Source organism: Lederbergia lenta NBRC 16444, assembly GCF_001591545.1.
GTDB lineage: Bacteria > Bacillota > Bacilli > Bacillales > Bacillaceae_C > Lederbergia > Lederbergia lenta.
This window is the reverse complement of sequence record NZ_BCVC01000001.1, coordinates 1326439-1384109: the sequence shown is the minus strand read 5'-3', so window position 1 is coordinate 1384109 and position 57671 is coordinate 1326439. Positions and strand designations below refer to the sequence as shown.

At 34.5% G+C, this 57671-nt stretch carries 66 protein-coding genes, 2 pseudogenes, 1 riboswitch and 1 other annotated feature (2 of these 70 only partly in view); of the genes and pseudogenes, 14 read left to right on the top strand and 54 right to left on the bottom strand.

The features are described 5' to 3' along the window. The 3 genes in view from BLE01S_RS06530 to BLE01S_RS06520 are tightly spaced (at most 14 nt apart) and all read right to left on the bottom strand, a layout consistent with a single transcriptional unit that may run on beyond the window. Positions 1 to 65, bottom strand: the 5' end (the start) of a protein-coding gene (locus tag BLE01S_RS06530; protein WP_231955812.1) for a glycoside hydrolase family 38 N-terminal domain-containing protein. It extends 2395 nt beyond the left edge of the window; the window shows 65 of its 2460 coding nt (coding positions 1-65); the start codon lies at positions 63 to 65; the stop codon falls past the left edge of the window. A 2-nt stretch (positions 66 to 67) separates the two neighbouring features. Then, a complete protein-coding gene (locus BLE01S_RS06525) occupies positions 68 to 994 on the bottom strand; it encodes an ROK family protein (protein ID WP_169800018.1) in 927 nt (308 codons plus the stop codon). Positions 995 to 1008: 14 nt separating this feature from the next. After that, positions 1009 to 2748 (bottom strand): class I mannose-6-phosphate isomerase, encoded by a 1740-nt coding sequence (locus BLE01S_RS06520; protein WP_066138674.1) that lies wholly within the window; start codon positions 2746 to 2748, stop codon positions 1009 to 1011. 183 nt (positions 2749 to 2931) lie between these two features. Here BLE01S_RS06520 and BLE01S_RS06515 point away from each other — a divergent pair, with 183 nt between their 5' ends. Next, positions 2932 to 3657: a GntR family transcriptional regulator gene (locus tag BLE01S_RS06515; protein WP_066138671.1), complete on the top strand. Its 726-nt coding sequence runs from the start codon at positions 2932 to 2934 to the stop codon at positions 3655 to 3657. Positions 3658 to 3947: 290 nt separating this feature from the next. On the opposite strand, the gene BLE01S_RS06510 is transcribed toward BLE01S_RS06515, so the two are convergent. The 16 genes from BLE01S_RS06510 to BLE01S_RS06440 all read right to left on the bottom strand — a co-directional run bounded on the left by BLE01S_RS06510 (position 3948) and on the right by BLE01S_RS06440 (position 14030). Further along, the gene (locus tag BLE01S_RS06510) at positions 3948 to 4535 is read right to left on the bottom strand and encodes a histidine phosphatase family protein (protein ID WP_066138668.1); all 588 of its coding nucleotides are present in this window, start codon (positions 4533 to 4535) and stop codon (positions 3948 to 3950) included. A gap of 65 nt (positions 4536 to 4600) precedes the next feature. Continuing rightward, positions 4601 to 5005: an HIT family protein gene (locus BLE01S_RS06505; protein ID WP_066138665.1), complete on the bottom strand. Its 405-nt coding sequence runs from the start codon at positions 5003 to 5005 to the stop codon at positions 4601 to 4603. An 11-nt stretch (positions 5006 to 5016) separates the two neighbouring features. After that, complete coding sequence (locus BLE01S_RS06500) at positions 5017 to 5496, bottom strand: NUDIX domain-containing protein (protein ID WP_326255601.1); 480 nt, start codon at positions 5494 to 5496, stop codon at positions 5017 to 5019. Positions 5497 to 5732: 236 nt separating this feature from the next. Continuing rightward, a complete protein-coding gene (locus tag BLE01S_RS06495; protein WP_066138661.1) occupies positions 5733 to 6230 on the bottom strand; it encodes a GNAT family N-acetyltransferase in 498 nt (165 codons plus the stop codon). A 66-nt stretch (positions 6231 to 6296) separates the two neighbouring features. Then, on the bottom strand, positions 6297 to 6749 hold the full coding sequence (locus BLE01S_RS06490) for a GNAT family N-acetyltransferase (protein ID WP_066138659.1): 453 nt from the start codon (positions 6747 to 6749) through the stop codon (positions 6297 to 6299). A gap of 119 nt (positions 6750 to 6868) precedes the next feature. Further along, positions 6869 to 7294 carry an NUDIX hydrolase gene (locus BLE01S_RS06485; protein ID WP_066138656.1) on the bottom strand — a complete coding sequence of 142 codons (426 nt, stop codon included), beginning with the start codon at positions 7292 to 7294 and terminating at the stop codon, positions 6869 to 6871. Between the two features lie 98 nt (positions 7295 to 7392). Next, positions 7393 to 8124 (bottom strand): class I SAM-dependent DNA methyltransferase, encoded by a 732-nt coding sequence (locus tag BLE01S_RS06480; RefSeq protein WP_066138653.1) that lies wholly within the window; start codon positions 8122 to 8124, stop codon positions 7393 to 7395. 66 nt (positions 8125 to 8190) lie between these two features. Continuing rightward, a complete protein-coding gene (locus BLE01S_RS06475; protein ID WP_066138651.1) occupies positions 8191 to 8532 on the bottom strand; it encodes an ASCH domain-containing protein in 342 nt (113 codons plus the stop codon). Between the two features lie 48 nt (positions 8533 to 8580). Then, positions 8581 to 9240, bottom strand: coding sequence for a Type 1 glutamine amidotransferase-like domain-containing protein (locus tag BLE01S_RS06470; protein WP_066138649.1), 660 nt, complete (start codon positions 9238 to 9240; stop codon positions 8581 to 8583). 190 nt (positions 9241 to 9430) lie between these two features. Beyond that, positions 9431 to 9586, bottom strand: coding sequence for a hypothetical protein (locus tag BLE01S_RS20735; protein ID WP_157419484.1), 156 nt, complete (start codon positions 9584 to 9586; stop codon positions 9431 to 9433). Positions 9587 to 9852: 266 nt separating this feature from the next. Next, positions 9853 to 10410 (bottom strand): class I SAM-dependent methyltransferase, encoded by a 558-nt coding sequence (locus BLE01S_RS06465; RefSeq protein WP_326255775.1) that lies wholly within the window; start codon positions 10408 to 10410, stop codon positions 9853 to 9855. A gap of 82 nt (positions 10411 to 10492) precedes the next feature. Further along, positions 10493 to 11392 (bottom strand): GNAT family N-acetyltransferase, encoded by a 900-nt coding sequence (locus tag BLE01S_RS06460; RefSeq protein WP_066138640.1) that lies wholly within the window; start codon positions 11390 to 11392, stop codon positions 10493 to 10495. 406 nt (positions 11393 to 11798) lie between these two features. Beyond that, positions 11799 to 12128, bottom strand: coding sequence for an HIT domain-containing protein (locus BLE01S_RS06455; protein ID WP_066138638.1), 330 nt, complete (start codon positions 12126 to 12128; stop codon positions 11799 to 11801). 261 nt (positions 12129 to 12389) lie between these two features. Further along, complete coding sequence (locus BLE01S_RS06450; RefSeq protein ID WP_066138633.1) at positions 12390 to 12764, bottom strand: nucleoside hydrolase; 375 nt, start codon at positions 12762 to 12764, stop codon at positions 12390 to 12392. Positions 12765 to 13092: 328 nt separating this feature from the next. After that, the gene (locus tag BLE01S_RS06445; RefSeq protein WP_066138631.1) at positions 13093 to 13560 is read right to left on the bottom strand and encodes an NUDIX hydrolase; all 468 of its coding nucleotides are present in this window, start codon (positions 13558 to 13560) and stop codon (positions 13093 to 13095) included. 11 nt (positions 13561 to 13571) lie between these two features. Then, positions 13572 to 14030, bottom strand: a complete 459-nt coding sequence (locus BLE01S_RS06440) for an NUDIX hydrolase (protein WP_066138629.1) — start codon at positions 14028 to 14030, stop codon at positions 13572 to 13574. A gap of 382 nt (positions 14031 to 14412) precedes the next feature. Then, positions 14413 to 14596, top strand: a riboswitch (Lysine riboswitch). Between the two features lie 104 nt (positions 14597 to 14700). Between BLE01S_RS06440 and BLE01S_RS06435 the strand changes: the two genes are divergently transcribed. Next, a complete protein-coding gene (locus BLE01S_RS06435; protein ID WP_066138626.1) occupies positions 14701 to 16140 on the top strand; it encodes an amino acid permease in 1440 nt (479 codons plus the stop codon). 81 nt (positions 16141 to 16221) lie between these two features. Here BLE01S_RS06435 and BLE01S_RS20730 read toward each other — a convergent pair whose 3' ends face one another. The 12 genes and pseudogenes from BLE01S_RS20730 to BLE01S_RS06380 all read right to left on the bottom strand — a co-directional run bounded on the left by BLE01S_RS20730 (position 16222) and on the right by BLE01S_RS06380 (position 24600). Continuing rightward, positions 16222 to 16308 (bottom strand): stage II sporulation protein P, encoded by an 87-nt coding sequence (locus BLE01S_RS20730; protein WP_111703469.1) that lies wholly within the window; start codon positions 16306 to 16308, stop codon positions 16222 to 16224. 69 nt (positions 16309 to 16377) lie between these two features. Next, on the bottom strand, positions 16378 to 16818 hold the full coding sequence (locus BLE01S_RS06430; RefSeq protein WP_066138623.1) for a GNAT family N-acetyltransferase: 441 nt from the start codon (positions 16816 to 16818) through the stop codon (positions 16378 to 16380). A gap of 246 nt (positions 16819 to 17064) precedes the next feature. Beyond that, a complete protein-coding gene (locus BLE01S_RS06425; protein ID WP_066138620.1) occupies positions 17065 to 17928 on the bottom strand; it encodes a hypothetical protein in 864 nt (287 codons plus the stop codon). Then, the gene (locus BLE01S_RS06420) at positions 17915 to 18853 is read right to left on the bottom strand and encodes a WD40/YVTN/BNR-like repeat-containing protein (protein ID WP_066138617.1); all 939 of its coding nucleotides are present in this window, start codon (positions 18851 to 18853) and stop codon (positions 17915 to 17917) included. The genes BLE01S_RS06425 and BLE01S_RS06420 overlap by 14 nt, the downstream gene beginning before the upstream one ends. Positions 18854 to 19234: 381 nt before the next feature. Next, on the bottom strand, positions 19235 to 20044 hold the full coding sequence (locus BLE01S_RS06415; protein WP_066138615.1) for a class I SAM-dependent methyltransferase: 810 nt from the start codon (positions 20042 to 20044) through the stop codon (positions 19235 to 19237). A 183-nt stretch (positions 20045 to 20227) separates the two neighbouring features. After that, positions 20228 to 20749: a GNAT family N-acetyltransferase gene (locus BLE01S_RS06410; protein ID WP_338034368.1), complete on the bottom strand. Its 522-nt coding sequence runs from the start codon at positions 20747 to 20749 to the stop codon at positions 20228 to 20230. A 60-nt stretch (positions 20750 to 20809) separates the two neighbouring features. Further along, positions 20810 to 21385: pseudogene (locus BLE01S_RS06405) on the bottom strand (uridine kinase family protein). 103 nt (positions 21386 to 21488) lie between these two features. Further along, positions 21489 to 21842, bottom strand: coding sequence for a VOC family protein (locus BLE01S_RS06400; protein ID WP_066138609.1), 354 nt, complete (start codon positions 21840 to 21842; stop codon positions 21489 to 21491). A gap of 21 nt (positions 21843 to 21863) precedes the next feature. Then, positions 21864 to 22292, bottom strand: coding sequence for a GNAT family N-acetyltransferase (locus BLE01S_RS06395; RefSeq protein WP_066138606.1), 429 nt, complete (start codon positions 22290 to 22292; stop codon positions 21864 to 21866). 183 nt (positions 22293 to 22475) lie between these two features. After that, positions 22476 to 22826 (bottom strand): VOC family protein, encoded by a 351-nt coding sequence (locus BLE01S_RS06390; RefSeq protein WP_066138603.1) that lies wholly within the window; start codon positions 22824 to 22826, stop codon positions 22476 to 22478. A gap of 130 nt (positions 22827 to 22956) precedes the next feature. Continuing rightward, complete coding sequence (locus BLE01S_RS06385) at positions 22957 to 23490, bottom strand: hypothetical protein (protein ID WP_231955810.1); 534 nt, start codon at positions 23488 to 23490, stop codon at positions 22957 to 22959. Between the two features lie 192 nt (positions 23491 to 23682). Beyond that, the gene (locus BLE01S_RS06380; protein WP_066138600.1) at positions 23683 to 24600 is read right to left on the bottom strand and encodes an AraC family transcriptional regulator; all 918 of its coding nucleotides are present in this window, start codon (positions 24598 to 24600) and stop codon (positions 23683 to 23685) included. A 211-nt stretch (positions 24601 to 24811) separates the two neighbouring features. On the opposite strand from BLE01S_RS06380, the gene BLE01S_RS06375 reads away from it, so the two are divergent. The 3 genes from BLE01S_RS06375 (at position 24812) to BLE01S_RS06365 (ending at position 28647) form a co-directional block, all read left to right on the top strand. Continuing rightward, positions 24812 to 26005, top strand: coding sequence for an MFS transporter (locus BLE01S_RS06375; RefSeq protein WP_066138597.1), 1194 nt, complete (start codon positions 24812 to 24814; stop codon positions 26003 to 26005). A gap of 279 nt (positions 26006 to 26284) precedes the next feature. Continuing rightward, positions 26285 to 27265: an aldo/keto reductase gene (locus tag BLE01S_RS06370; RefSeq protein ID WP_066138594.1), complete on the top strand. Its 981-nt coding sequence runs from the start codon at positions 26285 to 26287 to the stop codon at positions 27263 to 27265. Between the two features lie 158 nt (positions 27266 to 27423). Next, complete coding sequence (locus tag BLE01S_RS06365; protein ID WP_231955809.1) at positions 27424 to 28647, top strand: sugar efflux transporter; 1224 nt, start codon at positions 27424 to 27426, stop codon at positions 28645 to 28647. Between the two features lie 282 nt (positions 28648 to 28929). Here the strand turns inward: BLE01S_RS06365 and BLE01S_RS06360 are convergent, their stop codons facing one another. Both BLE01S_RS06360 and BLE01S_RS06355 read right to left on the bottom strand, forming a co-directional pair. Beyond that, positions 28930 to 29451, bottom strand: a complete 522-nt coding sequence (locus tag BLE01S_RS06360) for a GNAT family N-acetyltransferase (RefSeq protein WP_066138587.1) — start codon at positions 29449 to 29451, stop codon at positions 28930 to 28932. A gap of 24 nt (positions 29452 to 29475) precedes the next feature. Continuing rightward, positions 29476 to 30036: a DEAD/DEAH box helicase family protein gene (locus BLE01S_RS06355; protein ID WP_066138584.1), complete on the bottom strand. Its 561-nt coding sequence runs from the start codon at positions 30034 to 30036 to the stop codon at positions 29476 to 29478. A gap of 313 nt (positions 30037 to 30349) precedes the next feature. On the opposite strand from BLE01S_RS06355, the gene BLE01S_RS06350 reads away from it, so the two are divergent. Beyond that, positions 30350 to 30952, top strand: a complete 603-nt coding sequence (locus BLE01S_RS06350; RefSeq protein WP_066138582.1) for a YdhK family protein — start codon at positions 30350 to 30352, stop codon at positions 30950 to 30952. A gap of 109 nt (positions 30953 to 31061) precedes the next feature. Here BLE01S_RS06350 and BLE01S_RS21520 read toward each other — a convergent pair whose 3' ends face one another. Continuing rightward, complete coding sequence (locus tag BLE01S_RS21520; protein WP_490715082.1) at positions 31062 to 31220, bottom strand: hypothetical protein; 159 nt, start codon at positions 31218 to 31220, stop codon at positions 31062 to 31064. A 322-nt stretch (positions 31221 to 31542) separates the two neighbouring features. Between BLE01S_RS21520 and BLE01S_RS06345 the strand changes: the two genes are divergently transcribed. Next, entirely contained in the window at positions 31543 to 31932 is a 390-nt protein-coding gene (locus BLE01S_RS06345) for a hypothetical protein (protein WP_066138578.1), read from the top strand. Further along, positions 31919 to 32557, top strand: a complete 639-nt coding sequence (locus tag BLE01S_RS06340; RefSeq protein ID WP_066138575.1) for an O-methyltransferase — start codon at positions 31919 to 31921, stop codon at positions 32555 to 32557. The genes BLE01S_RS06345 and BLE01S_RS06340 overlap by 14 nt, the downstream gene beginning before the upstream one ends. Positions 32558 to 32809: 252 nt before the next feature. On the opposite strand, the gene BLE01S_RS06335 is transcribed toward BLE01S_RS06340, so the two are convergent. The 5 genes and pseudogenes from BLE01S_RS06335 to BLE01S_RS06315 all read right to left on the bottom strand — a co-directional run. After that, positions 32810 to 33124, bottom strand: a complete 315-nt coding sequence (locus BLE01S_RS06335; protein ID WP_066138572.1) for a hypothetical protein — start codon at positions 33122 to 33124, stop codon at positions 32810 to 32812. 417 nt (positions 33125 to 33541) lie between these two features. Then, positions 33542 to 33895: a GIY-YIG nuclease family protein gene (locus BLE01S_RS06330; protein WP_066140969.1), complete on the bottom strand. Its 354-nt coding sequence runs from the start codon at positions 33893 to 33895 to the stop codon at positions 33542 to 33544. A 17-nt stretch (positions 33896 to 33912) separates the two neighbouring features. Beyond that, complete coding sequence (locus tag BLE01S_RS06325) at positions 33913 to 34668, bottom strand: DUF2087 domain-containing protein (protein WP_066138569.1); 756 nt, start codon at positions 34666 to 34668, stop codon at positions 33913 to 33915. A gap of 232 nt (positions 34669 to 34900) precedes the next feature. Then, positions 34901 to 35563, bottom strand: coding sequence for an HAD family hydrolase (locus BLE01S_RS06320; protein WP_066138566.1), 663 nt, complete (start codon positions 35561 to 35563; stop codon positions 34901 to 34903). 201 nt (positions 35564 to 35764) lie between these two features. Continuing rightward, positions 35765 to 36181: pseudogene (locus BLE01S_RS06315) on the bottom strand (type 2 periplasmic-binding domain-containing protein); the annotation flags it as partial. A 131-nt stretch (positions 36182 to 36312) separates the two neighbouring features. On the opposite strand from BLE01S_RS06315, the gene BLE01S_RS06310 reads away from it, so the two are divergent. Continuing rightward, on the top strand, positions 36313 to 36534 hold the full coding sequence (locus BLE01S_RS06310) for a hypothetical protein (protein ID WP_066138563.1): 222 nt from the start codon (positions 36313 to 36315) through the stop codon (positions 36532 to 36534). A gap of 126 nt (positions 36535 to 36660) precedes the next feature. Next, positions 36661 to 37362, top strand: coding sequence for an HAD family hydrolase (locus BLE01S_RS06305; protein WP_066138560.1), 702 nt, complete (start codon positions 36661 to 36663; stop codon positions 37360 to 37362). Between the two features lie 63 nt (positions 37363 to 37425). On the opposite strand, the gene BLE01S_RS06300 is transcribed toward BLE01S_RS06305, so the two are convergent. Continuing rightward, the gene (locus tag BLE01S_RS06300) at positions 37426 to 38301 is read right to left on the bottom strand and encodes a LysR family transcriptional regulator (protein WP_066138556.1); all 876 of its coding nucleotides are present in this window, start codon (positions 38299 to 38301) and stop codon (positions 37426 to 37428) included. A 228-nt stretch (positions 38302 to 38529) separates the two neighbouring features. Between BLE01S_RS06300 and BLE01S_RS06295 the strand changes: the two genes are divergently transcribed. Then, positions 38530 to 39234 carry a class I SAM-dependent methyltransferase gene (locus BLE01S_RS06295; protein ID WP_082788670.1) on the top strand — a complete coding sequence of 235 codons (705 nt, stop codon included), beginning with the start codon at positions 38530 to 38532 and terminating at the stop codon, positions 39232 to 39234. A 374-nt stretch (positions 39235 to 39608) separates the two neighbouring features. On the opposite strand, the gene BLE01S_RS06285 is transcribed toward BLE01S_RS06295, so the two are convergent. The 3 genes from BLE01S_RS06285 to BLE01S_RS06275 all read right to left on the bottom strand — a co-directional run bounded on the left by BLE01S_RS06285 (position 39609) and on the right by BLE01S_RS06275 (position 42890). Next, a complete protein-coding gene (locus BLE01S_RS06285) occupies positions 39609 to 41153 on the bottom strand; it encodes a 2-isopropylmalate synthase (protein ID WP_066138547.1) in 1545 nt (514 codons plus the stop codon). A 60-nt stretch (positions 41154 to 41213) separates the two neighbouring features. Further along, positions 41214 to 41448, bottom strand: a binding site (T-box leader). 106 nt (positions 41449 to 41554) lie between these two features. Further along, complete coding sequence (locus BLE01S_RS06280; RefSeq protein ID WP_066138543.1) at positions 41555 to 41956, bottom strand: NUDIX hydrolase; 402 nt, start codon at positions 41954 to 41956, stop codon at positions 41555 to 41557. A gap of 130 nt (positions 41957 to 42086) precedes the next feature. Beyond that, positions 42087 to 42890, bottom strand: a complete 804-nt coding sequence (locus BLE01S_RS06275) for a multinuclear nonheme iron-dependent oxidase (RefSeq protein ID WP_066138539.1) — start codon at positions 42888 to 42890, stop codon at positions 42087 to 42089. Between the two features lie 510 nt (positions 42891 to 43400). On the opposite strand from BLE01S_RS06275, the gene BLE01S_RS06270 reads away from it, so the two are divergent. Next, a complete protein-coding gene (locus BLE01S_RS06270) occupies positions 43401 to 44594 on the top strand; it encodes a cytochrome P450 family protein (protein ID WP_066138485.1) in 1194 nt (397 codons plus the stop codon). A gap of 158 nt (positions 44595 to 44752) precedes the next feature. Here the strand turns inward: BLE01S_RS06270 and BLE01S_RS06265 are convergent, their stop codons facing one another. The 10 genes from BLE01S_RS06265 to desA form a co-directional block, all read right to left on the bottom strand. Continuing rightward, entirely contained in the window at positions 44753 to 46255 is a 1503-nt protein-coding gene (locus BLE01S_RS06265) for a malate:quinone oxidoreductase (RefSeq protein WP_066138482.1), read from the bottom strand. Positions 46256 to 46480: 225 nt separating this feature from the next. After that, a complete protein-coding gene (locus BLE01S_RS06260; RefSeq protein WP_066138480.1) occupies positions 46481 to 47035 on the bottom strand; it encodes a YdcF family protein in 555 nt (184 codons plus the stop codon). 259 nt (positions 47036 to 47294) lie between these two features. After that, the gene (locus BLE01S_RS06255) at positions 47295 to 47930 is read right to left on the bottom strand and encodes a pentapeptide repeat-containing protein (protein WP_066138478.1); all 636 of its coding nucleotides are present in this window, start codon (positions 47928 to 47930) and stop codon (positions 47295 to 47297) included. A 175-nt stretch (positions 47931 to 48105) separates the two neighbouring features. After that, positions 48106 to 48987, bottom strand: coding sequence for a DUF3307 domain-containing protein (locus tag BLE01S_RS06250; RefSeq protein ID WP_066138475.1), 882 nt, complete (start codon positions 48985 to 48987; stop codon positions 48106 to 48108). A 16-nt stretch (positions 48988 to 49003) separates the two neighbouring features. After that, positions 49004 to 49810, bottom strand: a complete 807-nt coding sequence (locus BLE01S_RS06245; protein WP_066138473.1) for a hypothetical protein — start codon at positions 49808 to 49810, stop codon at positions 49004 to 49006. A 253-nt stretch (positions 49811 to 50063) separates the two neighbouring features. Continuing rightward, a complete protein-coding gene (locus tag BLE01S_RS06240) occupies positions 50064 to 51017 on the bottom strand; it encodes a TRM11 family SAM-dependent methyltransferase (protein WP_066138471.1) in 954 nt (317 codons plus the stop codon). Positions 51018 to 51094: 77 nt separating this feature from the next. Then, positions 51095 to 51718, bottom strand: a complete 624-nt coding sequence (locus BLE01S_RS06235; protein WP_066138469.1) for a branched-chain amino acid aminotransferase — start codon at positions 51716 to 51718, stop codon at positions 51095 to 51097. A gap of 261 nt (positions 51719 to 51979) precedes the next feature. Continuing rightward, positions 51980 to 52792, bottom strand: coding sequence for an alpha/beta fold hydrolase (locus BLE01S_RS06230; RefSeq protein ID WP_066138468.1), 813 nt, complete (start codon positions 52790 to 52792; stop codon positions 51980 to 51982). Positions 52793 to 53232: 440 nt separating this feature from the next. Then, on the bottom strand, positions 53233 to 53808 hold the full coding sequence (locus BLE01S_RS06225) for a response regulator (protein WP_066138467.1): 576 nt from the start codon (positions 53806 to 53808) through the stop codon (positions 53233 to 53235). A gap of 104 nt (positions 53809 to 53912) precedes the next feature. Further along, a complete protein-coding gene (desA, locus tag BLE01S_RS06220) occupies positions 53913 to 54935 on the bottom strand; it encodes a Delta(5) desaturase DesA (protein ID WP_066138465.1) in 1023 nt (340 codons plus the stop codon). 449 nt (positions 54936 to 55384) lie between these two features. On the opposite strand from desA, the gene BLE01S_RS06215 reads away from it, so the two are divergent. Both BLE01S_RS06215 and serC read left to right on the top strand, forming a co-directional pair. Next, positions 55385 to 55651, top strand: a complete 267-nt coding sequence (locus BLE01S_RS06215; RefSeq protein ID WP_066138463.1) for a YesK family protein — start codon at positions 55385 to 55387, stop codon at positions 55649 to 55651. A gap of 207 nt (positions 55652 to 55858) precedes the next feature. Further along, positions 55859 to 56962, top strand: coding sequence for a 3-phosphoserine/phosphohydroxythreonine transaminase (gene serC, locus BLE01S_RS06210; protein WP_066138461.1), 1104 nt, complete (start codon positions 55859 to 55861; stop codon positions 56960 to 56962). 232 nt (positions 56963 to 57194) lie between these two features. Here serC and BLE01S_RS06205 read toward each other — a convergent pair whose 3' ends face one another. Further along, on the bottom strand, positions 57195 to 57671 hold the 3' portion of the coding sequence (locus BLE01S_RS06205; RefSeq protein ID WP_066138460.1) for a DUF4179 domain-containing protein. The gene runs 813 nt beyond the window's last position; only the last 477 of its 1290 coding nucleotides appear in the window; its start codon lies off the right edge, out of view; its stop codon occupies positions 57195 to 57197.

Sequence of the window (57671 nt, the reverse complement as noted above, 5' to 3'; positions counted from 1 at the left end):
CGTTCCGTATAGCCAATATCCGTATGCGAATGATGTATTAAATAAATTTTCCACTTTTTTGTCATAATCAACACTCCTGTATTTTTTCTAATGTTTGAACCAAACCTGTTAATGTTGCTAAACTAGTATTACGTGAGGCACAAATGTGGGGCGGTATTATACCACTTTTAGTGAGCTGTTCTTGCATACTATTAATCATCCATTTTAAACTCTGGCTGATTTGACCACCAAACACTAGTATATCTGGTGCAAAAGACAGCATAAATGGACGAAGACCTTGCGCTATTTGTGTGCCAAATTGGCTGAAAACCCGTTGTGCTCTCACATCCCTATTTTCAGCAGCTACAAAGAGGTGATAGCCATCTACATTCGTTACATTATTAGCTTTGGCAATTTCCATTAATCCCTTTGCTGACAGACATTCATCCATGGTCCCTCCTAAAAAAGGCGTATCATAGACCATGCCTGCTTCATTTAAGCCATATTTATTTTTGACAATACGCTGATCCTCCATAAATGTAGAACCACATCCAGTGCCTAATGTGATGAACATCGCTTTATTCTGTCCTTTTGCTACACCGTAATAATATTCTCCTTTAGCAAAACTAGTCGCATCATTTTCAAAGATGATTGGTGTGGTAGTTTGAAAGCCTAACTTAATGATCCACTGCCTTATGCATTCTTTTAAATTGACTTGATAGATTGCATCATACTTCCTAATGCCTCGCATCAAACTAATGCCGTTTTCGTAATCAAAAGGACCTGGAAAAGCAACGCCAATCCCTAATAATTGTGCCCCATTTTCATTCATGATTTGGAGATGTTCTGTAATGATCGTTTTAAAATGTTGGAGGATACTATGTTGATCCAGCCTAGCTTTTGATTCATAGCAAATATTTTCTGTGTAAAAAGGTTGTTTTTGCTTATTTAAGATATTCACCTTAATTTCAGTACCGCCAACATCTAAACATAGGTAGTATCGTTTGAACAACAATTGCCCCCTCCTTTTTAACGTACAAATGCTTTAATCGTCATAATCGTCTTGCCGATACTTGTACCATATGGGCTAATTTTATATGTTTTGATTTGCTCCGGGATAATGAAGGTTTGCGCATAATGAACGACAAAAGGCGCGAATGAATCATCCACACTTTCAACAATCGCTTCTTCTCCCTCCACAAGATTAAAAACATTCACACTGCCATGGCTTTCATGTATGACAGGTACGGAAAAAGTATGGCGTCTTGTTTCAATAAACTCCAATTCATGCAAACCTGTTCGTTCTTCTTGCCAACCTGGACCTTTATTAATGACTTCAAATGGATTGACCAGTTCTCTTTTCACCCAATCCTCATCTCTTGTGATATCAATATTTTGTTCACCATGAATTAAATGGACGGGTCTTGGCAATCCGTCCAAATCGACGCGGTCCCAATCCCATAATTTAAATGTAAAACGATTTGGTGTAGAACTAATTTCTAAAACGACCGCATTAGCGCCACTGGAATGAATCGTTCCGCCTGGGATCGAATAATGATCATGTTTTTTTACTTCTTGTTGATAAATCAACTCTTTATCTGGGAAAGAACCTTCCCCATTTGCTGCTTTTGTTAATTCAGTCATTAACTGTGCCTTGCTGACCCCATTTTTCACACCTAAGTAAATTTTCGCTTGATCAGCTGCTTCAAGTATGTAATAACTTTCATCTTGTGTATAATTTGCTCCAAATACATCTTGAACATAATCCGTTTTAGGATGAACTTGTAAACTTAAATTGGAGCCACCAATTGTATCAAGAAAATTAAAGCGGATCGGAAACTCTGCACCGAAACGTCCATATACTCTTTCACCTAGCAATGCGAGCGGTTGACTAAATACTAGATTATTAGCAGGTACTTCCATTTTTATCTCATCAAAATTTAAAATTAAACTATTCTCTTCTGGCACTCCATTAAAACTCCAAGCTAAATTTATCTCATCTTTTCGAAAATTAAATTTTTCTTGCATCCAGTGGCCACCCCAAATACCCGGGTCAAAGAATGGGACCAAAGAAAAGGGCTGTTTTGCAATTTGGCCCATTGCCGCTTGATAACTTTTTCCATCGATTAACTTTGGCTCTCCCTCTATGTGCGTATCTAAAAAGTAATCAATCTTGCTAAAGATCTCCTTTTTTAATTTATCAGCTACACGCCACTCAAAAAAATAGCCTCTTTTAATCATTCGTAAAGAATCCTCACCAGCATTATCTGCCTGCCAATTGCTATATGTTCCTGAACGGTATCTTGTTTGTACTTCCCATCTTGTTAAATCCGCATAGATTAATAGATCTGCTGGGTATACTAAACTGGCACCAACACCGTATATGACTACTCTCCCACCAATTGTATGCACCTGTTTAATCTTCTGATCTAAAGCTTGCTTCTGTTGTCTATCGATAAAATCTTCGAATGAATGATGGCTCATTAAACCGAAAATACGATCATCCGTTATATTTCTTTCTATCATTTTATTGATCGTTTTAACATCATAAAATAATTCGAGCGCATTAATTATTAAGGTTGGATTTAAAGGTGTAATCAACTTATTAAGCAATTCTTCTTCATTCAATGTCGGATAACATTCTATTGTTATAACATTAGATTGTAATGCACCAATTCTACTTTTTAGCTCTGCATTAATTTCTGAATAACCATAACAAGCCTTGGAAGCATTTTCTATCTTTATTTCGGGACGAAAATTATACATCATACAAACTCCTTCTGTTTATTGAATATCTATGCTGATTATAGCATGACTAATCTAACTAAAATGTCTTTATAAAAGGCGCTTAAATCAACGTTTATGAGCTATTGTTATATCAATAAGCAATCATAGGGTTATCATCTTCATGTTATAATGTCATAACAAAGAGAATATGGAAGGAGGGAAATAATGCTTAATAACGATACAGCCTATCCACTCTATGCGCAAATAGCTGACCAATTACGTTTAAATATTCAAACAGAGAAATGGAAAGAAAGTCAACGCATTCCTACCGAAATGGAACTGTGTGAATATTATCACGTTAGCCGCATTACCGTCAGAAAAGCGATCGATGAATTGGTGCGAGAAAACTTATTATATCGGGAGCGTGCAAAAGGAACATTTGTAAAAGCAATGACACTAAACAAAGATGAATACGCGACAATTGTCAAAGGGTTTACCCAAGAATTACAGGAACAAGGGAAAAATGCGATGACTGTTTTTGCAGAAGTCGAGCATTCACATGCCGATCAAAGACTAGCAAAGTTCCTCAATATTAAAGTAGGAGAAGAGATATTGATTCTGAAACGAGTTCGTGGAGATGGAAATGATGTCTTTGCATATTTCAAAACGTATTTAGCTTATAAAAAAGAGTATTCCTTAAAATCCCGGGATTATTACGGTTCCTTTTATGACTATTTACGTAGTTTAGGTATTGTTGTCAACCAAGAAAGAGAATATATTGAAGCAGTATCTGCAACAAAAGAACTGAAAAAGTTACTAAAAGTAAAAGAAAGTGATCCAATTCTTAAGCGCGTGCGCTTTACCTCTCAAAAAACTGAGGATTTCTATGAATATACAGAGTGCTTTTATGTTGGTAGTAAGTACCGCTTTTATTTAGACTTTGATAATTAACTTCTACTTAATGAAAAGTGCTGTACGATGAGAAATAAGAGTTGCCTGGATATAACTGCGGGGGATTAGCAGATATGTGAAAATGGTGCCTACTGTATTTATATCCTACAGAATGATCTGCAACTGAATTGAAAACACAAATTGAAAAGGCGTTAAGAAAATAGCATAACCTTTTTTCTAGCATACATAATATAAGCGATTGTAAAATAAAAAAGCAACATAGATTTTATGTTGCTTTTAGACTAAATCCCATGATGCTTATAACATCATGGGATTCGGTTTGAGCAGGCTTAATCCTGTGTAAAATGAGTTGGCTCCCATAATCTCTCCACATCACTTAATTTATTTTCATTAAAAGATAACTTGTATATATCAGGTTTACTAGTGCCTTTCCAGAATTTATAACCATACTGCTGATCAAAATAATTCATAATAATAGTCATTATATTTCCGTGCGTGCCGATAATAATGTTTTTTCCTTTATATTCATTTAGCAATTGGCTAATAACAGGAAGGGCACGCTCTTGGGCTTGCCGCATAGTTTCTCCACCTGGTAAACAATAATCTTTGTCATCATAGGATTTCTTAATGGCTTTTAATAAATCCTTTTTCGGGAGTTTATACTCACCTTTTATCGGCCTTTCTTTTAGTTCTTCAAAAAACTGCATTTTCAACCTTTTTTCTATTGCAATATTTTCTATCGTTTGGATCGCTCGGGAATATGGGCTCGAAACGATTATATCCACTTTTACCTTGCGCATAATCTCTGTAATTGCTTTTGCATCGTGCTCGCCTTGTTCCGATAGTTTTCTTGTTCTTTCTTTTCCAAAAACAAATGGAGATTGTGCATGTCTTATCATAAATAATACGGTTTCCATCTTACTCTCCTAAAAGTTACAGAAATTGAAGTCTGTAATAGCTGCAACTCAGTTTTTGTAAATTTCTAGTTCGTTCTATTATTATTTGAGCTTTTAAACATATATCTAATCCCTTTACCTGCCAGCGGTTCATCCACAAAACGCGGTAAAACGTGAAAATGGGCATGGAAAATATGCTGTCCACCAACTTCACCACAATTCCACCCAAGATTATATCCCTGTGGCTGATGTTTATCATCTAAGTATTCTTTCACATCCTTGAGAAGGGTGTATGTTGCGTTCCATTCTTCTTGTGTTAAATCAAACACGGTTTCTCTATGTTTTTTGGGGACAATTAGACCAGAACCTTCTAATTGTCTACCTTGCAATTCGGCTTTATCTAACTGTAAAAACATGCAATATTGATTACTGAAAATGATTTTTTGCTTTGGTTCTATTTCCGGATTACAAAAAACACAATTAGGGGCCATGATGCCTCCTCCTACTCCTCCATACTTTTGCTATTTAGTTTATACATATATTCTACGACCCTTACATCGATTTCATCAATATAACTATGACCTATTTCTTCACCTAAATTCCAAAGCTTTATTTCTGAAGTTTCCTCATTTTTAAAAAAAGGATCTAATTGATCAATATTCCAGAAATAAACAGGATTATATTTGATCGTTCCGTTTATTTTATTTCTTAGTTTTAATAAACCCTTAAACTCTAAATCATTTACTATTTGTCCGGTTTCTTCGAAAAGCTCTCTTTTTGCACATTCTTTCGGGCTTTCATTAGCTTCTCTTCGCCCGGCAGGTAATTCCCATTGTTTTCTGTAAATGTTATAGCAAAGAAGATATTTCCCATCACATTTTATGACTGCATAAGAACCAGCTAAGTGTAGATAATTATATAACTCTATTTCTTTTATAGTAATAAATTCTATAAATTCAAATCCATTATTCTTTGTTTTCAACAGGTCTCCTCCAACTCATAGTTAGTGGTCCCACTGGATGGATATTAATCAACAAATCCTGAGAATTCTTCAATAGCGAATGAAGGTATGCCTTTAGACTTGAGTACAAAAAAATAATGGCATGTGGTAAAACGGAAGAAAGCTTTGACATGCAAGCTAACAAATCATAAAGAATGAATGTTAGTTTTTTTATTATCTACCCCTGATAATTTTATATGTTGCATCATAACCGTAGTTTAGATAAACAAAACCATATGCTCTTCATCCCAATATGTATTTCCGAGCTTCAATGCCTTTCTCTCTATCCCGAATACTTTAAAACCTAATGAATAATATAGATTTTTAGCTGATTCATTTGTTGTAACGACACTTAAATTTATTTGTTCTACGCTTTTCAAGTCTCTAGCCTTTTTTATCGCAGCTAATATTAAATTTTTCCCAATTCCTATACCACGTTTATCAGGAGAGACATACATAGATACGATACTTGCTCGATGTTTTAATTTCATTAATCTTTCTGTGACTAAGGTTACAACTCCAACAAGTTGATTATTTTCAAAAGCGCCGAAAGTATACGAATCTCTAGATTGGAACCTTGATTCATACTTTGTAGCCGTTTGCTCTTTTTCTTCATTATAGCTTGAGGCAAATGAGTCAGGTGTATTTTGCAACCCTAGTAGTCTAATTGTAAGATAAGCTTCTGCATCCTGTTGACTTAAAAGTCTAATTTCCATTATTTCACCACCGTCTTATTTTACTCTTGTATTACAACGGATAGCACCGGACTCAATTTAATGTCTTTATAAATCAAAAGACAAACGAACCATATCGCGACACTGTATCTCGTTTTCAAATATTTCTTCAGTGTAATGCTTAATAAAAAAGTCTCTGTCTATACCAATAATTCTAAATCCACATTTTTGATATAGAGCTAGTTGCCCAATACTCGAATTGCCTGTACCTACCTCGATTGTTTTAAATCCATTTAGCCGCGCATTTTTAATCGCATCCATTACCAACTGTCTCCCTATTCCTTTTCCATGGTGACACTCTGCAACGGCAATATTCACTAATTCTACTGTTGCAGGTCTAGTTGGTAGTAAAACGTACACTCCGACCGTTTGTTTATTGTCTACAGCGACAAAGCATTCTCCTCTTACCATGTATTCACTTACTAGCTTTTCAGAAGGATCAGCTAATAACAGCAAATTTATTGGAGGGTGCTCTTCCATATGTAATTTTCTTATCTGCATAATATTCTCCATTTTTTATGTAGTCCCAGAAATTTCTATTTGGTTCTTAATAATCTTTATTGGTGCTTCCACTCAGTTTCCAAAATTCTTAGAAACTCTTTATCCATAGCTTAAAAGAACTATTTACTGAGTAATGTCTCTGCTACTTGGATACTTTCTTTTAGCCAGATTGGAGCCATGGAATGATCATATATTTCATTAGCTGTCATCCAATATACTGCATCTACTTCATCAGGACTTTTAGTAAAAGGTTCCCCTTCGTCGAATTCACAAAGGAAAACAATATCAATTACTTCGTTTCCTTTGTCCGAAACAAATGAAGTGTTTCTAATAAATATTATATTTTCCTTTACGATTACACCTACTTCTTCAAACAGTTCCCTTTTTACTGTTCTCTCCAATATATCTTTTGAGTTTCCTTCTTTCTCTACTGTCCCTCCGACAAGTGAAAGAAGTCCTCCAGCATGTTCCTCTTTCATACTTCGCTTAATTATTAACCACTTATCCTTTCTAAAGACAGCTGCTTCAACATTAACGATAAACATAAAAAGTTCCCCCTCATTGTGTTAAATTAATGTATATCTTAGCTTTCTCAAAGTATATATCCTACCAGTGCTGTGGTGAAAGATTGAATAATCCTCATTTACTTGGTACACGAAAATAATAAAAATAGCGGAATTCTCATACGTCTTATATACTCTTCATTATTTTGGAAGTTTTCCGCACGTGGTTGGCATTCACGAATTTCGTCTATTTTGAATCCTGCGCTTTTCAATAATAGAAAGTACTCCTCTATCGTTCGATGATATTTAATGACTTCTTTATCAATCCAAGGTTCTACGCGTTTCCCGGTATGGAAATAGTCATCCACAATCCAATCTGTTCGTAAGGATGAATTGTTTGCACTCTTTACCGAAGCGGTTAAAATTGGATGTTGGACACTAAAAATGAATTGTCCATTTATCTTTAAGCTCTCATACACCTGTTTAAACACAGGCCTTAGTTCCTCTATATAGTGTATTGCTAATCGAGAAACCACTTTATCATATTCTTCATCCGGGAAATTCCATGTCTCTATTGAGCAATGATTGATTTTGCTATTACTGTTTTTTAATGTGCTTATTGCTTTCTCAACCATATTTAGGGACCCTTCCACGCCCTCGTAAAAGTCGCAACCTTGCTTGATTAATTCCAACCCAAATATAGCGTCTCCGCAACCTAGGTCCAATACTTTTTCTTCTTTAACATCACCTATTAACTCCATTAATACAGGCTTTTCGATAATATTGTTTGGGCTTTCCTTTCTATTTCTTCTTTTTAAATAGTCTTTAAAAAATTCATTATCATCATAAACGGAAGCTCCTTTATATCTCATGAAAATCCTCCATTAATGTTGTATTAGTATATATATATACGTGCACCTTTTGATTTGTCTTAAAAATCAAATTAGTTTAATTGTGATGGCTAATGTCCCCCAATCTTTTTCTTGTTCGGGTGAATATATTTCATATGTTTGCTCGACCATTTCGTTTATTGAGTCATTATGAGTATCAAAACAGTCATAAGGAATATCTTTGTACATTTCTTCGAAGGTAGGATATTTACGCAATTCTATAACCTCTACATTTAGAATTTCATTTTTTTTAGGTAAAATAGTAAATTGAATAATATCTCCAAGGCCTATTTTTCTTCTTTTTTCATCATTCAATCGTACTTCTACTGTTTTCCTACCCGATTTTATCGAATAGAATGGTTCTTCAAATAATCCCATAGCATGAATCATCTTACATAGCCCCTCTTTTCTCTATATCAAAGAATAAATGCAATATATTTAATTTAATCTTTGTAAGATGCCATGTTCCAAACTATAAATGCCATTACCTTCCATAACCTCAAGATAAGCATTTAGAAAATAAATACAAGCATCTTCATCTATACCATAGTTTATATGTTGACTGAATTTACTCACGGCTTGTCTTAAATGAATTTCATCATTCCATTGAGTAAAGTGAACAGCAATCAACACATTAGATATTAATCCCAAACCTTTTCTGCATTGAAATTCAGTTTCTTCATTATCTTTAGGAGAAATAATACAATGTTCTGGACTTATTAACGCACCCGCTGAAAATCCCGCAATGGGGATGCCTAACTCATAGCTTTCTATTATTGAGTCGGAAATAGAGGTTTCAACAATGTAATCAGCATAAAAATTCGTATTCCCACCCCCAATAATGATACCGGAACTATTTTTTAAACAGGTCTTTACTTTTTCAATGGGCGTAGAAGGAAGAGGGAGATAATGGAATTCATTTAAACCTAAATCTACTAATGCTTGCGTATATCTAGGCATATATTGTTCCCAACCATCCCTTTCTACAAATAAAATGGAAACAGGTCCATTCATTTTTAATGATAGTTTTACAAATTGTTTTGCCATGTTTAAAGTGAATGGAGGACCGCCTCCAAACAGAAAAAGATGTTTATCCATTTAATCACCTTCACTTATTATAGAATAATAGCTCCATCTCTAGATATTAGGGACATTACTATGTGAAAATTGTACTTTAGTTTCTTTTGTATTGTGCGTTGATCTTGGATCGTTTGTCTAAAGGATATATAATTATCCAGCATATGAAGGAACTTTTTTGATAAAACCTAAATTCTGTTAATAAGCAAGATCACAAAAATAAGTTCCTTATTGTTAAAAATAGGTAAAGAATAACACCGATAACACCAATACCCAGACTAACCACCAAAAATCCATACATAAAACCACGTATGGAAACAAACACATCAGCGAACAAGTTTTTTGTAAAATCAATCACTTTTAACATTTCCTCCTCCTATCTAAAAGCCAGATGATCACTTAGTTATACTTAATATTATAAATATTCGTTATGAACCACTAAATACCTCTCTTTTTTGACAATTAAGCTATCCATTAGACAATTACAAAAAGGCACACTGTATGTATGCCCTTCGTCACTAAAAAAAATGCATATAATAATCCACTTAGAAGCATCATGGTTAATAAATTATATATTAGAGGTAATACACCCGGCAATTCCAATCTAAAATGATAGAAATGTACTTTATTAATTTAACGTTTGATCGCATCAATTATTAATGATGTAAATACAAGTTGATCTCCTTGATTTCTTGGATCATATTTTTTCGAGCGAAAAATAACTCCATCTTCACCATTCCATTCATTAGTATGAAATTTGCCATCTTCATCACAATATTCAAGTAAATTAATTTCAAACTTAGCCGCTTTAAACATTTTCGATAAAGTTTTATACTGATATACTATTTTATGACTTGCAGCAGGATGGTCTTTAGGCCTGGGTCCACCTACCCTAACAGTTTTTTGATATGTTTCGTTTGGGAAAAATGCATCTGGCACTGCACAACGAATGTAACCAGACGGTTTTAAAAATTTATAGCAAATTTTAGCAGCTTCGATTCCATCCTCATATGTAAGATGTTCCCATATGTGTTCCGCTACAATAGCTGTAATTGAATTGTTATCAAATTTATTTTTCCAGGTGTCCTCATCTAATAAATCGAGATCTTTTTCCTGTGTATGTATCCAACTTGGATTGTTATTATATTCACCAGCTCCAATTACTAGCTTAATTTCTTCTTCAACGCTCAAACGTTTCACCTCACATGCCCATTCATACATCTAGATGAATGACAAAATTGCTACTTTTATAAAAAATGATATTTCTTATCTATCAATTAGGAGTCCCTAAAGATATAGGAATAACAACTGCATTACAGGCTTTTTCATAAAATTCAAGAGGGCCAGCCTCTCCAATAATTGAATACTCATAGCCTATTTCTTTCATATCATTTAAACAGTAATGCAGCAAAGTATAGCCAACTCCTTGAAGACGGTTGGATAGGGATGTACCCATTGGGCCAAATAATCCTTTTTTTCCGCGAACTACATCAAAGCAAGCAAAGCCCACAATCACTCCATTGTCGATAGCAATATAAATGGGTATCTTATCTTCTTGAAGTCCATGCTTAATAGCATCTAACCATCTGTTTCCAAATTCGATTTCTACAAAAAGTAACAAAGATACGGCATCGCTTATTTCTGCTTTTCTATAAATCACTTTATCTGCAGTAATGCTTGGAAAAGAATAATTCTTCAGTGATACAGCCATATCTCTTGGAGATGATGTGATTTCAATTAACCTTGAAACATCTACTCCTTCCAAAAGTGAATCTATCATAGGGTCATTTATATCTAGAATTGCTTTCACCAATAAACCTTCATTGATATAAACCTGCCTAAATTGCATCATTTGTTTATTGGCATGTTCTAACACTCTCATAGTCGTCAAAGAAACTTTCATGCTAAAAGGATGACAATGAATGCCTTTTTCTTCTCTCTCGAAATGTATTTTGTCGATCCTTTCCTTTAAAAAATCATAAAGATTTGGATAATTAATATAGAGTTCGGCACATACCCCTGTTTTCTCAGAAAGTGAACCTAGCAATAAATGAATAGGAAAGACATGTGAGTTCATTTTTTGTGCTTCTAACTCTGCTATTTTTATCATCCTTAAAGTGCGATTGGAAAATCTCATATTTATCCCATCATTCTCTGATTTGGCCATCATCATGCACATCCTCTCGCTGACAAGTAGTGTTTAGTAATGATTTCGATATTCGCATTCGTTAATCCTTTATCATTTTATTCAATCGATAAGATATGTATCATCCGATTTTATTTTTTATGTTCAAAAAACAAGCGTCTCTACTATTATAAAAACGCTTGTTATGCTGATTCTAAAACTGTCCTACGTATCTATAATAAACACAATGCTTTTAGCTCCGGATTACTATTTTGATTCAAGATAGAATCTACTTATATGTGATTAAATGAAAATTAATTTGAATAATTTTAAGAAACTTTATTCTAAAGACACACTTGCCACAACCATACTTATTTTCACTTAACCACGAAAGTTCGATATGCTTTGGATTCCTAATCTAGATCCTCTTCAAACGTATTAAATCTCGTAAATCTTACTTTAAGGGTTTTCCAGATACTATATGCCAATGGAGATGTTTGGACTCTTGGTATTCACCTAAGTTTGTAATTACTCTACACGCCCCATTTTCTGAAGTTACTTTTAGAGCTACCAATTTTATTACCTCCATTAATTCAAGTAGTAAATCGTTTTCACTTTCTTCCAGTGATAATAAAGATGGGATATGTTTCTTTGGGATAGCAACAATATGGACTGGATAGAAAGGTCTGGTATGATAATAAGCTAAAATATTTTCCGTCTCCATTACTGTTTTTACAGGTGTTTTACCACTTAATACTTCATCGCAATAAAAATCGCTTGTCATATAAATCCTCCTAAAAATTAACTTTCATTTGCGCATATCCATTTAATAATCTATCTACAGACGATTGAAAAGTAATGTTCAAAGAAAGACTTTCGATTTACTATAGTTGCGATTTCACAATTACGTTTTTAACTTCAACATCAATATAGCCTCTTTGAAATTCACAAAGTTTAGGCTCAAATAAGCAAGCGCCAGCTAGTAGGTCGTGAAAGGTCATATCGTTCTGTTCTAACCATGGTGAACCAAAATTTTCAACTGCTTTCATGATTTTAGTACAAAAAGATCTATTTTCTCTTTCCTATGAAGCACAAGTTTAGTCGTAACATTCAGTCCAAAGGTTTTAATAATGGGAACATTCGAATCATAAACAATGGCAGCTGCATGAGGATCTAACCATGCATTCCAGTTAGCCATGGGCATGTCTATACTAATTTCCAGTTTATCTGAAAATACACCACTCATAATATATAGCTCTTTCATTAGCTTTGGGATTTCCGGATCAATCAGAAATAGCATTTCAATATTCGTTAAATGACCAATGGCTAAAAGCGAAATTTCATGCGGGTGTTGACGGATAGTCTTACGCATAAAATCAACAGCTTGATATTTTTGAAAATCAGAGTTATATGATCCCAATTTGACAGTTTGACTGCCCCGCCAGGAGTTGGATATATATTGCTAGGTAGCAATTGCTTGTCAGCTCCAGCTTAAATGGGAATATTTCTACCTGCGACCTTACAAATGGCATCGGCTACCATCGCTCTATTTTCCACTTGTCCACCTCCTGTCGTTATTCCACTAATTCACATGAAGGCTGATTAAGGAGATATGCTAAGCATAAGGCATCATCGAGGTCACCACCGATATCCGTGTCTAACAATACTTTTATTTTCATAAATAAATCCTTTCTTTTTTATTGATCATCCTGCTTAATAAATCATCTGAAAGTTGATTGTGGTAATTATTAACCTATAATCGGCCTTTCTTTTTGTGACAGGAAATCTGCGAAAAAAACCTTATGATCTATAAATAGATTATTAGGTAGTTTGTCTAATGAGAAAAACTTATTTTTTAACGACTCTTCATTTTGTTTTACTAATTCACCAGAAAATTCATTACACGTAAATATGACTTGAACCATTGAAACTTCGTCTCCGTTAGGAAAAGTCTTGTCATAATTTGGTCCTGAATAAATCCCGAATAAATCCATTTTTCCTAGGTGAAGACCTGTTTCTTCATAAACTTCTCTTCTAGCTGTATCATGAACCGTTTCATCTAATTCCATAAATCCACCTGGAAGACCCCAACTTGCAGTATCAGAACGACATTGTAAAAGTAACCGATTTTCCTTATCAAATACAAAGGAACCTGCAACAACCATGATTATTTTCTCTTGACCGATGATAGATCTTATATGTTTTATGTAGTCCATTTTATCTCCTTTTATTCTAACCTTTCTAGTAAAGTAAATGTTCCAACTTCCCAAGATTCATAAGGAGCAAGAGATTTTTTTCTCATTGCATCTAAAGTACGTGATCTCATATGAGGACGAGTGATATACATGTCTATGTTTTCTTCATTTAGTTCTACAAAACAAGCTTCTTTAATTTCTTCCGGTTGAATCTTGACCTCACCACTAACATATTTCGCAGAAAAGACGATACTTACAATTCCTTTGGTCGTGTTATAGTACACCCCTGTAACTCCTACTGGATCAATGATAATACCTGTTTCTTCGAAAAATTCTCTTTGCACTGCTTTACTTGGTGGTTCCCCTTCCTCCACTTGCCCTCCTGGAAGTTCCCATGTATCCGAACGCCAATGAGTTTTGACTAACAAAACTTCATTTTTACTGTTAGTTACATAAGCTGATACAGCAACAATATGTTTAGGTGTGCTCATAAAAAAAATCCCTTCTATCATTTTATTTATCTTATTTAGGAAAAATATCTATTGCAGCCAATGATATGTACCTTGCTTGGCATCTATTATCCATTAAAACAACTACTTACTCATGATTATGTTTGAATAATTTCTTTCTACCTTCATTATTCGCTATGAAAAAATAAATACCTCTCTATTACAATCCAGCTCGCAACACATTTTCTAACTATCCAACACAGCGAATCTTCAGATCCTGGTATGCAAGGATCAAATTACTTCTTTGTTTTCTCTACATTGTTATCGCTATATCATTCACTCTGATGAAAGAACCAAAGTTAACCATTGAATCCAGAACTACAATTTGTTATACTTCTAATGTTAATTTTATATTCCCATTCACCGATGGGATAGAGGCTGCGGCTTTTAAGAGTAGAACGGGTGAGATGCAATGAAATTGATGACCTCGTTTGAAAGGATAAGCTGCCGAAGCATGGATCTATCATTGTGTATCTATGCTGGTGATGTATTCGAACAGGAACATTACTGTCACGTTATGTTATATGACGTGGAGGGCTATCTTCGGAAGGATTAAACGACTTATCAAACAGCCGTCGATCTTTTTCGATTGGCTGTTTTTATTTGTCTGAAAAATGTTTAAGCCTTCTATTATCAAAAGGAGTGTACAACTTTGGCTACTACAACATCTTCCAATCCAACTCAATTAAAAAGAAAACTGAAAGCCCGCCACTTGACGATGATTTCTCTTGGGGGATCAATTGGAACAGGAATATTCTTAGCAAGTGGAGGAGCGATTCATACAGCGGGCCCAGGAGGAGCCTTGCTTGCCTATGCAGCTGTTGGTATTATGGTTTACTTCTTAATGACAAGCCTAGCAGAAATGGCTGCGTATATGCCTGTAGCTGGTTCATTTAAGGAGTATGCTACGAAATTCGTTGACCCGGCATTTGGTTTTGCTATCGGGTGGAATTATTGGTATAACTGGGCAATTACGATTGCTGCTGAACTTGCTGCAGTCGTGTTGATTATGAAATTCTGGTTCCCTGATAGCCCTTCGTTCATATGGAGTGCATTAGCACTATTTATTATGTTTGGCTTCAATTATTTGTCTGTTAAAGGCTTTGGAGAAGCTGAATTTTGGTTCTCACTAATTAAAGTTGTAACGGTTATTATCTTTATTATTACTGGATTTTTAATGATTTTGGGTATTATGGGTGGGGAAAAAATCGGTTTTTCGAATTTTACGATTGATGACGCACCGTTTAATGGTGGTTTCTTTGCAATCCTTGGAGTTTTCATGGCCGCAGGCTTCTCCTTCCAAGGTACAGAATTACTTGGAGTTGCCGCAGGTGAGACAGAAAATCCAGAAAAAACAATCCCGAAAGCGATTAACTCTGTATTTTGGCGAATCCTACTTTTTTATATTTTAGCGATTTTTGTTATTGGAATGGTCTTACCGTATACGGATGAACGTTTATTAAGTGAGTCGATTTCCGTCAGCCCGTTCACACTCGTTTTTGAGCGAGCAGGATTTGCTTTTGCTGCATCTGTTATGAACGCGATCATTTTAACCGCTGTATTATCTGCGGGTAACTCTGGTATGTATGCCTCGACTCGGATGCTTTGGGACTTAGCACGCGACGGAAAAGCGCCAAAATTCTTAGGTAAATTGGATAAAAGAGGTGTGCCAGTTAATGCTTTAATTGTAACAACGCTAGTTGGTTCCCTTGCATTCTTATCTACTTTCTTCGGAGATGGTGTCGTATATATTTGGTTGCTAAATGCATCTGGAATGGCAGGATTTGTTACGTGGTTAGGCATTGCAATTAGTCATTATCGCTTCCGAAGAGCTTATATCGCTCAAGGCGGTGATATAAATAAGCTTCCATACCGTGCAAAATGGTTTCCTTTTGGTCCTTTATTAGCTTTGATTTTATGTATCTTCATTATTTTAGGCCAAAACTTTCAATCATTTGTTGACGGCGAGTTCGATTGGAATAATCTATTTGTTTCATATATCGGCTTACCACTTTTTCTTATCGTTTGGCTAGTCTATAAAGTAAAACACAAAACAAAGTTAATCCCATTAAAACACTGTGATTTTAATTAAAAACAATGAGCAGCTGAATGAATTGTTTTCATTCAGCTGCTCATTGTTAATATTTCTTAATAAGTTAAATTAGTTGCCACTTCACATTACCTCCGCGATAATTTCAGCTAAAATATCTACTGATCTATAAGTTTCTTCTAGTGTATTTTCAACTCCGCCTATTTCCATGAGTTAAATATAAATAAAGTAGCAAGCAACACGGAGTAATCCTATATTTCATTTGATTTCCTGAAATTATTAAAGACTCAACTCATAATGATGAAATTGTATATCCTTCATAAATCCATTTTTTTCATATAGCCTTTGGGCAGAAAGATTATCTAATGCTGTACTTAAACTAATACTATTGGCGCCTGTTTCAGTAGCGTAATCTTTTGCTTTTTGTAAGAGCAGTTTTCCTACTCCATGTTTTCTTGCTTGTGTATCTACATATAAGTCATTTAATATCCAAGCTCTTTTCATAGATATGGATGAAAATGTTGGATAAAGTTGAGTAAATCCTACATACTTTTGATTGTCTACTGCAACAAATATTACAGATTCTTTGCTTTCTATCCGTTTTTTTATGTATATATTAGCGCCTTCTAAATCAGATGGTTGTTGATAAAACATCCGATACAGATTAAATAAATTTGATACTCCATCTAAATCTTCAATTGAAGCTTGATATATTTCCATTGTTTTGTCTCCTCTGCAAAAAGTTTTTCCTTACTTTAATATCATAATTGTATTTTGGGTTATCCAGAATTCATGACCACCAACAGAATACTAAACTGCTATAAGATTTCCATCGGCAAACTCTTTCCGAAGCCATGGGAGTTATAAATCAGTAACATCTTTTAACTATATTATTTCTCAATATATATCTAGGATTTTTAACTAATACTACATAAATAGAATGCTATTAGTCTTTATCGAAATACTCTATTTAGAATCTTTATAATGCAGTGTTTTTGGCTGATTATTTTCCAATGTCGCTTTATATAAACTTATACTTCCAACAGGAGGTCCAGCATTCGCTGAATCAATCTCAAAATTTTCATTTAATGATATCGTCCAAATGGCTTCGTTATTTTTCTTTAAAACAACAGCAAGCGTACCGAATTGATGAATATTCTCCCATTCAAATAACTCACTTACAGCATTTTCAGTCACAGTAATCCCTTCTGTGTCACTTAACACCTCCATGTTATTACTTTGCCATATTCCTTGGATTTCTGGGCCCACATTATAATAAGAGCCGCCACTACTACGGTCTCCATAGGTACCAATGTATTGCTGAATAGTATTATCGACTGCTTTATATGTAACAGCTGCAACATCATTAGCTAACCATTTCACTTTAAATTCACCAATTGCATTAAGTGGTAATTTCTCTTTTGGACGAGCTAAAATACCATAATATGATCTATAGTACATAGCATCTCCGGTTGCTAGATTTTCTTTTATAGATAAGACATGCTTCGAATCAGGCGATATACTTGTTTTGTTTCTGATTTCCTGGTGACTGGCAATAAGCATTACAACTTGAACAGTAATAAACACAACTACAATACCTGAACCAATTAATTTAAAGTGTTTAGTCAATCTAATCAAGGCCAAGACTGCTAGTAATAAACAAATAACACAGAAAATATTTATTATGTAAAATAACCGATTGTCAATGTACTCTACCTGGAATCTTTCATGGATGAATAAATATCCCATTTGTAAACCAAAAGATCCCATTGCTAAAAAGAATAGAATACAGCCAATTATTTTAGTTAGTTTATAGCTACTCTGTTTCATTTGGCTGTACCTCCTTTAAAAACTCCCATGTTGTACCGTTGTCTTTTGAAATAAATTTACCTTTCACTTTTCCACCTTCATAGTCACCGTTAGGACCTTGATTAACTAAAATTGCTAAATGGTTTCCCTCTTTTTCTGGAATTTCTGCAGAAACAAAGATCTCATTATAATTTTCTGGAAGAATAATAGTTGCTTCACTCCAAGTACTTCCGGCATCTTGGGTTACATATAGATCCGGCTTCTCAGGATTAATTGTTCCAAAGGACAAAAAACCAGTTGATTCATCTAAAAATCCACCATCTGAAATTAATCTCGTTACCCCTGAGGTATTTGTTTCGTTCCAACTCAATCCACCATCCTGTGTTAAAAAAACATGGGAAGACTCCTGTGACATGGTTCGGTCACCAGTAATAATGGCATATCCAAAATGATCAGTTAGAAAATCTACTTTTCTAAAACGCATGGATGGAAATGGTTCTGTAACCACTGCCTCTTCCCACGTATTCCCTTGATCAAGGGAATACGTTAATAAAATCCTCTCTTCATTCAAATATAAAAATGCAGCTCGATCCTCTGTAAGAATATAGCTATTTTCAATCAGTTCCTGTTTATCCCCGTTATATTCGCCTGCAAATAATTGATCCTTTGTAATTGGAGCCTTAATCCAATCTTTTCCCTTATTATACGTGATGTTTAGCTCGTTATTTTGCAAAGTGTAGGAAATGGTATCATTCATATTAATCGGGTGTAGCTGTTCCGACTGTGGCCGTTCTGGTTCATTTTGTGATTTTTGTTTATCCAGTACATTATTTAGCTGTACTAGGTGCGGATATGTGACTTCATTGGAACTTCGTTCATAAATTACTGTAGCAATAATTAAAGCAATCACTATAACACCAGATAAACTTAGCAAAGTATTTTTCACAAGGGACACTCCTTTGGGTAGAGAAATTAAAGCCCCATTAGAAAAAAGGGCTGAAAATACAACGTCATGGTATAGAAAAACCGATTGATTTTTATAAAACCAATCGGTTTGAAGAAATTATTTGTGGAATTAAAATTTCAGATGGTAGACGTATCATGCGACATATATTTTTGGTCCAGTAAAACGAAACCAATATCCCCCCACACACACTGATTTAACAATTATAACAACACTTTTAAATAAAGAAAAGATTTTTAAAGCCTAGTTAATCCTGTAAACCAGAAATTATATTTGTAAATACTGGAGATAACCAATTTCTAGAAGGTGTGGTTCCCTTCCCTAAATAGGGAAAATGAAGTAGAATCGTCCCTGCTATTATATTTACTTTTTCCTTCCAATATAAAGTAAGTGTGACGACATTCCAAGGACATAGGGATCTGTGGCTTTTTCTTTTATTAAATCTATTATTTTTTCTATTTCTTGTTCGCCTTTTTCTCTCCAGTAATTCCAGCTATCATTGTTTAATATAGATCCTACATTTGAACTTATTAATTGGAGACTTTCAAATCCTTGTGTTTCCATAAACGGATTAATATCTTCAATATTAAAATAGTACGCATTTGTGAAACGACCTTCATCTGCATGATTAAAACAACCTGATTTGGCAAATTGGATAATGTTATCCATATTATCATTTGGCTTCCAATTTTCGGGAGATAGAAGTGATGTAAAGATATGTCTAACTCTTGGCATAAAGGCAACAAATACAATTCCATTCTTTTTTGTAACTCTATACAATTCTTTAACTGCTTTAATACGATCTTGCTCTACCTGTAAATGATACATTGGCCCTAACATCAACGCTCCGTCAAACTGTTCATCTTTAATCATTTTAAGCTCTCTAGCATCCGCTGCATATAAACCTTCAAATTGTTCCTCTAAACCAAATTCTATTACTTTAATTTTTGCAATTTCAACTAGTTTTGGCGTTAAATCTGTTAACGTTACTTTATAGCCTTCTTTAGCAAGCTGCATAGAATATTTTCCAGGTCCCGCTCCATTATCTAGCACACACCCTATTCTTGGCATGTATTTTTTTATATAATGCCAATTTACTTGAAATTCAATCGGTTCCCTATCAAGTCTTCCCCATTCATCAAATTGATTATAATAGTTAATTAATTTACTCATCAAATAACCCCTGGTTTCGTTGTCTTATTTCAAATATTCAATTTTAAGGCTTCCACCTTTAATACCAAATCTCGCTAAACTACTTAAGCTTGCTTATATTCCTGCATAATCCCATTTATAGTCATTTCATTACATTCATCTATTTTTTTAATTTCACTTAACATTTGAAAAGTAATAATATATCTATTTGGGGTATTGGGAATACTCTCGATCTAAGATACTGTATAAAAGTGAATCGCGCCACCCATTTTTTATGAATAAATTTTCACGCATGTACCCATCCTTCGTCATACCGACTTTTTCTAAAACCTTTGATGAAGCGATATTTCTTGAGTCACACATAGCATAGATTCGATGAAGGTGAAAATCTTTGAAACCAATATGAATTAAAAGTTTAGCGACTTCGGTAGCGATTCCCTTTCCCCAATAGTCTGGGTTTACAATGTACGCTATCGCTCCTGATCTGTTTATAGTATCTTTTACTTTAAGCTCACTTGAGCCGATCATTCTTTCAGTTTCTTTCTCAATTATTGCAAAAACAAAACGGGTTCTTATGTCCTTGTTTGCATCAGCAATAATTTGTTGTACAAATCTTTTTGATTCATTCTCTGTATTCGGTCCCCATGGTTGATATTGGCAAACTACTGATTGTGACGCATATTTATGAACAGCAAACCAATCATCTTCTTTTATTTCTCGAAGAATAATCTTTCAGTGCTTATTTTTCTCGCCATAGAAACATCCTCCTTTCTGTAAAAAATTATTTTATTTTGTTCCATCAATAATAATATCTGCGATTTCATTCGGCCGATGGTTTTTAACATATATGTCCTCTTTAACCATCCAATTATTTTCCCAAATTTCAAGGGAATTATCTCCGTCCCGTGCAAGCCCTCTTAATAGACGTGTTTCTCTTGGACAATCCATCCATATTTTAAAATCGTATAGATCAGCCAATTCATTACGAATGGAATAAACTCCTTCAATAATAACAGCACCGCCCATAGGAACAGTTTGCCATTCTGATAAACGATCTGTTTCCCAATCATATTTCTGAAAATGCCCCTCCCTATCAATAATGATTGGTTGTAACACTTGATCTAGTAGTCTTTTCCAATCAAAATCTGCCCCTATCTTTTTTTGTTAGATCAAAATCAATCATTTGAGTGAAGGGAAAATAAAAGTCATCCATATGAACAATGGTTGATTAGTAAATTCAGCTTTCACTTTTTCTGCAAAAGTAGTCTTACCGGATCCTCCACAACCATCTATTCCAATTAGCCGTGTTAATTGCTTTTTAGGAATACTATTAAGGGTAAGCTCCAACTGATTTAAATAAATGGACTGTCCATTTATTGCTTTTAAATTCACTTACTCTTCGCCTCCTTGTTGATATGCAGAGTAAATATCTCTAATAAGGACATCATTCTTTATAAGATAACAATTAGTCTCTATTTTCGATCAATTCCACTTTATGACCATCAGGATCCTGAATAACTGCCCGACTTCCCCAAGGATTAATAGTTGGTTCAGTTATAATTAACCCATTTATAGAACGAATCTTCTCGATTACTTCATCTAGATTGGTAATATTAAACCCGATTCTCATCGCTCTATCAACTGTCTCTCCCAGTAATGGATATATTTCAAAAACAAGGTTTCCGAGTTCACAAGCATAATGCTCGGGTCCATTTCCGTGTTTTTCAAGATTAAATTCAAGTCCAAGATTTTTATAGAAGGAAACGGACTTTTCTGGATGATGTGAGTAAATAACTAAGAGATTTAAATGAATGGACAATCATATCAAACTCCTTGTCTTTTAAATATTCAAATTCTTTTTCAGGTAGTAATGCTGGTAATCTCGACCGACATTATCAAGACTACCAAACACGGTGTAACCGTGGCTTTTATAAAAATTGAGCGCTTGGAAACTTAATGTGTCAACCTTTATGAAGTCGCAGTCTTTTTCAAGAGCTATCTGTTCTATTTTGGATAATAGTTTGCTACCATAACCCAATTTACGTATATCCTCATCAATCATTAAGGTATGAATCTCTAACCAGTTCCAACAGATCTCACCTAGAATGCCCCCTCTTACAGTGCCATTTTCATCTCTAAGGAATAAGTTCACTTCTTCGTATCTGCCTCTTAAATCTATCGGAAAATGTTTTAAGTTATATTCATAAAGTTGATTATTAATATGATTCTTCCAGTCCTTACTCACACTTCTACTTATATGCAAATCCATTTATACTCTTCCTCCTGTATATCTTAACGCTAAAAATAACAATGGTTATTTTATTTATATTGGCTATAAAAAGGCTTAAATAACCGAAAAAAATGTTAGCTTTGGATAAAAAGCATTAAAATTCAGAAGCCTTATTGCAAGTTACCCCTTTTGTCATTTAAACTTAGTCATAAACATTATTTATTAACACTTACACACCATTAACAGATTGCCATCAGCATCTTTAAAATTGAACCACTGATTATGCTCAATTCCTGTAGTTAATTCTACCTTTTTCCCCTCCATATAAGTGTATGCCCTTTCTATATTATCCGTAAGAAATTGAAACGCTGGAGCCGTGAATATATTATTCTTGGAATAAATTTTACTATCTAATACAAGCCCGGTTCCATGCATTGGAACTATAAACAAATGACCAAATAGGATTTCGTCATCAGCAGGAAGACCAAGTATGTCACAATACCAATCACGGGCCTTTTCAATATTACTTACCGGAACAAAAACAGTACCAATTTGATTAAATATAGGATTCATAAAATACCTCCATTCAGTAATACAGATTTCTTCACTAATCATTTTATAAGGTGTTTAACCTTCTCGACATATAGTGAGCCACATATTTATTCATTAGCATGTGTTGATTGTCTATAAACTTCTAACCTATTTAATGCTTTAGTTCATCAATTGTCTCGAAAATCCTTGCATACATGTCATCTATATGTTTATCCGTTTTTTTATCATTTTGCAAACCATATCCCCAACTATTCAATGTATAATCCTCTTGTGATGTAAGAATGCCAACAGCATAACTATTACCAGGAGTCCAATTCCAAATCTTATCGTACTTTGTATTTTTCATTGTAAATGGAATATGACTAATAGTTGAAATGAAAAAGAATGGAGTGGTTGAATTTAAGTAAATATCCGTATATTGGCTTTCGGCGGCTTCAGAAAGATTCTCTTTTGTAATAAAGACTGCATCAAATAACTTTAAATCTTCAGTGGTCATTTTATCTAATGAAATTTCCGTAAATCTTACTTGTTTTCCTGTTGCCTCTGGGGGTTCTCCAATCACTGCTATTCTTAAATATTTTTCTCCATAAGATTCTAGATTAGAACTTGGCTTACATCCTGATACTGCAAATACTAGAATGAACAATACGAAATATAAATACTGCTTTTCTTTTGTTCCCTTCATTAACGCAACCTCTTAAGAAATTATTTTGTACCAATACCTACGCATCATCAACAAAGTCGAAAAATCTTCATTTAAAGCCCCTACGGCTTTATTAATGGAACAATTTTGTAACATCGACATATTGTAGCCAATTAAACGTTAAAAGGATATCTGTTATAAACTTATGCTGAGTGCTCTTGTAAAAAAAGAACTTTATGCGTTTATACTTTGGTCATATTTCTCTCTTAAGCGCTTTATATCTTCTCGAGGTGGTAATCCAAACATCCGGGAATATTCGCGACTAAATTGAGAAGGACTTTCATAACCTACTCGAAATGCAACATCGGTGGCATCTGTTGACTCGGATAATAATAGACGCCGTGCTTCTCGCAGTCTGAAGTGTTTTTGGAACTGAATAGGACTCATAGCGGTTACTTCTTTAAAATGCCGATGAAGCGAAGAAACACTCATATTGGCTATTTCTGCAAGTTCCTCAATACGAATAGATCTATCATAGTTATTTTTGATTTGTTTTATCACATCTCTGATTCGGTATGTATAGCTTCCTTCTATTGCCATTTGTTCTAGAGTAGCCCCATGTTGCCCCTGCAAAACTCTATAAATAATCTCCTTAGTAAATAACGGCGCAAGTACCGGTATATCTTCAGGATTCTCAAGTAAACGAATTAATCTAATTACCGCTTCCAAGATAGGTAACTCTATGGAGCTGACAAACATTGCTCGTTTCACATTTTCTTTAGGAACAATATCAATTTTAGAATCACTTAAAACCTCTAAGATTTGATTTGGCGTAAATTCAAGCTTGAAACACAAATACGGATCGTTAGTAGATGCTTCGATGACTTGGCCAGTAACAGGCAAGTCAACGGATGCAACAAGATAATCACCAGGACCATATAAAAAGCGTTCCTGTGCTAACAAAACTTCTTTCGCACCTTGAACGACAATGCATAAGGAAGGCTTTTGAACCCCGTAAGTTGGTACAGTAATATTAGGTTTATGTATTAAAAATAGAGATGGAATAGCAGTTTCAAGAACACTATCTTGCACGGAAAAACGCTCTATTAGCTTGGCGAGATCATTCTGCTGCTTATATATTTGCTTAGACATACAATCCTCCTCCTTTTTCTAGCTTGTAGATTCATTATAATGCAAATTTATAAGTTAAGTAAGTGTTGTGAGAGGATTAGGCAATCATTTGGGACGAATGAGATAGCGCTGTCATTTTTATACCTGCATAATAAAGCTATATCTTTCACGTATGATTGTTCCAAAAGTACTAGGAATATAAAAGATCTTCTCACCTAAGGAGGAATGGAAATTGGAACGCCTATGGACAAAGTCCTTTATTCTCATGACTGTCGGAATGTTTTTCCTATTTACAGGATTTTATATGTTGTATCCGACATTGCCGCTATATATTAAGCAACTTGGAGGAAATGAATCACAGGTCGGGCTAGCTATGGGTACATTTATGCTATCTGCAGTAATTCTTCGCCCGATTATCGGTGGCCTATTGGATCGTTTCGGTAGGCGTCCGTTTATCATATGGGGACTCCTATTCTTTGCTATAGCGATGTATATGTATGAATGGGTTGGTGGGATCGTTATTTTGATGGCGCTTAGAGCATTGCACGGGATGAGTTGGGGGGTTACCACAACATCCATCCTGACGGCAATTACAGATATGATCCCTTTGAAACATCGAGGAGAAGGTTTAGGATGGTCTGGAATGGCGATGACCTTAGCGATGGCAATTGGCCCAATATTCGGTATCTGGGTTTCAGGGACCTTATCATACCATGCCCTGTTTCTTGTGGCCACAGGCCTCTCTGCAATGGCGCTGCTATTGACGTTAGGGGCGAAAATGCCTTTTCAACCACAACCTGGCACAAGGAGAATTGAATTTTTCGAAAAATCAGTCTTACCTGTCACGATATCAGTTTTTTTCTTGTTTATTGCTTATGGTGGCATTACCACTTTTATACCGCTATTCGCTGAATCGATACAAGTCAATTCTGACGCATTCTATCTTGTCTACGCAGCAACACTTGTTTTGGTCCGTCCCCTAGCTGGAAAACTTTCAGACCAGTTTAGTGAGACATTTGTCATTGTACCAGGCCTTGTGATTACAGTATTAGCGTTGATAGCTTTAAGCTTTTCAACCGGATTGTTTGGTGTACTTGTATCAGCGGCATTGTATGGTATTGGTATTGGTATTGGTTTTGGTTCAGCCCAGCCAGCTCTTCAAGCTGCAACAATACGCCTTGTTCATCCGGCGCGAACAGGCGTAGCTAATGCCTCTTTTACGACTGCTACCGATCTTGGCATCGGGTTAGGAGCAATCGCGCTAGGGTGGGTCTCTCAATACATGAGCTATCAGGCGTTATTCACTGTCAGTGCCGTGTCGGTCATTTTTTCTTTGTTGCTTTATTCTGTTTTTGTCATACGATTGTTGAAAAACAGAGTACTATCCCAATTGGAAAATAAATCTCTTCCCTCTAAAACAAGTTGACGCAGTATCACTATTAAGTTTGGATATTGGATTATTTACAACATAAAGGGGGTGGGGGTTTTCTTAATCTGATCACATAATTTAATTAGCATTTGTTTACTTAGCCCCTCTTCCCGGATCTATAGTACATATTATCTACACTATTTTACTAGCAAGCTTTTAATCATGTACCCTTTAGTTGCGATAATTTTCGGGATAGGGATAAATGTTTCATTTTTTCTTTAAAGTATAATCAATTTTTTGCTACATTACTTCTATTAAAAAGTGAGGTTAGAATAAATGGAATATGTGAAACTTGGAAATACAGGCTTGGATGTGTCTCGACTTTGTATTGGCTGTATGAGCTTTGGTGTAGCCGAACGCTGGGTTCACCCATGGGTGCTTAATGAAGAACAAACTCGTCCAATTATTAAAAAAGCACTAGAGTATGGCATCAACTTTTTTGATACGGCAAATGTATATTCAGATGGAACAAGTGAAGAAATAGTTGGTCGGGTCCTAAAGGATTATGCCAATCGTGATGAAATTGTTCTTGCGACGAAGGTTCATTTCCGTATGCATGATGGTCCAAATGGTGCTGGTCTTTCCAGAAAAGCGATTATGAGTGAAATTGATAAGAGCCTTAAGAGATTGGGAACAGATTATGTCGATCTGTATCAGATCCACCGTTGGGATTACAATACTCCCATTGAAGAGACAATGGAAGCTCTTCATGATGTTGTTAAGGCAGGAAAAGCGAGATATATCGGGGCTTCCGCCATGTATGCATGGCAGTTTCAAAAGGCATTGCATGTAGCTGAGAAACATGGATGGACTCGATTTGTATCGATGCAGAATCATCTAAATCTCTTATATCGTGAAGAGGAGCGGGAGATGTTGCCACTTTGTAAGGAAGAAAAAATCGGTGTGATTCCATATAGCCCACTTGCCTCAGGGCGATTGACGCGTAAATGGGAGGAATCAACTCATCGCTCCGAAACCGATCAAGCTCAGAAAGCTAAATACGATGCGACCGCTAATGTGGATCGATTGGTCGTAGAAAGAGTTACAACAATTGCAGAAAAACACGGTGTCCCGCGATCTCAAATTGCACTTGCGTGGTTGTTACAAAAAGATCCCGTAACAGCCCCTATTGTAGGTACCACAAAAATGAATCATCTTGAAGATGCAGTTGCTGCTCTATCGATTATGTTAACACCTGAAGAAGTTGCTATCCTTGAAGAACTATATGTACCGCATCCGATTAGTGGTTTTAACTAAACCAAGAAGTTGTTTAAACTTGTGAATGTTGCTTTTGTATAAAGGTTAAATAAGTAAACATAGAGATACAGATATTAAACACGATATTTCTATGTTTACTGGTTTATAAAAGAGCAATCTTCTTAAAAACTATTTATGAGTTCTTCTAAGGAGGATAAATGTTGTTTACTCGATTTAAAAATTTGTTTGCAATAAAAGGATATAGTTTATTTGTCATTTGTTTGTTGCTGATCGGTATGGGAATTTCTATTACATCCCCTTATTTACCATTGTTTTTAACAGATGATTTTGGTATGAGTGCAGGTGCCTTTGGCGTTTTCATGGCAATTAGTTCCTTAAGCGGCGTAGTCGTGAACTCGCTCATCGCTAAACATTCTGATAACGGGATGGATCGCAAATGGATTATTATTATTGCTGCGCTTTCAGCTGCTCTAGGGTATGCGGCGTATCTTTTGTTTCATAACTTCTTTATTTTGCTGATTTTCGTCACCGTGTTTAATGGATTAGCTGCACCTGTCATGCCACAAATCTATGCCTCCGCACATGAATCGGCACATGCCAGTAAATCCATAGATAAGACTTTTGCGATCTCTACATTGCGTTCTCTTGTTTCTCTCGGATTTCTGTTGGGACCATTATTTGGGACATTCATTTTAGCACTTGCAGGATACAAAGGAATCTTTCTTGCTACTTCCGCCATTTATCTTACAATTTCATCTCTTGTCTTCCTATTTTTACATAAACCAAAAATAGCTCAAAGCAATACCAAAAAGAAAAAGATTTCAGATAATTCGTGGTTCAAAAACAGGCAAATTAGATTGCCACTTATCGCCTTTTTCTTTCTGTTTGTCATCAATACCGTTCATTTGATCATTACACCGTTATTTATTGTTAATGAACTGAATGGGACGTATAGGGATGTCGGACTGGTAGTTAGTATTTGTGCTGGTTTAGAAATTCCTATTATGCTTATATTAGGTTCGTTAGGAAAAAAGGTATCGAATCATACTTTAATGATTTATGGTTGCATTATCTCAGTAATCTATTACATTATTTTAAGTATATCGACACATCCTTTACAGTTAATCCCAGCACAGCTTCTACAGGCAACATTTGTAGCTATTGTCATGGGGAATGGACTAAGTTATTTCACGGAACGGCTGCCACATTCACCGGGGTTGGCTACGACTATCTATTATAATGGATCCACGATTGGTAGGTTAGCGGGAAGTTTGGGAGGTGGTTTTATTGCCCAGATTGCAGGGTATCGTCAAGTTTTTTGGATGTGTTTGGCACTTGCTGTTTTCTCGTTCTTTATTTTATGGATCACAAGATCAGATGTAGAAATGGAAGTACCCACTGAACACACTGGCTCCGTATAATCTATTATCATATATTAATAAGATTGATAGATGTGGGAGTGATGGTTAAATGTATTTGTTTAATACTACCCTTTCATTTCATGGTATTTCAATTCGCATATTGAAGAATGATTTTCTCCTATAAGGGATTACTGATTATCAAAAACGAGAAGAAAATTCTGTCTCTATTATTGAGAATACTTGTAAAGCCAAAGTATTGTTTATCCCAGACATATAGTCGAATAATAGTAAAGGGCTTAAAAATCAGCTCTTTGCTATTTCAAAGCTCACATTAAATCTGCATTATTCTATCCAGAATCTTTTTATAATATTCCCATCTCCCTCTATAAAATCTGTATCTGGAAAACCGTTATTTTTAATAATGGTTTTTAAAGAACCAATATTATCTTTATCGCAAACAACAAGTATCTTTCTTATCCCTAATTCTTTCGCTTTATCAATAGATAATGCTAGGAGCTTCGTGGCATAACCTTTTCTTCTATCAGAAGGTCGAATACCGTAACCAATATGCCCGCCGCGCTTTAACAATAAATCTGTTAAATGGTGACGTATATTTACAGCGCCAATTAATCTTCTTTCTTCATTTAATAACCAATAAGTTGAATCAGACACCCAGCCTTTTGGAAGATTCACACCATTTTCATTATCGATTAAATACTTCACAAATCCCTTGAAGTTTGATGGATCTTTTTCAATAACCCAAGGTATCATGTTCTCCCCACTGGCTACCCACTCATTATAAAAAGAGAGGTATTCCATTTTTAGATCGACAGTTGGCTTTGTTAAATAGAGTTGATTACTCATAAAAACACCTCTCTTTTTAAATTCCTATAATTGAAACTTCACCTTAATCATTTGAGCTACTTCATCTGCTCGCACATTTGAATTATTTATTTTAATATAGTTTTTCTTTATGATTTCTCCTTCCTCCGAGTTCAATCTATATTTTTCCATAGACTTTTTCAATTCATTTTCTGACCAATCTATATTTCTTTTTGATGGCTTATGTTCAAGCCTAAGAGGGCTAGTATTACGTTCAAGTCTTTTTCCTATATCCGCTTCAAGTTCAACGAAATAAATAGTTCCACCCTTTTCCTCGAATATTTTACATACTTTCTCTACATAATCCCAGTCCTCTTGCTGGTCAAAAGCCCATACATATGTAAAAATTAAACCGTATAAATTACTTTTAGCTACCTCCTCGAATATTTTTTGACGAAATAATTGTACTAGTCTGCTGCCAGCCTCTGTTCCATAGCCGAAAAAAGGTTCAACTAATTCGATCGTCATATGATTATGAAAAAGTTTCAAGTCTGTTATTTTTTCTAGTTCCTGCCCAACGGTCATTTTACCAACTGCTTGAGGTCCAAATATCAAAATAAAATGCATAGGTTCACCCTCTTTTCATTCTTATTTTGCTTGAAACTAAACACTATACTTCATATTAATCATTTTAGTTAATTTTAAATAATCAGTATACTTATAGCAAGCTTTTCTTTATTTATTACTATTTACGATCTGGCTGGGGTAAGAAATTGATGAATGTTTAGGAAATCTTATTACAGGATATATTGTATTGTGATTACAATTCTTGTTTCGAAGATCTGAAATAAATGGATTTTCTGGACAACATTTAAGAGTTAGCATTAAAATAGATTTTCTTTAGCCAGACAAAAGTAATTGAAAATGAAGGAGGATAATGATGAAAAATAAAAAAATAATAAGAACTATTTTTTCTCTATTGGCGGTACTTATGTTAACTGCTTGTACAGCTGACAATGAAGAAAAGGATCCTAAGAAGGAAACAACTGACAATCAAGCGGAGCAAAACGAAAATACAAATATGGATTCCGATTCTCACGCAAATATGGAACATTCAAGTTCAGGAGAAGTCCCAGAGAAATTAAAGATTGCAGAACACCCTACATACGATATTGGTACCCATGCAATTATTGAAACAGATCATATGGAAGGGATGAAAGGTGCTGAGGCAACCATTGTTGGGGCGTATGACACTACTGCTTACTCTATTTCATATACTCCAACAAACGGTGGAGAACCAGTGAAAGATCACAAATGGGTTATCCATGAAGAAATAAAAGATGCAGGTGAAGCACCTTTAGAATCTGGAACAGAAGTGACCATTGAGGCATCCCATATGAAAGGAATGGAAGGTGCAACGGGTGTGATTGATTCTGCTGAAGAAACAACCGTATATATGGTTGATTACACTTCAACTAATGATGGAGACGAAGTGAAAAATCATAAGTGGGTCACAGAAAATGAACTATCACCTATTGAATAGTGTCTAGACAAAAGGAAATTAAACAGGTAAGAGAGCTTATGCCAAAAATGGATAGGCTCTTTTTACTTTATTTTCTTTACTTTTCACCTAGCGTTGAACCTTGAAAAGCCTATTTATTTCGGCAATTTTTACATACTTGAATGGTTTTATTTGTATCTGTTTGATGGGAATATAATAACTTGATTCTTTTTCTGGCGCATAAGGGGCATTCCCCCCGCCCTTTAGATGGAAACCTGTATAAAGTCTTGCCACGGTATCTTTTCGCCATGTTCACCCGCCCCTAAAGTAAGATTCAACTACTCTATATATAATGATGGAAAGGAATAAATATTGATGGGCATTTTACTCATATTATCTTTTCTTTTGAAAATATTTTATGCCAACAAAAACTTGTATGACTTAATAATTTCAGCGTGCTTTAGACTGTGTTAGATAAGAGAAACATCCAGATGGTACATTGTGCTTACCTCGGTTGTAGAAATTTTACTAACGGTATTCCCCCATCTACATTGACGATTTGTATACTATCGTATACAATAAGTATTACTTCGAGATGTATACTGATGTATACATCGGATAGGAGAGCTATAATGAAAAATGAAGATTTTAGGGAAATAAAGAAAGAAAGACATCATCATGGCGGGCGTCATAAGACAAAAGATGTTTCTGCAATGCGTGGGGCAAAAACATTTCGCCGTGGAAGAGCCATTGCTTTTTTGGAGATAATGAACCTAAAGCGTGCCACCATTAAGCAACAGTTAGATGAACCAGAGTTTCAATCTATTAAGCAAATTTTAGTTGGTGAATTAAAAGCCCTCGATATGGTAATCAACGAATTTGTTCAATTATTTGAAATACAAGAACATGAAACAAAAGAACAGCCTAATAAGATAATAGAAAAAATGAAGAAATCTGTTTTGGACGATAAAGATTCTATAGATAATAGTGAGAAAGGAATGGATTTGAATGAAACAAATTAACAATTATATCGATTCCGTATTTACTAGCCAAGATGATATTTTGGAGGAAGTCATCTTGTCCATAAAAGATAATGGTATGCCTTCTATATCAGTATCACCCTCTTCCGGAAAACTACTGACCATGCTTGTATCCATTTCAGGAGCTAAAAATGTTCTTGAAATAGGAGCTTTAGGCGGCTATAGTGGAATTTGCCTAGCTAGAGGATTCGATAAAACAGGTAATTTAACTTCCCTTGAATTAGAGGAGAAATATGCAAAGCTAGCACATAGCAATCTATCTAAAGCTGGTTTTGGCGATCAAGTAACATATATTACTGGAACAGCTTTGCTTAGTCTCGAAAAACTGGTTGGTGAAAATGAGCGGTTTGATTTTTTCTTTATTGATGCTGATAAAGATAATTATGGAAACTATCTTAATCACTGTATAAAACTGGCAGAACCTGGAGCCATAATCGTTACTGATAACGTGCTCGCTAGAGGTAGTGTTGCAGATGTAGAGATTAAACCTAAACGTTATACTGAAGCAATGAAAAAATTCAATGAAACGGTGGCTAATCATCCTCAACTAGAATCTTTACTTATCCCAATTGGTGATGGGATGACAATTTCAAAAGTAAAGAAATAAAAAAAGCTAGGGAAATGCTGCGCTTCGTTTCTTTGACCTTAATGATAGGTATGATATTAAAAAACAATAAAGTTACTTAATTTTCAAATCTAAAACAAGCATAACCCCGACCTAAATTTAGAACGGGGTTAAAATATACTAGTTTAATTTTCGATATAATACTTTCACTGTCCTCAAAATATAACAATATAGTCGTATAAGAATCTAAGGTTAACTTAACAATAGCACTCAATTCTGGAAGAAAGTTATTTACTAATAACTTTCTGCTTTTTTGCTATAAATTTCATAAGCAAAGTATCCAAATAACATACCTAACCCAGCTCCAAAAACAATTGATGTTAGAAGGGAAAGCGAGAAAATTATGCTAAGAAGTACAGCAACAGCAGAACCAATCATCATTCCAAATGGTATCAAACTATCCAATAAATTTTGAGCACCTTTTGACTTTTTCTTACCCAGTGTGCCTTTCTTATATTTATGCTTCATTCTAAAAACAACAAATACTGCAATCCCTCCCACTATTATCATGGGAAGCAAGATACGCACAATTTCTGGGACTATGCCCATATTAGCACTCCCTTTCCATCGGACTTTAATTAAGGCAATTTTAACATACTTTTCGGCAAGATAGCCTTTTGCGGAAAATAATTGTATGCTTTTAGATTCTTGAAATAAATTTAATTTCCAACTTTATCTACTTGTTTTAATTTTGCGAGAAGGAACTAACAAAGATCTTATGTCCTTATCTTCATTATTATCATTTTTTAAGTTCTTGGTTAACGTTACTCTTAATGCCTTGTCAATATTTTCATCATTTACATACAATTTCTCACCAGAAACCCATCTATTCCCCAGTAAACGAGCTTTCGGTAATATATGCAGAAAATTTCGTTGAACAACATGACTGGCGTTTTTTAACAACTTTATTAGGGTTTAGACGTCTTAATTGTAAATTATTCAACTATATTATCTCTGTACATTAATCTATTCCTTTACTTTATTATATCCTTGTTCTCCATATGGTTGAAGCTGATTTAACCATTTCTTCTCTAGCTCAAGCAACGCTTCCTTTTCATTAAAATATGGATCATCTTGCTTTTTTAGGATTTCTAATATATCAAAATTGAAAGCACCCTTTCCTAATTGGTGCCAATCAGCTTGAAGTGCTTTATTCATATGAGTGTCGTTTTCAAGGCTGAATTTTACACCGTTTAATGTTTTTAGATTTGGAGTACTTCCGATAAATACTTTTCCATTTTCATTATTTTTAATTTGATATACTCCAGCCTCAACTGTTATTTCTTTATAAAGTTGCTTTAGTTGTTTTTTACGATCCATTTTGTTCCCTACTTTCATTATTTTTTCAGCCAATATCGGCTCCCGTCTACTTTACGATCAATCAATCCATATTCGATTAAATATCTTCTGATTAAAGCATAGTCCTCATAGATATCTTTCAAGATATGATTTAATTCCTTCTCATCATAAGTACGTTCATTTTCTAACTTCTTTGTAACTTCTCGAAGGATAACAAGTCTTTGCTTTTCCTTCGGAGGAAAACTCCTTAAACTTCCATTTAGCTCTTCAGGAAAGAATTTTTGAATGATCTCCTCTTGTTCTTCTGCTGTAATATTATATCGATCATCCACCATTCGGGCTGTTTTGTGAGGGGCTATAAAAGCTGGCGCATACTGGTCTTTTTCTTTTAATAATTCCATCATTGTTAAAAAGGTCTTTGCTTGACGTTCTTTCTCTTTTAAGGCAAAACGGTGATGCCTAATTGTAGAGGTACTTCCGACGCCAGTTTCCTCTTGGACTTCCTTATCACTTTTCCCCTGATAAAATAGTCGTAGGAGATGATTCTGATGATCAGTAATTCCTGTCAATTTCTTATCAAGTCCGATTAAATATTCGAATACCGATAGATGGGTAACTTCGATATGAATTCGCATGTATCTTTCAGCTTCATAAAGAACATCCTCATGAGTATAAATAATTCCTTTTTCTATTTTCTCGCCACATAGTAGGCACATATATGAATCAGACTTTTGAATATATCCCTTTTTAAGCTCTTCTATTGAAGCATTCCAAAAATAATCTGAAACATTCAATATATAAACACATCCACTCTTTGTTAGGTATTTAAAGAACGTTATTAATAAACGTTGGTTATACAGCTAACATAATAACTAAAAGTTTGAAAAAGGTCAATAGACTCTAAATATTATCAATAGTTTTTTACTCAGTATTTAGTTAAATAAAAAAATCGATTCCTATACAGCAGGAAATCGATTTTTTCAGATATAATATTGTCTACCATTTAATAATTCCAATAAGTTAACCCTACCCCATTTTATTTATGATAGGTGGTATCTCAGCTAAATCTTCGACTATAAAATTTGCATCAACTTTATTCCACTGTAAGTTCTTTTTCCAAATACTCTTCATTCCAACAATTTGGGATGCTTTACAATCATTTACCGGATGATCTCCTACAAATACACTTTGATTTGGTAGTGCATTCAACTGCTTCAATGCTCTAGTAAATATTTGCGGATCAGGTTTCTTTATTTTTTCCCATTCAGAGATCAAGATAGCTTGAAAGTATTGTTCAATGCCTAATGCCTTTATATTATCCATTTGAAACTGCCCATACCCATTTGTAATTATCCCTAAAATAAACTTATTATTACTCAATTCTTCTAGCATACTGTGAAGATGGGGAAATGGAACACAATCATGCTTAAATTCATTTACATAATCTAGAAGTAATTCCTCCCAATTCAGCTTTTTAATATCAAATTCCATGACTAATTGTTGATAAACTTTATCTTTCCAAACATATCCATGATTATCAAGTTCTGTGAATCTTTGAGTATATTTTTCCTTTGGTATATGGCCTATATAATTATTCAATCGTTCATATTGGTTATCTATGAATAACTGTACTGATTTATCTCGGTCTAATAAAGTTCCATCTAAATCAAATAGAATAGCATTAATCATCAGTAGCCTACTCCTCATCATATAAATTTTACTCATTAATTGAAAACTACCTCATGTGTACTATAAGCTAAAAATTCACAAAGAAGTCTTGGGTACCGTTAGTGGGCAGTTGCCTGATTTGGACGTGTTGATTTAGTGCTCAACAACTTAGATAACACGCTAGCGACTCTTTGAACAATTGTTTTTGAAAACCTACATACCTTATAAAGCATTTGAAAATTCGGTCTTAAGTTTTTTCAAAAATAGCCCAGCAGCAGCGGAAAAAACTGTTGCTTTTTCCAAACAATATTTAAGCCAGATTCAAGTCTTTTAGCGGTCTAAAACAAAGATTACTATTACTAGACGTATTTACTATTTTATCAAGGGTTATTGCATAGCCAATGCCCTCTCAACTATGATAGCAGCATTATATGCAAGATTATAGGTAGTTACAACGTTTAACTTATCAAAACTTTCACCAAACCGATCCGCAAAATGATTTTTAGAAAAGGTCTGTTTGATGGCATGCCTTGAACAGATCAACGGAACATTTAATAGATCCATTGCTTGAATGATATATTTAGAGGCAATTGGAAATGCTTTGGCAGGGAAATTACTTACTAAAAACGCAAATATATCCGTAGTAGTTTTCCCATTTGCCTTGTGAACCATTTATATCATATTATTCTTATTTGGTCAGTTTACCTTGGCTATGGCAGCCTTACTTTAATGTGGCGAATATTTACAGGTATAGGAGCTAATATTGGATTATGTCTCTAGCTCCCGAGACTCCTAATTTTGCAAATGGTTTATTTTTAACATCTGCTAACTTAGGAACAATGATTGGTGCTACTGTTGGCGGATTATTTATTGCAGAGTCAGATACATCATATATTATCTGTATAGGATTTCCATCTTTGCTATTAAGTGTCGTATTTATTTTACTGAGAAACTACAAATATAGTCCTAAAACAAATCAACTTGATAGTTAAAAAATGACTCGATTTCCAGTATCCGTTAATTCAAAATGAAGGAAATAGCATATCAACTAGGAGGAAAGCTAACCTTATTAGTAGAATAATATATACAGGCAACTAGTAAATATAAGGAAGTGACCCATGAACTACAAAGCAATTATTTTCGATTTGGACAATACCTTATTAAATTATTCTGTTAGTGAATTAAAATCCATGCAACACACAGTAAAAGAACACGGATTAATCCAAAATGAGGCATTTATCTGGGATACTTTTTGGAAGCTCTTTAGTAAAAACAATATGTCTTATTGGAATGCAAGAAAAAATGCTGGCTATAGTATCTATCAAATGCTGGAATATTCTTTTCGAGATACGTTAAAAGAGCTTAAACTAGATACCTCTGCATCCATGATATTAGCTAATTTGTATTGGGATACTTTTTGTAAAGCCTGTGATTTTGAAGATTATGCAAAGGATTTGTTATCTCAGCTTCACGGCAGATACAGTTTAGCGATTATCTCTAACGGCATAGGCGAAGCACAAAGAGGTAGACTCGCAGCAGGTGGAATCGACCACTACTTTGATACGTTGGTTATTTCGGATGAGGTCGGGCATTGGAAACCAGACAAAAAAATATTTGATGAAGCTTTAAAACGATTAAACATAAACCATACAGAAGCTTTATTTATTGGGGATTCATTGATTGATGATTATCATGGTGCAGTAAACGCTGGATTAGATTTTTGTTACTATAATCGAACGGCAAAAGCGATCGAAAATAATATTCGGCCTAAATATGTCATCGATAATCTAAAAGCAATCAGCAATTTTATAGAAGTATAATCTATATCACTCAAAATAGATAAGGATGAGGCGCTTAATATAACCATATTCTTCGTTCATTAGCTAAAGAATCTTAATCGCCTCTTTAAAAAATTCTATAAATGTACTTGCTTCTTTCGTTTCCACTTTTGTTAAAACATAAGTGGAGGATGTAGGTGGAATAATTCTACCTGGTCTTATTTCCATTAGTTGATTCTTTCTAATTTCATCTCTAACCATTGTGGATGGTATGTAAGATATTCCAAGACCCTCTTCTATAAATTTTTTTGTAATTTCCATTTGGTTGACCACCATTGTTCGCACATTCGGGTAATGTTTTTTTATATCTCCGAGTAGTGTATCCCAGTAGTCAGGATGGTTATGGGTAATTAATCTATATTTTTTTAATACGTTAGATTCATCAAGCCTATCCCCTATCAGATCTACATTTGGTCCAACTAAAATGACTGGCTCCTCATGTACAATATTGCAATTTATATTTGTTTGTATCGGTCTTATTCTTGTTAAGCCAAGATCTGCCCTTCCCGCATTAACCTCCTCTCCTATTTCATATGATTTAAGTACATTAATAATGACCTCTATATGAGGGTTTTTCTCCATAAAAAATCGCAAAATAGATGGCAAGATAGATGAGGCAATTTGTGGTGCTGTTGCAATAACTAATTTACGATTATATCCTTGTTTCCATAATTCAAAGTCCTCTAGCCCTTGTTCATATTTTGCAATTATATTTTTGGCATATGGAAGAAAATGATGACCAGCTGATGTTAGAGTGACTGTTTTCCCTACTCTATCAAATAAATGAATATGAAGATCATCTTCTAGTCTCTTTATATGTTTTGTGATTGCGGGCTGTGTTAGAAAAAGCTCTTCTGCCGTTTTGCGGAAATTTTCATATTTCGCTGCAATAATAAATGTTTTTAACCATTTTATATCCATCTCATTTCCTCCCCTTGTAATAACAGACAGTTATCAATTAACTCATTTTTTGTTAATTTTCTTTATTACTTGCATCAATTATAATCTAATTAACCGGAATATACAGTACATTTTGAAATTATTAAATACAAAGGGATGAGGGAGATTTAGTTGAATAAACAACAAAAGCAATTGAGGAAAGACACGTGGAATGCTCAATTATATGATATAAAACATTCATTTGTTTCGATGTATGGAGATACATTGGTGGAATTATTAGATCCGAAACAAGGAGAAAGAATCCTTGATCTTGGCTGTGGTACAGGTGATTTGGCTAAAAAGTTATATGACCTTAAAACAGATATTATCGGTGTAGACAAATCCGATCATATGGTCACTCAAGCAAGAAAAAAGTATCCAAATATTAAATTTTCTGTTTGCGATGCAACAGTACTAAGCTATGATCATGAATTTGATGCGGTATTTTCCAATGCCGCAATTCATTGGATCAAACAGCCAAAACAAGCGCTTCATTGCATTTTTAATAGCTTAAAGCCAGGTGGACGATTTATCGCAGAATTTGGCGGAAAAGGAAATGTGCAATCAATAACAGATGAAATTAGGAAGCAATTTAAAAGACTGGATCTTGAGTTCAAAGAGGAACAATTCCCTTGGTATTTTCCAAGCATTGGTGAATATTCAAGCTTAATGGAGGCAGTAGGATTTAAGGTTACCTTTGCGCAACACTATGATAGACCAACCCAGTTAGATGGTGATCATGGATTAAGTAATTGGATTGAGATGTTTTGTATGGATATACTTAAACATGTGGACGAAGATAGTAAGGACAAAATTATAAGAAATGCTGAAAAAAATTTAATAGACATCTTATATAAAGACGGTAATTGGATAGCTGACTATAAAAGAATTCGCGTCATTGGGGTAAAAGCATGATGATAAGAAACTATCCGTTCTTTTTAAAACACCGATGGATTAAAAACAAAAAATAATAACATTAAAAGTTTTTTCATTTAATCATCCTAAATTGGGTCCATATGATTATATTAATAAATACCCACGAGACCATACATAAACAAAAAGACAAAGATAAAACTTAATACTGCTCCCATGATTGTATTGTTATTGGTACTTCTTTCAGCTTTTAGATTTTTCAACAGTGAAATAAGATTTAGAAACCATAACATGCCTACGAAAGGTATTGCTATGAAAATGATAAGAAAGAACAATATATCCCTTCCTTTCCAATTGTATATGAATAAACCTCTATAACTACGTCCCTTTTAGATCGTGGTTATAGAGGCGTTACATTAGTTTATAAATGAAAAACTATTTGTTTTTTCTTCTTGCTTATCCTTTTGTAATATTTGATTTATGGCTGTTAGGTAGGCCTTGGCACTCGCTTTAATAATATCAGTATCCATCCCTCTTCCTGAATAGGAATGGCCATCTTTTTCAACCTTTACCGTTACCTCTCCAACCGCATCTTTTCCAATGTTTTTTGAGCGTATAGAATAATCTTGTAGTTGAAATTGATCCCCTATTAACTTTTCAATCCCATTAAAAAGTGCATCAATTACTCCGTTTCCTTCTGTAGTGTTTCGTGTGCGATTTTGCTTTTCATCCATAAGCTCAATCGTTACTTCAGCATGTTCGTTTGGATAAGCTATCGCTAGATCAGTCAATTCATAACGATGTTGCATATTTATAAAATCCTTATTTATTAATAGATGAATATCATCATCGATCACATATTTCTTTTTATCAATTACCATTTTAAAATGCTCAAAAGCATTTGCTAGTTCTCCTTCTGTTAAATGATAACCTAAATGTTCCAACTTCTTTTTTAGTGCATGGCGCCCAGAGTGTTTTCCAAGGACAATCGTACTTGTCGAAATGCCAACCGTTTCCGGCTTAATAATTTCATATGTGGAAGACTCTTTCAGCATGCCATCTTGATGAATGCCAGATTCATGAGCAAATGCATGATCTCCAACTATTGCTTTATTCGCTTGTACTGCCATTCCAGTATAATGGCTTACAAGTTTACTTGTATGATATATCTCATTTAACACGATATTCGATTTAGCTTGGTAAATATCCTGTCTTGTTTCAAGTGTAAGAGCAATTTCTTCAATTGCTGTATTTCCTGCTCTTTCTCCGATGCCATTGATTGTTCCTTCAATCTGGTCTACACCGGCATGAATGGCTGCCATCGTATTTGCTGTAGCCATGCCAAGATCATTATGACAATGTGTACTCAATAGTATATTATCAACGCGTGGCACGTTTTCTCTTACTTTCCTAAACATATCTCCAAATGTTTCGGGAGAGGCGTATCCAACCGTATCTGGGAGATTAATCACAGTTGCCCCCGCCTGAATTGCACGATCAACGACTTCGTACATGAAATCAAACTCTGTTCTGCTTGCATCTTCCAATGAAAATTCAATTTCCGAAAAAAAGTTTTTCCCGAATTTAATCGCCATTTCCGCTGTTTCAATCACTTGATCTTTTGTCATATTTAGTTTATATTTTCGGTGTATGGGTGAAGTCGCAAGGACAATATGCAGACAAGGTGTTGCAGCACCTTTTAATGCCGTTCTTGCGGCTTCTATATCATTTTTATGTGCTCTAGCCAAAACGGCAATACTCGTGTTACGCACTGCTTTCGATATAGCTTGCACATTTTGAATTTCTCCCGGAGAGGATGCTGGAAATCCAGCTTCAATTCGATCGATTCCTAGTTTTTCTAGCTGTAAAGCGATTTCCACCTTCTCTTCAATTGTTAGATGGACCCCTGGAGATTGTTCCCCATCCCGCAGAGTTGTATCAAACATATGGATTTTCCTCATTTTTATTCCTCCTTTGATTTTTGAAATAAAAAAACTCCTATCGCCCCCTTGTATATAGATACAAGGGACGATAGGAGTCTTATTTCCAACGTGGTACCACCCTAATTCACTTTTTTATAAGTTATAAAAAAGTCTCAGTTTCATGCCCTTAACGCAGGTCAAACGGATTTTCTTACTGTTCATTCAGAAAATCAGCTAAAAGGTGAGTTGATAGAAGATTACCCTAATACTCTCAGCGCCGTATTAGTCTCTGTCCGATAATTTATTCTATCTTGATCCTTCTCCATGCTATTGTCTATATTTTCTAATACATTAAATCTTTTTATATAAAATGTCAACCCTTAGAAAGTAATTATGGCAATTGAACGAAAATTTTTATTGCATCGTTATCTTTCTTTGTATTATATTGATTCTTTCATCAATTGTTGCGCTTTGTTGATCGATTGCTTATATCCTTTAGGCATAAATATATTTTCGATTTCGTCTAAATGAAACCATTTATAAGCAACATGTTCTTCGCTAATTTTTATTTTTGATAAATCATTACAATAGAGAAAATAAGTGACTATAAATACAAATTTCCCTGCAAAAACTTCATATACCCAAGAATCAATCATGTTTATCACTTCACATTTTATTCCTAGTTCTTCTTCCGTTTCTCTTTGCACACAAATTTCCGGTTGCTCATTTTTTTCTAGCCTGCCGCCCGGTAACTCCCATTCATCTCTTTCATTTTTGAGTAATAAAACATTGTCATCTATTATAATGACCCCTTTAATTGAAATAGACATTTTAAAACTCAAATAAACACCTCCACGGTCAAGCTGCTCTTCTGTTTCATTTAAACTCAATTTAGAAAGGTTATAGTTTATCATTTAAACAGTATTTGTTAATTTTTTGCGTTTTTTCCAAATAACCAATTTTCAACGAGGTTTAATATATATTCTCTATGCTATTCTGAATGATCTTACGTAACTGTAATAACTGATTTTTCAAAGTGGTTTTATCACTGCGCCATTCCATTTTAGGACCTGTTCCTCCATATTCAAGTGTTAAATATTTTGCATGTGTGTGTTGCAGTGTAAGTTTAAGTAAATCATAGTCTATTTCTTGCATTTCTAAATGCCTATCTCTTAATCCAACACCTGGAAACATGGCTGGTCCACTTACGTGGATTTCACGGACTTGATGAAGCGGCATAGCAAAAAGATATTCATTTAGATCTTCATTCCGATGCCACGCAGCTACGCGCAAATGCGCCAAATCTAACATAAATCCAACTCCAACCTGTTGACAAACTTGCTCAATTACCTCTGGATCTGTCGCAGGTCTTAAGGTTCCCTTAAAATCATAGTAAGGTACATTTTCAATTAATAAATCAACAGAGATTTGTTCTTTACAATATGTCACTCCTTTGACTAAAGATTCTAATATTTCTTCTTTTGAGACAGCTTCATTTATCCAATACCTTGGAAGAGATGATAGATGGATAGCAATATGTGGTGCACCACATGCTTCAATTGCTCTATTAATATCATCCCAATTCAATTTATCTAAATTTGGTTGTCCAGCATTTGGTAATATGTGCAGATGTACAGGCTTTATCGGTCGTGCAAATGGAAGTTCTTCCCACACTTTATCTTCTCTAGATAGCTTTATCCAATCCACATCTATATGTTTTTGGTTAATTAATGCTAGAAGTTCTTCAGAATAATTGCAGCCTAATTCCATACCCATCCTAATTTTCCCCTTTTCAAAAATTCGTAATCGTTTTGTATTCTAATATTCCGTTTTTTCTCAATATAGCCATACCAACTTTTTTCTATTAAGTTTAAAGCTGTTATCATTCTTCCTTAGGGTTTATCCCTCCTAGTATAAATCATAATATCAAAGGATTTTTCTATAGACCTATTATTCGTATAATTACGGTTGCATAACTTATGTTCATTTCCGCAAGGGGAAAAAGAAAGAATCCTTTCATATTTCAAGGTCATATTTATATCATTATTTTTCTAAAGAACAACTTTGAAAAACTTGCCCTAGTATGCTATTTATTGTACCAGAAGTTCTTTCCGTATAGAGTAAAATAATAGAATTTTCCTTTTTTTATGCTTTATAGGCGCTCTTTCTTCTTGCTATTAAACTGTAGTCTTTAAATATAGTGTTAATCTATTAAGCAAATATTAAGAAATATGTGGTACTATTATTTAGAAGAAGGTCGAATGGCTTTTGGAAAGGGGTATTCAAATGAATCAAAATGAAAAAAATACAGAAACCTTATTTACGAAAGCGTTTACACAAAATCCATATCCTGTTTATACTAAATTAAGAGAGGAAGATCCTGTCCCCTATGTACTGCTTCCAGATGGTCAATATGCATGGATGATCACAAGATATGAAGATGCGGTCGCGGCTTTGAAAGAACAAAGATTTATCAAAGATTTTACAAAATTTTATGAGGAAGATATGGAAAATGCCGATCTATTTAGTAAAAACATGCTTTTCGCAGACCCACCAGATCATAAGAGATTAAGAGGGCTTGTTTCAAAAGCTTTTACCCCACAATTAATTGCTGGGATGAGAGATAGAATCCAAGAGATTACCGATGAGCTGCTAGAGGAAATAGCTGGGAAGAAAAATGTGAATCTCATTGATGAATTTGCTTTCCCTTTACCGATTATTGTTATTTGTGAAATGCTTGGAATTCCTACAGATGATCGTGATAAGTTTCGTATTTGGTCTAATTCGATCATTGAAGATCCAAATGGTGGGTATGATGAAAAAGTTCAACAACATATGAATGACTTTGTACAATACCTCCAAAAGAGATTTGCGTATGTCCGAGAGAACCCAGGAAATGGTTTGATCAGCCAATTAATTATTGCTGAAGAAAAAGGGGATCAACTAACAGAACAAGAATTATATGGCGTCGTAACATTATTAATTATCGCAGGACACGAAACAACAGTTAACTTAATTGGCAATGCTGTAATGGCATTATTAGAACATCCACGCCAGCTTGCGTTACTAAAAAATCAACCTGAATTAATACACACTGCTATTGAAGAAGCGCTACGCTTCAATGATCCAGTTGAATTTAGTACTTCTCGCTGGGCAGCTGAAAGCTTTGAGTTTAAAGGAAAATCAATAAGTAAAGGCGATTTAGTGATTGTTGTCCTTAATTCAGCGAACCATGATCCAAATCAATTTAAAGATCCAGATGTATTCGATATTACTCGGGGTAAAAGTAGACATTTAGCATTTGGAAAAGGTATTCACGCCTGTTTAGGTGCGCCCCTTGCTCGTTTAGAAGGTGAGATCGCGATTAATAGTCTCATCCAACGTTACCCAAATATTAAATTAAATATAGATAAAAATGACCTTGAGTGGAGATCAGGCATGATTGTTAGAGGGGTAAAAGAACTTCCAGTTACCTTGTAAGTAATTACTTAAAAACAACAAAAAATGGTGGAGACTAACCTAGCTCCATCATTTTTTGTTTTGTAAAGTATAGCTAAAGATTATATTCTATTAAGATTGTTTATTTCTCCATATTATCCGAGAATCCCTTACTGTAATCGTTTGCTCACATCCAGAAATTAACTATAGACCAGCTCTTTTTCGCGTAAAGCAAGTGTCTCCGCGGTTAAAGTATGAATTTCGTGCAGAAGTTCTGGATTTTCCATTAGTGATACGCCATAAGAAGGAATCATTTCTTTAATTTTTGGTTCCCAATCTATCATATGTTGTGGGAAACACTTATTTATTACCTCTAACATAACGTGAACAGCAGTGGATGCACCTGGAGAAGCTCCTAGTAATGCTGCAATCGATCCGTCAGCGGCACTAACTACTTCCGTACCAAATTGAAGTGTTCCTTTGCCGCCTTCAACAGTATCTTTGATAACTTGGACACGCTGGCCAGCTACTACTAAATCCCAATCCTCGCTCTTAGCGTTGGGGATAAACTCTCGTAATTCTTCCATGCGTTGTTCTTTCGTTAACATAACTTGCTGGATCAGGTATTTTGTTAATGACATTTCTTTCACACCTGCCGCCAACATAGTTAAGACATTATGTGGCTTGACGGAAGTTAATAAATCGAACATTGAACCTGTTTTTAAGAACTTCGGTGAAAAGCCGGCAAATGGGCCAAATAGCAATGATTTTTTATTATCGATATATCGTGTATCAAGATGTGGAACAGACATTGGTGGAGCACCAACTTTAGCTTTTCCGTATACCTTTGCATGATGTTGCGCAATAATTTCCGGATTATTACACGCCATAAAAATGCCGCTTACTGGAAATCCGCCAATGTGTTTCCCTTCTGGAATTCCAGACTTTTGCAGTAAATGCAGGCTTCCACCTCCGCCCCCAATAAAAACGAATTTTGCATTATGATGTTCGATGCTACCGCTTTCGATATTATGCACTTTTAATTCCCAAGAGCCGTCACTAGCACGTTTCATATTATCAACACTATGTTTATATTTGATATCAACGTTTTTATTTTGTAAGTGATCAAACAACATATGCGTTAAGGCACTAAAATTGACATCCGTTCCAGAGTCAATTTTTGTAGCCGCAATCACTTCATTTGATGGACGACCTTGCATAATAAGTGGAATCCATTCCATCAATTTTGCTGGAGCATCAGAAAATTCCATCCCTTGAAACAGAGGATTGTTTGACAGCGCTTCAAAACGTTTCTTCAAAAAAGCCACATTTTTATCTCCTTGTACCATACTCATATGAGGTAATGGTCTGATAAAGTCCTCTGGATTTTTTATCAGCTCATGGTTTACAAGATAGGACCAAAACTGTGTTGAAAGTTGAAACTGTTCATTAATTTTAATAGCTTTGCTAATATCGATAGATCCGTCCGGTTTTTCAGTTGTGTAATTAAGCTCACAAAGTGCCGCATGGCCTGTTCCTGCATTATTCCATTCGTTTGAGCTTTCTTCTCCTGCATTTTCAAGCTTTTCAAACACTTTAATTTCCCAATCAGGTACTAACTCTTTAAGGAATGTACCCAAAGTTGCACTCATGATTCCAGCGCCAATTAAGATGACGTCTGTTTTATTTCCTCTGTTGCTCATTCTAACCTTCCTCACTCTCTATATTGGCAGAAAGGATGTAGGCGCTTCTGCATAGACGTCACAGCTTTTCTGTCTCATTTATAAGCATATCATAATACATACAAATATTAATAGATTTAAATATCTACTATTAATATATTATAAAGATTTTGTTTTTGTGATGAATTGAACGTAATCTGTCCTTTATATTTTTTCATTAATTGCTTTAGAGATATATTCAATGTTTTATTTAATCCAATTTGGAATATGACGCCCAAAATATTTACCGATTTTCTCCACTTCAGTCATTATTCGCTTTACCCCGTCGTCAGATAAAAACCAGTTTTCTTTAGTTATCCCAGTACTATCTATCACAGGAGAAACGAAAAACACCGTTTCTTTCGGGAATACCGTTTGATAAGTTAATAGGGCTCGACGAGCATGACTTGTTTTACAGACTAATATAACTTTACTAGGCTGTATTCCTGTTTCCTCTAGGACTTCTAACGAAAACCGTGCATTTTCAAAAGTGTTTTGCGCTTTATTTCCCTTTAAAATGGCTTCTGCAGGTACTCCTTTCGCAATGCCAATATTTCGTAAGAATTCCCATTCAGTATTTTCTATACGTGGCGTTGCTCCACCAGATGGCAGTATGTATGGCGCTAATCCCAGTTGATACAAAGAAGCTGCTTTTTCCATTAGTTGAGGTTGGCTCGCGCCAGGAACTAGAATCACATCTGCTGAAACAATTTCCGTTTCATAGAAAATAAAGTTGGTAATACAATCAAATGGAAATGACATTGTCCCTGCTCCTTTCTATTTTTATAGCTGGATACTTTTGATAAGTATCCAGCTATAAGAACCCCGCTTAGCCTAAAAGATTAGCATGTCTCCCGCAGATCCTTTCTCGAAGTAGCCCTATGTAAGATTACATGAGGTTCAAGTACACATATAGCATTTAAGGGTTCAAAAAGATATTTTAACTATTTTTTGTAGAAAAATTCGACGTGCTTCAAAAAAACAACAAACAATGACGTCACCCTACTTCGCTAGGTATTTATTATTCTTTTATTTTCAATCCTAACATTCTAGCAAATCCGATGGCTTGTTCAGTAGAAACTTCGCATCCGTTTAAATCTTCTAGCGACACGCTAAGGCTTTGAAATGAAGTGCTACTAATATCTATCCCTTTGAGAGATGTTTGTGAAAAATTCACATCATTTAAATCACTTCGTTGGTACTGTACCTTTTTGAATTTACATTGGTAAAAATCAGCATTTTGGAGTGAGCAGTCGGCAAACATGACTTGCTTTAAACTAGCGAAACCAAATGAACTTAAATTTAAATTACATTGGTTAAACGAAACATTTACTAAACTCGCTTCTGAGAGATTAATACCTAATATCTTTGAAGACTTGAATTCGACTTTATGAATGCTGCCCCCCATAAAATCAACATTCGATAAATCGCAATTATCAAAAATAACATCTGTTAGCTCGATATTTCTAAAAGACACTTCGTTAAAAGTTACATTTTTAAAAATTACTTTTGAAAACTCAATTTTATCCATTTTCTCTCTGTCAATCGTACAATTAGCGATTATACAATTCATAAGATATGGTTCTTCTTGATAATATATTTCCTGAAAGTTTGCCGATGCTAAATCTTCTGGTATTTTTGGTTTTTCTATTTTCATTACTATAATCTCACCTTTACTTAAATTATTCTAATCTAGTTAGATCCCTTACTTTTTATAACGTTATGATTTTTAGTATATCGTATTTTGAACTATTTTCATTACGATAGCTCATTTCGTTACTTCCCCATTGGTATCACCTAAGAAATTCAACTAGCATTCTCCCCTTACTTTATTATCCAATAATCATTAACTTTAGCAAAAAACCAAGTAATGTTCCTAAAAACATAGAGGACAATGTCCCCAACAAAAAGTATTCCGCCCAATTTCGATCGTCTAACTGTTTAAAACGTGCAATCGATTTGGCAGTTACAATAAAAGCGATTGCAGGGTACGCACCGACAGTCGTTAATAAGATAACTAATAATCTCTCTATATAGCCAATTAGCTTTCCACGGGAAAGGAGCGGATTAGCATATGTAATATAATGATATTCACCACTAAAATCATGCTTAACTCGTGTTTTTCCATTCTCCACTTCTGTTAATTTATTTTTTAATGAGAATTGCCCTTCAAAATTTGCAAGTTGTGATGGCAATGATCCTAATATTAATTTAATTATATGTCCGCTAACACTCGTAGCTAAAATATAGATAATAAGAATAAAAAGCAGCGCATTTATAGTATTTAATCTAATTGCGTCATTTTCACCTAATAATTGTAGAAGCCACTTCTGTAACGTACTAGCTTTTAAATGAAAGAAAGTCATACCTGTGATGATAAGCATGATAATATGTAGCACCTGATCTAATAAGAAAAATCCTAACTTTCTTAAGTTATCTTCGTTTGTAACTTTTATCGTGTCGAGCAGTTTTATTTTCGTTACATCAATAATAAAATGTGTCACGATAATAAAGCATAAAGGTAAAATAAAATAACCAACCATGTTTGAAAATTGATAGTAATAACCCCAGAAGATAGTTAATACTAAAGCTGTTGTGAAAAAGTGATGCAGTAAATGTCTTTTTATTCTTTTTAACTTATTTTTCACCATTTCATCTGTTTGTAGCCAGAAGTCTGCTATTAAATGTGCAATAATGAGCAATAATAAAAGCATTGATTCCCTCCTACCTCTATTTATTAATTACAAAATAGTCATGGATATGCTTGTTTATTGTCGATTTAATATTATTTTGTAAATGATCATTGGCTGTTTGTGGTTTGATGTCTGAAAAGCTATCTAGATTCGTTTGAAGGGAATCCATTACTTGCACTATATTATTGAAAGCAGCAATAATCTCTTCACAATTCCCTTTTTTCATATGACTTGAGATAGTAGAGGCAGATCTGCCAATGTAATCCCCAACTTTATTTTGCTGTTGCAAAATTAAAAACAATGAACAGACGAGCGATTGAATATTTGTTTGTTGATTTATGTGATGTTGTTGTAATGTTAGAATGGTATTTATCAGTAATTCAAATTCTGATCTGTATAAATGGTAGTTATTCTCAGAGTAATTAGTAGCATAAAATTGATCTAGCGCAAAGTTAAATTGTGACCTATTTTGGCCCTTTTGTTTCAATAAATCATTAGCATGTCTTGCTTGTTTCATCAATGGGTGAATCCATGTTTCTATATTAAGCGTATGTACCTCATTTTGAATGTCGCCAAATGACAAACCAAAATATGGTTTGTGATTGTTGAATTTCCATACACGACTTATATAAAATGCAAGTGTGTAAGCAGTTGCGTAGCCACTACTAATAACGACTAATTCGTCTCCAGAACGGTGAATGACTTTCGTCGTTCTAATATCTTTCGTCCATAAAGATATCGTTTTTTCTAATTGTTGAAGATAATTACTTAGTTCTCCTCCCATATTCTCTTTAGAAGAATTACTTACATCCATGATAAAAACTGAGACCGGATAAGTTGTCATATACTCCTCCATCATGTTTTAATTTAAAAACTCATTGTTGCACAAATAAATTCGACTATATAATCAAATATACTAGTTATTCGATTATATAGTCAAACTTAAAGGATGTTCGTTCAATTAATCAAACTCCTCTTTATGTTTATATTCTGAATAGCATTTAACTTACTAAAAAAAATTGTAAAACATAAAGGGTATCTCGGCATAAATAGACCAACCTCATTTGATGTGGTTGGCCCATTTGTTCATTAAGTGATTACATGCAAACAAGAACTTGCCTAGAAAATGATCCTTTTTTCGCAACGCAACGATCCATCATTTTAAAGCCAGCTTCTGCCAACATTTGATCAATCGTTTCAATTGTGATGATTACAACCTTTTTTGCAAAGCGACGCGCATGTTGTAAAATTGCAAGTTGTTCATCCGGCGTGATGTGAGTAAATAAATTGTAAGGCATATCAATAATAGCAACATCATAATCCGTTGTAACGTCTGAAATAGGACCTAAAGTGACATCTCCATCAAGGCCAAAATGAGCAATGTTTTCCCTTGAGCCTATGGCAACAAGGGGATTAATGTCACGGCCAACAATATTGATATTCATCGATAAAGCTTCTACTAATACTGTACCAATTCCGCAACATGGGTCAATTGCACGTACGCCAGTTGGGTCCGGTACTGCAATATTAGCAACTGCTCTAGCAACACGTGTGCTTAATGCAGTAGAATAACTGCGCGGTTTTTTTACATGATGCAACCAGACTGGTTCACTTTTCACATATTTTCCAAAATACCAATATTCATTAAACACTAATATACCAAAATGATTATCTGGTTGTTTAAAATCAGGTTCCCCTTCAATTTGTAAACCAATGTCCCGCTCAATTTGCCGTCTCTGTTCATGACCAAGTCTTTTGGAAGCATCAAGATCATTATTATTGAGACTGGTTACTTTGAATGTGGAATCATTTAAGTTAATTTCCTTTACTTGATCTAATATAGCTTGTAGGCTCTCCCCTTCATACATTATTTCAATCCGTTGTTTCATGAATGGACTTCTACTTGGATCAACCTTTTTCGAACTTTTTAATACATTTGTATTAGAATCAACGCCAAAAAAGGCACGCATCTCCAGCTGACATAAATCTTTTTCATCTTCATGACAACTATAGGTATAAATAAACACCGGTAAACGGTTTTGATTTTCCAATATATTCCCTCCAAAAGAAAAAGCGCTCCAACCAGTGGTTGTGAAGCTGCTTTATGTTCAACATATAGAAAGCATCTCTATTTTTCTTCTATGGTTTCCCCTAATTTAAATAAAAATTGATATATTAAACGATAGGCCTCTCCTATCGATAATTCTTCAGAATACCCATTGATATAGTCCAATGAAAAATTTACATTCCACAACCCATCATCCTGATTAAATAAAATATTAAATTTCGCTTCTTCCTCACCATGTAAATTTTGTTCTAAATAGGATTTTAACAAACCAGCATATTTCTTCTGACATTTCAAACCAAGCATGACAGTATATATTTCAAATACATCATCAGCCTCTATGGAAATTGCATCAACATCAATAATATCAAACCATTTAGATTCTAAATATACAAATTCATTCCTATTTGTTTTTAAATATGTGATAGGTTGATTTAGAAAATCGGGAGCTGCTTTTGCAATTAAATCTTCCGTCTCTTTATCACAGCGTTCGATATATGCGTCTATAAAACGTGAACTAGCATCTTTCTCTATTAATGTAACTTTGTCAATGTTATCAGCAGATAGTAATTGATGTTTCACCACGTAATCCTTTTCTTCTTTATATAATTCCATTTTTTTATTATGTAGATTTTGTTGCTCTTCTATAGTTTCTACAATATATTGTTTCATTTGCTTATTTAACATTCTTTAAATCCTCCTAACGATTAAGCCCGTTGTTATTTCTTTAAACAAGTATATCTTAGATTGCTTATTAAGTCTTTGATTTTACGCTTGTATTTACATGTCTTGTTTTTTTAGATAAACAAGTATGTTTCGATTATTATACAATTTCGTTTGTATAAACCTCGTATTTTTTGTAATAAAATACTTCCAATTGTATTTTTATACAAAACGGTCGTGATTAATGATAAAAAACCTATACCGTAAGTAAGTATAGGAAACAATCTAACCGATAAACTGGATAAGTTCTTTGTTGAATTTTTCCAATTCGTCGTAAAATAGACCATGGCCACTGAATGTAAACGGGATGAGTTTCGAGTCTCTGATCCCAGCATGCATGAACTCAGCAAGTACAAACGGACAAATTTTATCTTGTTTACCATGGAAGATATTTGTTGGTACTTGAATTTTTGTTAAGTCATTTCGTAGATCTTCATCGCGCAGGGAGACTAAGCCCATAGCAGTTGCATGACCAGATGCATTAATTCCTAGTCCGCGGAACCACTCTTTGAATTCCTCTGTTAAATAACGCTCAAAAAAGATATCACCGAAATTTGCTAGCATTTTGGGACGATCTGTATAAGTAGTTTTTATTAATTTATTTACCTCGTCTCTTTCTAGACCATACAGAAAATCTGCGCGTTTTGTAAAAACTGGTGCTGCCGCACTAATAAGGGCTAATTTAGCAACTTTATGTCCCGCGTGACGGACCATATACCGTATGGATATTGCACCACCCATTGAAAAACCCGCTAGAATGATATTCTCTAAACCAAGAGTATCTATCACCATTCTAATATCATCAGCTAAACGATCATACGAATAACCTTCCCAAGGATGATCTGATTTTCCGTATCCGCGTAAATCTAGCGCAATACAGCGGTAACCCATTTTCGGGAGTTGATTAAGCTGATATTCAAACATATTGTGATTAACTGGCCATCCATGGATAAATAAAATCGTTTTATTACTATGATAAGGCTTGATATCTTCAACATAAATATTTACATTAGGCTCTACAGGGATATAGTAACCCATATTTCCCTCCTTATGGACATTTATTAAATGCCTAACGTCATTGTATGATCAAAATAAAATTGGGCATGTTGTCCATGAATAAAGCGATGAGCTATGTAGAACCGTCTATCTATGGAAATTATTTACTTACAAGCTGATATCAACATTTTCCTTTCTTGGATACTAAGTTTTAATCTGCATCAACCATCTCTACTTTCATATCCATGCATTTACTATTTTATCAGGCAAGAAAAGATGTCTTTAGAAGAAAAATTAGCTGTCTCTTCCTATTACTAGCTGTTAGCATCCGGTTACTAGCCATCATCCAAGGTATACTGGGGCGATTGAAGTGATCTTTCTGGCCGCGGAAAGCAACATACTGGCGGTCGTAGCCCAACTACTTTTCGATGTAGAATACAAAAAAACTGCCGTGACATTCACGACAGCCGAGCGAAATAAACTTATTTGAACCAGTCCTTTTTATGTGATTGTTTGAGCATTTTTTTACGGTTCGGTATTTCTATTTTATCAAGCAGGAGCGAAAAATAGTTACGGATATACTTCGATTTATCAGAACTTCTTAGTACATTTCTCTTATTTGTCATCACTTCTAATTTTGGATCATTAGGTATGGTCTCTTGGTTTTCTCCATTAGTTGGTTCAGGGGCAAATATGAGAGATCCACTGTGTATAAGACGAATAGAATTAGCTAATTCCTGACTCGGATTGTCCTTCAAGAAATAGCCTTTCACATTGACCTTTTTCGCTTGTTGAACAAAGCCCGAACGTGCAAATGTGGTTAAAATAATGATTTTGCAGCTTTGTCCATTCAATTCTTCCGCAACTTCCATTGCACTTTTATTATGCATCTCATTATCAATAATACATATATCTGGTTGGAGTTGTTGAATAAGAGAAATAGCCTCCTCTCCATTGCTCGCCTTACCAACTACAACCATATCTTCTTCCAAGTTAATTAGTGAACCTAAGGCTCCTAACATCATCGGTTGCTTTTCAGCGATGACGATTCGAATCAATTAAGTACCTCCTTCTTACATTTCATGTATTATTGTTTAGGTCACTTAACTGAAAAGCAAAACTCCTTGTCCTTAAGATTTCTTAGACAAAGGAGTTTTGTATCTTAGCTTGAGCGTACTACTTTTCGATGTTGCGTAAGTGACTTGATATCTTTAAAACCAACGAAGTTTTTATTCTGTTCATCCCATAAACGGAAATGGAGCGAACGTAAGCTAGTTTTAATAGTGATCGTTTGTACATCCTGTAAAGGAAGATTATTATTATGAACTTCTTCCAAATAATAGTTAGGCACTCTTGGACTCAAATGGTGAATATGATGGAAACCAATATTACCAGTAAGCCACTGCAATACTTTTGGCAATTTATAGTATGAACTGCCATCCATTGCCGCTTTTACATAATCCCATTCTTCTTGGTTTTCAAAATAAGAATCCTCAAACTGATGTTGTACATAGAATAACCATATTCCAAGTGACCCAGAAATAAAGAAGATAGGGAATTGTATTAATAAAAATGCTTGCCAACCTATTGTCCAACAAAGCAATGCAGCTATACCGACTATTAATACATTCGTTAAATATGTGTTATTACGTTCTTTTTTTCGTGCATCTTTTACGTTAAAACGGTTAGTGATGAGGAAAGCATAGATTGGTCCAATACCAAACATCACAAATGGGTTCCTATATATGCGATATGATAATCTACGGAAAGGTGTTGCTTCAATATATTCATCAATCGTCATAACCCAAACATCGCCAGTTCCGCGTTTATCTAAATTACTACTTGTTGCATGATGAATCGAGTGGCTTCTTTTCCATTGTTCATAAGGAAATAAAGTTAATACCCCACTTATCGTACCGAGGATTTGATTTACACGACGATTTTTAAAAAAGGATCCGTGAGTGCAATCATGAAAAATAATGAAAATACGCACTAAAAATCCAGCATTAATGATGCATAGAGGTAACGCTATAAAGTAAGAAATGGACAAACTTTGATAAGCGAGTATCCATAGTAGAATAAAAGGTACAAATGTATTGATTACTTGGCGAACACTATTTTTCGTATTAGATTTTTCATAAGGAGCGATTTCTTTTCTTAAGGCTCTTGCCTCTTGTTTTTTCATATTGCATGCTTCCTTTCTAAACTTTGTAATCATAATGATATAGAAAAAAAAGACGCTTTTATAGACATAGCTGTCATGGGCAAACCATGATAAATGTCATGTATGATGTGAAAAATTTTCCAACTGGTATAATCACATACTTACTGATTCTTTCTAGCTTAATTGAAAGTATTTCCCTATCACGAATAAAATTTACTTTAAGAAACAAAAAATAGTTCAACAAATAGACTATTTAATCCCATTCTTCGTTTGGAGTCACGCTCAAAGAGCTATTAAGTATTATAATTAAGCTATATTCATTTGAAATAATCTTGAAGTCATCTAAGGACTGGACTAATATGGATCTATTGTAAGACGGTGGATTTAATCATTCCGCGGAAAGTAAGTACTTGGAGCGGAACTCAACCTTCCGTGCTACTATATAAAAAATGACTGTAGGAGTGGATCAGATGATGTTGTATGTACCTATTGGTATAGGGTTAATTATTGGAATAGTCACTATAGTACTAACTAGGTTGTTAGTAAAGTTCCATCAGCCAAAATTTCTTATGAATTCACCTGGAATTCTTACTTTACTCGCTGCAGTCGGTTTGTTTTATGTAGGTTTGTCAGTAGTCAGAGGGTTTGAAGGTGCCGCATACCTTATACTTGCCATAATTATTTCTATTTGTGCTGTAATTTCATTAATAACTGGGAATTTAAAAAAGACAAATTAGCTACTTTATTGATAGAATTGTTAAAAATAATGATGATTTGTCTACAGTTTCTTTAATTTGATTCCTCCGTTTTCTAAGGTTTAACATTCCTCTATGTATTTTATAACTATGTAGACTGTAGATTATTAAAAAAGACTGGGAATATTAACACAAAACTGTGTATTCGGTGTATAATTCATATGAAAAGTAAATACGGGAGTGAGCAGTTTGAAACATACTATTCAACGTACATACAATTTTAATGCTGGTCCTTCAGCACTTCCATTAGCCGTTCTTGAAAAAGCTCAACAGGAATTAGTTGACTTTAGAGAAACTGGTATGTCTGTTATGGAATTGAGTCACAGAAGCCCGGCCTATGAAGCTGTACATAATGAAGCAATTAAGCGTTTAAAGGATTTATTCGCAATTCCAGAAAACTATGAAGTGCTATTTTTGCAAGGAGGTGCAAGCCTTCAATTCTCAATGATTCCAATGAATTTTTTACAACCTGGGCAAAAAGCTGGTTATGTCATGACGGGATCTTGGTCAGAAAAAGCTATTACCGAGGCAAAGTTATTTGGAGAACCATATGAAGTGGCTAGCACAAAAGAAGCGAAGTATTGCCGTATTCCTGAGTTAAATGAACTGCAATATAATGATAGTGACGCATACATTCATGTAACTTCAAACAATACCATTTACGGAACACAATGGCAGGAATTCCCTGATACAGCTGACATTCCACTAATTGCTGATATGTCCAGTGATATTATGTCCAAATCAGTTGATGTCAGTAAATTTGCGATGATTTATGCAGGTGCACAAAAGAATCTAGGTCCATCAGGTGTAACACTTGTTATCATTCGTAAAGATTTACTAGAAAAAGCAAATGGGAAACTACCGACGATGTTGAAATATGGTACTCAAGTAAAGAGTAACTCTTTATACAATACTCCTCCAACTTTTGGCATCTATATGCTTGGTGAAGTGCTTCGTTGGATCGAGGAAACTGGTGGATTAGAAGCTGTTGCGCAACGTAATGAAGAAAAAGCGAAGTTGATTTATGATGCGATTGACAATAGTAATGGTTTTTATGTAGGCCATGCAGAACATGCTAGCCGTTCTCTTATGAATATTACTTTTAATCTTCCGAGCGAAGATTTAGAAAAGAAATTTTTATCTGAAGCAAAAGAAGCAGGCTTTGTCGGTCTGAACGGCCATCGTTCTGTTGGTGGTTGTCGTGCATCTACGTATAATGCCGTTCCGTATGAAGCATGTAAGGCGCTTAGTGAATTCATGATTGAATTCCAAAGAGAAAATGGTGTGAACTAAATCTAGATTCTCATAATATTTCTTTTAAGAAAAGCACTCCAGTGATGAGTGCTTCCAGACTGTAGATAGACTTGAATAAATGGGTCGTCTACAGTTTTTTATAATTGCATTGGAAAGAATAGGTTTTCCGAACCTTACCGCATGGCGAGCAGTAAGATTCGGAAAACTAATAAAATATGAAATTTCGCATTTCTAATTTCAAGAAAGAAATGTTACTAATTAGACATGTTTACTAATCAAGCGGGATGTTAATGACATTATTATATGCTTTCATATAGTGCATGCCTTCTATTACTAGATATTCAGGTTCTATTTTTGTGTCAAATAACAAAGTTCGTTCTTTCATCTCCCTCCCATCCTCTTGGCTTATATAGTTTTCGTTCACAGTTGTTTTTAAAGGAATTAATTTGTCTTTTGATTCTAAGGAAACACCATCAAGCATCACATCATCATCTGTTGCGATTGTTATTTCCACTCCTTGTGAAGTTGTTGACACATCTTTCACCCATACTTCTTTTCCAGCAAGTTTCATTTGCTTATAGTCAATAGAGCTAAGAGAAATTCTTTCCTCTAGCATCTGATATCCGGCAAATTCTTTCATCACTAACTCTAGTGATGTTAACTTTTCAGGTAATGCATCATAGCGGATATCAAATGTTCTCCCTCTAAGTGAGGATTGCGCACTGCTACCTGTGATTTCAATTGGTAC

Bases quoted from the DNA above. Each gene is read 5' to 3' on its own strand.
- BLE01S_RS06295 (WP_082788670.1), top strand. From the start codon at position 38,530: ATGTATGGAGATACATTGGTGGAATTATTAGATCCGAAACAAGGAGAA.
- BLE01S_RS06270 (WP_066138485.1), top strand. From the start codon at position 43,401: ATGAATCAAAATGAAAAAAATACAGAAACCTTATTTACGAAAGCGTTT.
- BLE01S_RS06380 (WP_066138600.1), bottom strand. From the start codon at position 24,600: ATGTCTAAGCAAATATATAAGCAGCAGAATGATCTCGCCAAGCTAATA.
- BLE01S_RS06365 (WP_231955809.1), top strand. From the start codon at position 27,424: ATGTTGTTTACTCGATTTAAAAATTTGTTTGCAATAAAAGGATATAGT.
- BLE01S_RS06425 (WP_066138620.1), bottom strand. From the start codon at position 17,928: ATGAAACAGAGTAGCTATAAACTAACTAAAATAATTGGCTGTATTCTA.
- desA (WP_066138465.1), bottom strand. From the start codon at position 54,935: ATGAAAAAACAAGAGGCAAGAGCCTTAAGAAAAGAAATCGCTCCTTAT.
- BLE01S_RS06335 (WP_066138572.1), bottom strand. From the start codon at position 33,124: ATGGGCATAGTCCCAGAAATTGTGCGTATCTTGCTTCCCATGATAATA.
- BLE01S_RS06350 (WP_066138582.1), top strand. From the start codon at position 30,350: ATGAAAAATAAAAAAATAATAAGAACTATTTTTTCTCTATTGGCGGTA.
- BLE01S_RS06440 (WP_066138629.1), bottom strand. From the start codon at position 14,030: ATGAGCACACCTAAACATATTGTTGCTGTATCAGCTTATGTAACTAAC.
- BLE01S_RS06285 (WP_066138547.1), bottom strand. From the start codon at position 41,153: ATGAGGAAAATCCATATGTTTGATACAACTCTGCGGGATGGGGAACAA.
- BLE01S_RS20735 (WP_157419484.1), bottom strand. From the start codon at position 9,586: ATGTTAAAAGTGATTGATTTTACAAAAAACTTGTTCGCTGATGTGTTT.
- BLE01S_RS06520 (WP_066138674.1), bottom strand. From the start codon at position 2,748: ATGATGTATAATTTTCGTCCCGAAATAAAGATAGAAAATGCTTCCAAG.
- BLE01S_RS06310 (WP_066138563.1), top strand. From the start codon at position 36,313: ATGTCTCTAGCTCCCGAGACTCCTAATTTTGCAAATGGTTTATTTTTA.
- BLE01S_RS06360 (WP_066138587.1), bottom strand. From the start codon at position 29,451: ATGAGTAATCAACTCTATTTAACAAAGCCAACTGTCGATCTAAAAATG.
- BLE01S_RS06480 (WP_066138653.1), bottom strand. From the start codon at position 8,124: ATGAGATATAAAGGAGCTTCCGTTTATGATGATAATGAATTTTTTAAA.
- BLE01S_RS06215 (WP_066138463.1), top strand. From the start codon at position 55,385: ATGATGTTGTATGTACCTATTGGTATAGGGTTAATTATTGGAATAGTC.
- BLE01S_RS06415 (WP_066138615.1), bottom strand. From the start codon at position 20,044: ATGAGTAAATTAATTAACTATTATAATCAATTTGATGAATGGGGAAGA.
- BLE01S_RS06390 (WP_066138603.1), bottom strand. From the start codon at position 22,826: ATGAATCCTATATTTAATCAAATTGGTACTGTTTTTGTTCCGGTAAGT.
- BLE01S_RS06250 (WP_066138475.1), bottom strand. From the start codon at position 48,987: ATGCTTTTATTATTGCTCATTATTGCACATTTAATAGCAGACTTCTGG.
- BLE01S_RS06515 (WP_066138671.1), top strand. From the start codon at position 2,932: ATGCTTAATAACGATACAGCCTATCCACTCTATGCGCAAATAGCTGAC.
- BLE01S_RS20730 (WP_111703469.1), bottom strand. From the start codon at position 16,308: ATGGAAATAGGCGGAGTTGAAAATACACTAGAAGAAACTTATAGATCA.
- BLE01S_RS06505 (WP_066138665.1), bottom strand. From the start codon at position 5,005: ATGGCCCCTAATTGTGTTTTTTGTAATCCGGAAATAGAACCAAAGCAA.
- BLE01S_RS06510 (WP_066138668.1), bottom strand. From the start codon at position 4,535: ATGGAAACCGTATTATTTATGATAAGACATGCACAATCTCCATTTGTT.
- BLE01S_RS06475 (WP_066138651.1), bottom strand. From the start codon at position 8,532: ATGATTCATGCTATGGGATTATTTGAAGAACCATTCTATTCGATAAAA.
- BLE01S_RS06485 (WP_066138656.1), bottom strand. From the start codon at position 7,294: ATGTTTATCGTTAATGTTGAAGCAGCTGTCTTTAGAAAGGATAAGTGG.
- BLE01S_RS06300 (WP_066138556.1), bottom strand. From the start codon at position 38,301: ATGGATATAAAATGGTTAAAAACATTTATTATTGCAGCGAAATATGAA.
- BLE01S_RS06255 (WP_066138478.1), bottom strand. From the start codon at position 47,930: ATGAAAATAGAAAAACCAAAAATACCAGAAGATTTAGCATCGGCAAAC.
- BLE01S_RS06370 (WP_066138594.1), top strand. From the start codon at position 26,285: ATGGAATATGTGAAACTTGGAAATACAGGCTTGGATGTGTCTCGACTT.
- BLE01S_RS06265 (WP_066138482.1), bottom strand. From the start codon at position 46,255: ATGAGCAACAGAGGAAATAAAACAGACGTCATCTTAATTGGCGCTGGA.
- BLE01S_RS06490 (WP_066138659.1), bottom strand. From the start codon at position 6,749: ATGCAGATAAGAAAATTACATATGGAAGAGCACCCTCCAATAAATTTG.
- BLE01S_RS06230 (WP_066138468.1), bottom strand. From the start codon at position 52,792: ATGGGTTACTATATCCCTGTAGAGCCTAATGTAAATATTTATGTTGAA.
- BLE01S_RS06345 (WP_066138578.1), top strand. From the start codon at position 31,543: ATGAAAAATGAAGATTTTAGGGAAATAAAGAAAGAAAGACATCATCAT.
- BLE01S_RS06330 (WP_066140969.1), bottom strand. From the start codon at position 33,895: ATGGATCGTAAAAAACAACTAAAGCAACTTTATAAAGAAATAACAGTT.
- BLE01S_RS06305 (WP_066138560.1), top strand. From the start codon at position 36,661: ATGAACTACAAAGCAATTATTTTCGATTTGGACAATACCTTATTAAAT.
- BLE01S_RS06395 (WP_066138606.1), bottom strand. From the start codon at position 22,292: ATGGATTTGCATATAAGTAGAAGTGTGAGTAAGGACTGGAAGAATCAT.
- BLE01S_RS06445 (WP_066138631.1), bottom strand. From the start codon at position 13,560: ATGGACTACATAAAACATATAAGATCTATCATCGGTCAAGAGAAAATA.
- BLE01S_RS06430 (WP_066138623.1), bottom strand. From the start codon at position 16,818: ATGGAAATATATCAAGCTTCAATTGAAGATTTAGATGGAGTATCAAAT.
- BLE01S_RS06355 (WP_066138584.1), bottom strand. From the start codon at position 30,036: ATGCATTTTATTTTGATATTTGGACCTCAAGCAGTTGGTAAAATGACC.
- BLE01S_RS21520 (WP_490715082.1), bottom strand. From the start codon at position 31,220: ATGGCGAAAAGATACCGTGGCAAGACTTTATACAGGTTTCCATCTAAA.
- BLE01S_RS06455 (WP_066138638.1), bottom strand. From the start codon at position 12,128: ATGACAAGCGATTTTTATTGCGATGAAGTATTAAGTGGTAAAACACCT.
- BLE01S_RS06245 (WP_066138473.1), bottom strand. From the start codon at position 49,810: ATGACAACTTATCCGGTCTCAGTTTTTATCATGGATGTAAGTAATTCT.
- BLE01S_RS06260 (WP_066138480.1), bottom strand. From the start codon at position 47,035: ATGTCATTTCCATTTGATTGTATTACCAACTTTATTTTCTATGAAACG.
- BLE01S_RS06470 (WP_066138649.1), bottom strand. From the start codon at position 9,240: ATGGATAAACATCTTTTTCTGTTTGGAGGCGGTCCTCCATTCACTTTA.
- BLE01S_RS06495 (WP_066138661.1), bottom strand. From the start codon at position 6,230: ATGGAAATTAGACTTTTAAGTCAACAGGATGCAGAAGCTTATCTTACA.
- BLE01S_RS06340 (WP_066138575.1), top strand. From the start codon at position 31,919: ATGAAACAAATTAACAATTATATCGATTCCGTATTTACTAGCCAAGAT.
- BLE01S_RS06275 (WP_066138539.1), bottom strand. From the start codon at position 42,890: ATGGGTATGGAATTAGGCTGCAATTATTCTGAAGAACTTCTAGCATTA.
- BLE01S_RS06235 (WP_066138469.1), bottom strand. From the start codon at position 51,718: ATGTTAAATAAGCAAATGAAACAATATATTGTAGAAACTATAGAAGAG.
- BLE01S_RS06385 (WP_231955810.1), bottom strand. From the start codon at position 23,490: ATGAAGGGAACAAAAGAAAAGCAGTATTTATATTTCGTATTGTTCATT.
- BLE01S_RS06320 (WP_066138566.1), bottom strand. From the start codon at position 35,563: ATGATTAATGCTATTCTATTTGATTTAGATGGAACTTTATTAGACCGA.
- BLE01S_RS06460 (WP_066138640.1), bottom strand. From the start codon at position 11,392: ATGATGATGGCCAAATCAGAGAATGATGGGATAAATATGAGATTTTCC.